Source organism: Providencia sp. LY12 (genome assembly GCF_057621555.1).
Genome location: NZ_CM172594.1, coordinates 3,967,808 through 4,024,730, shown reverse-complemented (window position 1 = coordinate 4,024,730; position 56,923 = coordinate 3,967,808). Strand labels below are relative to the sequence as shown.

Here is a 56,923-nt window from a genome sequence, read left to right as displayed (position 1 = left end):
GCGTACTGCTGCATCTTATCGACATTTGCCCAATCGATGAATCTGATCCGGTGGAAAACGCCAAGATCATTGTGGGTGAGTTAGAAAAATACAGTGAAAAACTGGCTCAGAAACCACGCTGGTTAGTCTTCAACAAAGTGGATATCTTAGGTGAAGAAGAGTCTGCCAAACGTGCAGCTGAAATTGCTAAAGGTATGGGCTGGGAAGATAAGTATTATATGATTTCTGCTGTAAACCACGAAGGTGTGAAAGCACTGTGTTGGGATATCATGGAGTTCATGAATACTCAGCCGCGTGATATGGCCGTTGAAGATGAAAACAGCCAACCAGAGAAAGTTGAATTTATGTGGGATGATTACCACAAAGAGCAGCTATCTGGTGCAGATGATCTTGATGACGATTGGGATGATGATTGGGATGAAGATGACGACGAAGGCGTCGAATTTATCTACCAAAAATAATTATCTTTGAGTCATATAAAAAGGCACAACTTGCGAAGGTTGTGCCTTTTTTATTATGAAGATTTTAAAAGGATCCTCAGGGAGATCAGTTCTTTTGGTAAAGATCGCGATAGAGGCGGCTTTCAAAGCGAACTAAAGGTACACGGCGGCTATTATATTGGCTTTGTGGCACGGCATAAGCGGAAATGAACTGGACGAATGCCACTTTTTCACCGCTTGCGGTAGTAATAAAGCCTGCAAGGTTATAAACCCCTTGTAATGCACCAGTTTTCGCTGACACCTTGCCATTGACTCCAGCCTCATCTAAACCACCACGGTAGCGCAATGTTCCATCATGCCCAGCAAGTGGTAGCATCGAAATGTAATCCAGCTGCTGGTCATTTTTAGCGATAAATTGCAAAACTTGCATCATGGTCGCCGGCGTGATCAAATTGTGGCGAGATAAGCCAGAGCCATCCACCATCACGGTATTTCCTAAATCAATACCCGCTTTCTGCTTGAGGACTTGTCTTACTGCATCAGAGCCAGATCGCCAGGTACCCGGAACACCGTAATAATCACGACCAATCGTTCTAAATACTGTATCCGCTATCATGTTATCAGACTTTTTCAGCATGATTTTTAAGAGGTCATGCAGCGGTTTGGATTCAGTTTTGACGAGTACTTGTGATTGAGGCGTCTGCTGGGTGCGTTTTTTAACCGCGCCAGACAATTCAATGCCCGCGACCTGCAACTCATTTTTGACTATGGCGCCGGAGTAGCTCGCCCCATTTTGCACTGCAAATGCGAGCGGTAATGGCTCACTACGCTGGGTTAAGCAGCCTGTTAATGTATAGCGATTTAATTCCCCAGGAACCACATCTAACTCGCAATAGCGAGCTTCTGGTGAGCCTTTAGCAAGAGTTTTGACTTCACTGAACATGTTTACAGGATAGAAACTGGCTGTTTTGATATAAGCCATTTCTCCAGCTTTATCTGAGGGATAAAGGGAAACGGAGAAACAGTTTCTATCAATGATGGCAGCGGCCGGTGGAGCACTGAAACACTGAGTCATATCATTCCATACCCAGCCTGGTGCTTTATCATGGCTCGCAAAAGCCGAAATATCGACAATGAGATCGCCATCGATTTTATGAATGCCAATCTGTTTTAACGCATTGACCATATTGCGAATTTGCTGACGTGTTAACGTAGGGTCACCACTAAAGCGAATCACCAAATCACCGGATAACGTATTGTTATTGAGCTTTCCGTTGGTCTCGAAGTTAGTGACGAAACGGTAGTCTGGACCTAGCTGTAATAATGCAGCGAGGGCGGTGACGACTTTCTGCGTACTGGCAGGCAGAGCCATTTGTTGAGCGTTATAATCAATAAGAGGGGTATTACTTCCTACTTTCTGCGCAACCAGAGCAAGGTTAGTGCCGTCAGGGAGATACTGCTTATAATCATCGATAGGGATGGCAGATGCTTGCGAAGTAATGAATGCAAGTCCTAAAGTGAAGATTAATTTTCTGGTTGATGTTAGTAGCGACATATATTTCACGCATTAGGGTAGACATACTGCACATACTAAAGTGTAATGCCCAATAAAGTAAACGATGATCCGCTATTAACTCTCAGTTAAAATAGCGAACAGTATGATAAGATAAGGCGCAAGTTGGTCTGATTGAGTTATTGACACCTTAAGTTTTTGAACACCCCCTACATATCATGGTGTTCGGTGTACTGTTGTTACAAAATCAGGAAGATACTTATTTTTAGATAGGATTGAATTAGAGGTATTTATCAAATGAAACAGATTCCAATGACGGTATTTGGTGCTAACAAGCTAAGAGAAGAGCTCGAGTATCTGAAATCTGTCCGTCGTCCTGAAATTATTGCTTCTATTGCAGAAGCTCGTGAACATGGCGATTTAAAAGAAAACGCTGAATATCATGCGGCGCGTGAGCAACAAGGCTTTTGTGAAGGTCGTATTCAAGAAATTGAATCTAAACTTTCTCACTCTCAAGTGATTGACGTTACCAAAATGGCAAATAATGGCCGAGTGATCTTTGGTGCGACGGTTACCGTATTGAATTTGGATACTGATGAAGAGTTAACCTACCGCATCGTAGGTGATGATGAAGCTGATATTAAAGTGAACTTAATTTCAGTGAATTCACCAATTGCGCGTGGACTAGTGGGCAAAGAAGTTGATGATGTCGTAATGATTAAGACGCCGGGCGGGGATGTTGAGTTCGAAATTCTTAAAGTTGAGTATATCTGATTCCTATTTCCCTGAATTGGTTATATTATTTTACTGATTTAGAGAGAAAGGCCGCAGGCGGCCTTTTTCGTCATATAAAACATGCTTTCAATGGCATTTTTATATAAATGAGCAGTTATTATTTAGGTAAACTAATTTTGCGCTCAGCCGATGGACGGTAGAGAACGAGAATTTTACCGATAACTTGAACATTTGCTGCACCAGTTTCGCGAACAATCGCTTCAGCGATCAAATTTTTAGTTTCACGATCTTCGCCAGCGATTTTGACTTTGATAAGCTCATGATGTGTTAATGAGACTTCGATTTCAGCCAAAACACCCTCAGTTAAACCATTGTTGCCAATCATAACAACTGGGTTTAAGTGATGAGCGAGACTTTTTAGGTGTTGAACTTGTTTTTTGTTAAGATTCATCGATTTTTTGCTTGGTTAGTATTGAAAATGGCATATTCTACCGCCATCTGATCACTATCACCATCTATTAATCTTATTCGATGGTAAAGAAGCAGCTAATGATTACCCGAAAGTAATCCAGTGACAAGTAGGCAGCACGTTAACACTCTCCCGATAAACAGCGCTATTTATGTGACTTGGGTAGAAAAAATGAAGCTAACTCCCTGTAACTTGAAGAATGTCGGGAAATGTATTTCTATTAGTATAGTTGGAAAGTGCAATGGCCAATAAAAAACGTTCGGCAAGCTCCAGTCGTTGGTTGCAAGAACATTTTAGTGATAAATATGTTCAGCAAGCACAAAAGAAAGGGCTCCGCTCGCGTGCATGGTTTAAACTGGATGAAATCCAGCAAAGTGATAAGATTTTTAAACCAGGTATGACCGTTGTTGATTTAGGGGCTGCTCCTGGTGGGTGGTCGCAATATGTTGTCGGCCAAATCGGTCACAATGGTCGTATTATTGCTTGTGACCTATTACCAATGGACCCAATCGTCGGCGTGGATTTCCTCCAAGGGGATTTTCGTGACGAAGCTGTACTGGCTGCTTTGTTAGAGCGAGTTGGCGATAAAAAAGTACAAGTGGTTATGTCTGACATGGCCCCAAATATGAGCGGAACACCAGCAGTGGATATTCCCCGCTCTATGTATCTGGTTGAACTAGCATTGGATATGTGCCGTGCGGTATTGGCTCCCGGGGGAAGTTTTATCGTTAAAGTGTTTCAGGGAGAAGGCTTTGACGAATACCTTAGGGATATCCGCTCCCTGTTTACGAAGGTGAAAGTTCGTAAACCCGAATCTTCGCGGGCACGATCGCGTGAAGTATACATTGTAGCGACAGGACTAAAACTATAGTACCCTGAGCGTTATTTGTTAACACAGTTGTAAGGTGAGGTTAATCCCTTGAGTGACATGGCGAAAAACCTAATTCTCTGGTTAGTCATCGCAGTTGTTCTGATGTCCTTGTTCCAGAGTTTTGGCCCAAGCGATTCGAATAGTCGCAGAGTTGATTATTCAACGTTTATCAATGAGTTAGCCCAGGATCAGGTACGTGAAGTTCGTATCACAGGTCGTGAATTGAACGTCAGAAAAGCGGATAATAGCCGCTACACAACTTATCTGCCTATGCAGGATGAGAAGTTGTTAGACACCTTGTTAAACAAGAATGTTACTGTCGTCGGTGAACCACCAGAAGAACCTAGCTTACTGACATCTATTTTCATTTCCTGGTTCCCAATGCTGCTGTTGATTGGTGTCTGGATCTTCTTTATGCGCCAAATGCAAGGTGGTGGCGGTAAAGGGGCGATGTCATTCGGTAAAAGGCTGACAGAAGATCAGATCAAAACAACATTTGCTGATGTTGCGGGTTGCGATGAAGCGAAAGAGGAAGTGGGGGAGATCGTAGACTTCCTGCGTGAACCTGCTCGTTTCCAAAAACTCGGTGGTAAAATCCCTAAAGGTGTCCTGATGGTAGGACCGCCGGGTACAGGTAAAACATTACTGGCTAAAGCCATTGCTGGTGAAGCGAAAGTACCATTCTTTACTATTTCCGGTTCAGACTTCGTGGAAATGTTTGTGGGTGTGGGTGCTTCACGTGTTCGTGATATGTTCGAGCAAGCAAAAAAAGCGGCGCCTTGTATTATCTTTATCGATGAAATCGATGCTGTTGGTCGTCAACGTGGTGCCGGTTTAGGCGGTGGTCACGATGAGCGTGAGCAGACACTGAACCAAATGCTGGTTGAGATGGATGGTTTCGAAGGTAACGAAGGTATTATCGTGATCGCGGCAACTAACCGTGCTGACGTTCTGGATCCAGCATTATTGCGTCCGGGTCGTTTTGACCGTCAAGTTGTGGTTGGCTTACCTGATGTCCGTGGTCGTGAGCAAATCTTAAAAGTTCATATGCGTCGTGTGCCTATCGACCCTGCGGTTGATACAACTATCTTGGCTCGTGCAACACCTGGTTTCTCCGGTGCGGAATTGGCTAACTTAGTGAACGAAGCCGCACTGTTTGCAGCGCGTGAAAATAAACGCGTTGTAACGATGGCTGAATTCGAAAGAGCGCGTGATAAAGTGTGGCTGGGTGCAGAGCATCGCTCACTGATGATGACTGAAGAGCAGAAAGAATCTACTGCTTATCATGAAGCTGGACACGCAATCGTCGGTTACTTAATGCCAGAGCATGACCCTGTTCATAAAGTGACTATTATTCCTCGCGGTCGTGCATTAGGTGTGACTTTCTACTTACCTGAAGGCGACCAAATCAGTGCAAGCCGTCAGAAGTTAGAAGGTAATATCGCAAGTACATACGGCGGTCGTATTGCGGAAGAACTGATCTACGGTTATGACAAAATCTCAACCGGCGCATCAGGTGATATTCAGCAAGCAACTAGCACTGCGAGAAAAATGGTGACTCAGTGGGGCTTCTCTGACAAGTTAGGTCCAGTGTTATATTCTGAAGAAGAAGGCCCAGCATTCTTAGGTCGTTCAGGACATAGCTCGACTTACTCAGATGAAACTGCACGCATCATTGACGAAGAAATTAAAGCAATTATCGACCGTGGTTATGAGGTTGCACATAAAACCTTAACTGACAATATGGATATTCTGCATGCGATGAAAGATGCATTATTGAAATATGAAACTATCGATATGCCAATGATTGACGATCTGATGAACCGCCGTCCAGTACGTGCGCCAGCAGGCTGGGATGAGGATAAAAAAGTGAACAATGTGACAGGTTCATTTGGTGCCGCAACTAGCGCATCAAAACCTGAAGCAAAACCAGCTGAAACTCAACCAGAAGAGCCAACTGAAAAATCTGATGAAAATAATTCATCCGATAATAACGATAGCAAGCCACAGTAAGCCATCGTAACAAGTTGAATAATTAAAAACCCCAGATTACTGGGGTTTTTTACGTTAAGGAAAAATAATCATGCATATTAAAGCCCGAGGTCGCCTCCTTGACTTATCCACTCCTAAAGTGATGGGGATTTTGAATGTTACTCCTGATTCATTCTCAGATGGTGGCACTCATAATCGTTATCATGATGCTCTAGACCATGTTGCCAAAATGGTACAAGAAGGGGCAACAATTATTGATATTGGCGGCGAGTCAACTCGACCTGGTGCGGCTGAAGTTTCTGTCAGTGAAGAGCTCGACCGCGTTGTACCAGTAGTGGAAGCGATTGCAAAACGTTTTGATGTTTGGATCTCTGTAGACACATCAAAAGCCCAAGTAATGGATGAGGCTGCGAAAGCTGGGATGCATATTATCAATGATATCCGCTCGTTACATGAAGAAGACTCCCTTGCAGTGGCTGCAAAACTAGGGTTGCCCGTCTGCATTATGCACATGCAAGGTCAACCAAGAACCATGCAAGATGCCCCCGATTATGTGGATGTAGTAAAAGAAGTTAAAGAGTATCTCGATCGTGAGATTGAGCGCTGCGTGAAGGCGGGAATTGATAAACAGCAAATAATCCTCGATCCAGGCTTTGGTTTTGGTAAGAACCTGTCGCATAATTACCAGTTACTAGCGCATTTAGATCAATTTCATGATTTCGGACTACCGCTCTTGGCAGGGATGTCACGAAAATCTATGATTGGACAATTATTAAATGTTCCACCTCAAGAACGTCTAGCGGGTAGCTTAGCGTGCGCCACTATTGCAGCAATGCAAGGAGCGCAAATTATCCGAGTTCATGATGTGAAAGAGACAGTACAAGCAATGCAAGTCGTTCAGATGACTCTGTCAGAAAAGGAAAAATTAGCGTATGAGTAACCGTAAATATTTTGGTACTGATGGTATCCGTGGCAAAGTGGGCGATAGCCCAATTACGCCTGATTTTGTTTTAAAATTAGGCTGGGCTGCGGGTAAAGTACTGGCTCGTCACGGCTCACGTAAAATTATCATTGGTAAAGATACGCGTATTTCTGGCTACATGCTGGAATCTTCATTAGAAGCTGGCTTAGCTGCAGCAGGGTTATCTGCTTCCTTCACCGGTCCAATGCCAACGCCAGCAGTAGCTTATTTAACTCGCACTTTCCGCGCTGAGGCTGGGATCGTAATTTCAGCTTCCCATAACCCTTACTATGATAATGGGATTAAATTCTTCTCCATCGATGGGACTAAACTGCCTGACGAAGTTGAAGAAGCGATTGAAGCGGAAATGGAAAAGCCAATTACTTGCGTTGAATCTGCAGAGCTGGGTCGTGCGAACCGTATCGTCGATGCTGCAGGGCGCTACATTGAATTCTGTAAAGGGACATTCCCGAACGAGCAAAGCTTAAACAGCCTTAAAGTGGTTTTAGACTGTGCGAACGGCGCAACCTACCACATCGCACCTAACGTATTTAGCGAATTAGGCGCGCAAGTCATCACAATGGGCTGTGATCCTAATGGGATCAATATCAATGAAGAATGTGGTGCAACCGACGTTCGTAAGCTGCAACAGCGTGTTCTGGCAGAAAAAGCGGATGTAGGTTTAGCATTTGATGGTGACGGTGACCGTATCATCATGGTCGATCATCAAGGTAATAAAGTCGATGGCGACCAAATTCTGTATATCATTGCTCGTGAAGCACTGCGTCAAGGTCAGTTAAAAGGTGGCGTTGTGGGTACACTGATGAGCAATATGGGGTTAGAAATCGCGCTGAAACAGCTGGGTATTCCATTTGAACGTGCAAAAGTGGGCGACCGTTATGTTCTGGAAAAACTCCAAGAAAAAGGCTGGCGCATGGGGGCTGAAAACTCAGGTCATGTGATTTTATTAGATAAAACCACAACAGGCGATGGTATTGTTGCGGGTCTGCAAGTACTGAGTGCCATGGTGCGTAATCATATGAGCCTGCACGATTTATGCAGCGGTATGAAGCTTCTACCTCAAATTCTGGTCAACGTACGCTTTAAAGGCAAACACGATCCTCTGCAAAGTGATGCTGTCATTGCGGCAAATGAGCAAGTGGAAAAAGAGTTAGCCGGCAAAGGTCGCGTATTGCTGAGAAAATCAGGTACTGAACCGCTGATTCGCGTCATGGTTGAAGGTGAAAACGAAGAAACTGTCACCGAAATGGCGAACCGTATTGCTGATGCAGTTAAAGCTGCAGGTTAATGCCGTATATTCTCCCTTTAGCTAATCAAAATTAGCTGGAGGGAGGCGAATAACCGAGTTGAGCATTATTTCGATAGTTTGCTGTTTTTTTCTTCAAATAGTCAAATGAAATCAAAATAGACTTGCTTGTCGGCTCAGCTTTGGTTAGTATTCGCACCTGCTCAATTCTGTAATAATGTTTTGAGTAGGTGTGCAGTATAAGGGTCATAGCATAGGCTATGCGCCGTAACTGAATAGGTAACTCAAATGTATATAGCTCTTTTAGTTGTTTTCTTGCTCGCGGCTATCGGCCTAATTGGTCTGGTCATGTTACAGCAAGGTAAAGGTGCTGACATGGGTGCATCATTCGGTGCGGGCGCTTCTGCAACACTGTTTGGTTCATCGGGCTCAGGTAACTTCATGACCCGTATGACTGGAATCTTGGCTGCTGTGTTTTTCATCATCAGTTTAATTCTTGGCAACATGACTGCCAATAAATATGGAACTGGTGCAGGTAGTAAATGGGAAAACATTAGCGAACCGGCAAAAGTCGAGCAACCAACAGACGTTCCGGCAGCACCAGCAACACCAACGAGCGATATTCCTCGTTAAGTGTGACAGATTCCGAATGACGACATTATGTCTTCATTAGTAGTAAAGCAGTAAGAAGTTAAAAATTTGAGGTTATTGATTGTCAAATTAGTAACCTCGCCTCAGTGCCGAGGTGGTGAAATTGGTATACACGCTACCTTGAGGTGGTAGTGCCTACAAAACGGGCGTACGGGTTCAAGTCCCGTCCTCGGCACCATTATTTTAGACGACTTGTGAACTCACAATAGTCAGTGTAAAATAGTCACGTTTCGAACGCGGGATGGAGCAGCATGGTAGCTCGTCGGGCTCATAACCCGAAGGTCGTTGGTTCAAATCCAGCTCCCGCAACCATTTCTCTTAGTTATACATATCTTGTCGCAACAATATCAGATATCGTTATCGTAATTTCTCATCGATTTATCTAGATTTTCAAGGTATACTAAGAGCACGGTAAACCCATGTACTATGGGTCCAGTTACAAAAGCCCCGAATTTCGGGGTTTTTTGTTATTTGACAATCGAATTAACTGGGCTTTATGCCCTTTTTTTATGTCTGGGGGTGGGCTTGTCCACATTAGAGCAAAAATTAACAGAGATGGTTTCTGCACCAGTGGAAGCACTAGGCTTTGAATTTGTAGGCTTAGAATTTGTTCGCGGGCGCACGTCGACACTGCGTATTTTCATTGATAGTGAAGAAGGCATCACTGTTGATGACTGTGCTGATGTCAGCCATCAAGTAAGTGCAGTATTGGATGTCGAAGATCCAATTTCTGTGATTTATAACCTTGAAATATCGTCACCGGGTATGGAACGTCCACTGTTCACCATTGCTCATTATGAGCGTTTTATGGGTGAAGAAGTGGCTCTGTCACTGCGTATCGCGATGCAGAACCGTCGTAGATGGCAAGGCATTATCAAAGCCGTTGATGGTGAAATGATTACGGTTACTGTAGATGGTAAGGATGAGGTGTTCGCCCTCGGCAACATCCAGAAAGCTAACTTGGTACCACACTTTTAATTAAGTTCAATGAGGCAACTAGGATGAACAAAGAAATTCTGGCTGTTGTTGAAGCGGTTTCTAACGAAAAATCCCTCCCTCGTGAAAAAATCTTCGAGGCTCTGGAAACTGCGCTGGCGACAGCAACTAAAAAGAAATATGAGCAAGAGATTGATGTTCGCGTAGAAATCGACCGTAAATCCGGTGATTTTGATACTTTCCGTCGTTGGGTGATTGTCGAAGAAGTCACAATGCCAACCCGTGAAATTACACTGGAAGCTGCACAATTCGAAGATCCTGAATTGCAGTTAGGCGAATACGTCGAAGACCAAATCGAATCTGTTGTATTTGACCGTATTACCACGCAAACCGCGAAGCAAGTTATCGTACAAAAAGTACGTGAAGCTGAGCGTGCGATGGTGGTTGACCAATTCCGTGAGCAACAAGGTGAAATCATCACTGCTCAGGTTAAAAAAGTTAACCGTGAAAACATTACCTTAGATTTAGGTAATAACGCAGAAGCTGTGATCCTGCGCGAAGATATGCTACCACGCGAAAACTTCCGTCCAGGTGACCGTATTCGCGGCGTACTGTATGATGTTCGTCCTGAAGCGCGCGGCGCACAGCTTTTTGTGACTCGTTCTCGTCCAGAGATGCTGGTTGAATTATTCCGCATCGAAGTACCAGAAATTGGCGAAGAGATCATCGAGATCAAAGCAGCAGCTCGCGATCCAGGTTCTCGTGCAAAAATCGCAGTAAAAACTAACGACAAACGTATCGACCCAGTTGGTGCTTGCGTTGGTATGCGCGGTGCTCGTGTTCAAGCTGTCTCTAGTGAGTTAGGCGGCGAGAGAATCGACATTGTGTTATGGGATGATAACCCAGCGCAATTCGTTATTAATGCTATGGCTCCGGCTGATGTGGCATCTATTGTGGTTGATGAAGACAACTGTACGATGGATGTTGCCGTTGAAAGCAGCAACTTAGCGCAAGCTATTGGACGTAATGGACAAAACGTTCGCTTAGCGGCTCAGTTACTGAAAATCCATCGTGGTGATGACAAGTGGGAACTGAATGTCATGACTGCGGAAGAGCTGAATGCAAAACATCAGGCAGAAGCACACGCTTCTATTGAAACATTCACTAAGCATCTAGATATTGATGAAGAGTTTGCTACAACACTTGTTGAAGAAGGCTTCTCTACATTAGAAGAACTGGCTTACGTGCCTATTAAAGAACTTCTGGAAATTGACGGTCTTGATGAAGAAACCGTTGAAGTTCTACGTGAAAGAGCAAAAGCTGCCCTCACCACAATTGAACTAGCTCAAAAAGAGAGCTTGGGTGATAATCAGCCAGCAGAAGATTTGTTGAATCTTGATGGTATGGATCGTACTCTGGCCTATAATTTGGCTACTCACGGTATCTGTACACTGGAAGATCTTGCTGAGCAGGGCATCGACGACCTGATTGATATCGAAGGTCTGAATAATGAGAAAGCAGGCGAACTCATTATGGCAGCACGTAATATTTGCTGGTTCGGAAACGATGCGTAAACACTGTAGCAGGAAGGAACGGCATGACAGAAACTGTAAAATCACTGGCAACGGAAATTCAAACCACAGTTGAGCGCCTGGTACAGCAATTTGCTGAAGCAGGGATCACGAAAGGTGCGAATGACTCTGTTAGCCAGACTGAGAAAGAAACTTTACTGAACCACTTAAACCGTGAACAAGGCGGAGCAGCGGGGCAGCCAAGTAAGTTAACATTACAGCGTAAAACTCGTAGTACGCTGAGTGTTCCAGTCACCGGTGGCAAAAGCAAATCGGTAAATGTTGAAGTCCGCAAAAAACGCACTTATGTGAACCGCGACGCTGAAGAAGCGCAAGCGGAAGAGCAGGCGCAGCGTGAAGCGGAAGAGCAAGCACAGCGCGAAGCTGAGGAACTGGCAAAACGTGAAGCAGAAGCGAAACGTGCAGCAGAAGATGCTGCAAAACGTGACGCGGAAGCTAACGCAAAACGTGAAGCCGAAGAGAAAGCAAAACGTGAAGCAGCTGATAAAGCTACGCGCGAAGTAGCGGAAAGAGAAAAAGTGAAACAAAGCGAAAATCAAAAACCAAGCAAAGCGGCAACCGAAAGTAACGCTGACAAACAGCGTCTTGAAGCCGAAGCTGCTGAACTGAAACGCAAAGCGGAAGAAGAAACTCAACGTAAAGTTGAAGCTGATGCGCGCCGTGTTGCTGAAGAAGCCCGTAAAATGGCTGAAGAAAAAGGCGAAGACTGGAACTCAGATAGCAAATCTGAAGATGACAGCGACTATCACACAACAACATCTACCCACGCACGTGCGGCGGAAGATGAAAGTGATGAGAAAGAAGAAGGTCGTCGTTCTCGTAACCGTTCTGCTAAAGCACCTCGTCAAAAGAAAGGCAACAAACTTTCTGAAAAAGCGGATCGCGAAGAAGAACGCGCTGCTGGTCGCTCAGGTCGCACTAAAGGTAAGCAACGTAAAGGCAGCTCTTTACAACAAAGCTTCACCAAACCAGTTGCAGCGGTAAACCGTGACGTTGTTATCGGCGAAACTATCACTGTTGGCGAATTAGCTAACAAGATGGCAGTTAAAGGCTCCCAAGTCATCAAAACGATGATGAAAATGGGTGCAATGGCAACCATCAACCAAGTGATTGACCAAGAAACTGCACAATTAGTTGCAGAAGAAATGGGTCACAAAGTTATTCTGCGTCGTGAGAATGAGTTAGAAGAATCGGTAATGAACGACCGTGACACTGGCTCAGCAGTTAAAGAAGCTCGCGCGCCAGTTGTTACCATCATGGGTCACGTTGACCACGGTAAAACCTCTTTACTGGACTACATTCGTTCAACGAAAGTAGCATCTGGCGAAGCAGGTGGTATTACTCAGCACATCGGTGCATACCACGTTCAAACTGACAAAGGTATGATCACCTTCTTAGACACCCCAGGTCACGCCGCGTTTACATCAATGCGTGCTCGTGGTGCTCAGGCGACGGATATCGTTGTTCTGGTTGTTGCTGCGGATGATGGTGTTATGCCACAAACAATCGAAGCTATCCAGCATGCGAAAGCAGCGGGCGTGCCAATCGTTGTTGCGGTTAACAAAATGGATAAACCAGAAGCTGACCCAGATCGCGTCAGAAATGAGCTGTCTCAGTACGGCGTTATTTCTGAAGAGTGGGGTGGTGACACTCAGTTTATCGGTGTGTCTGCGAAAGTAGGTACCGGTATCGATGAACTGTTAGATGCTATCTTGCTGCAAGCTGAAGTTTTAGAACTGAAAGCGGTATATGCAGGTATGGCAAGCGGTGTGGTTGTTGAATCTTACCTAGACAAAGGTCGTGGCCCAGTGGCAACTATCTTAGTTCAAGAAGGTACATTGAACAAAGGCGACATCGTACTGTGTGGATTTGAATATGGCCGTATTCGTGCAATGCGCAACGAATTAGGTAAAGAAGTTCTGTCTGCTGGCCCTTCAATGCCAGTTGAGATCCTGGGTCTGTCCAGCGTTCCTTCAGCGGGTGATGAAGCGACAGTTGTTCGTGATGAGAAAAAAGCACGTGAAGTTGCCCTGTATCGTCAAGGTAAATTCCGTGATGTGAAATTAGCTCGTCAGCAGAAATCTAAACTGGAAAACATGTTTGCTAACATGGAAGAAGGTAAAGTTTCTGAACTGAATATCGTACTGAAAACTGACGTTCAAGGTACCTGTGAAGCTATCACTGACTCTCTGATGAAACTGTCAACTGATGAAGTTAAAATCAAAATCATCGGTTCTGGCGTGGGTGGTATCACTGAAACTGATGCAACTCTGGCTGCAGCTTCTAATGCGATCATTCTTGGCTTTAACGTCCGTGCCGATGCATCTGCTCGTCGCGTCGTTGAAAGCGAAAGCGTTGATTTACGTTACTACTCCGTCATCTATAGCCTGATTGATGAAATCAAACAAGCGATGAGCGGTATGCTGGCACCTGAATACAAACAGCAAATCATGGGTCTTGCAGAAGTCCGTGATGTGTTCAAATCACCGAAATTCGGTGCAGTTGCTGGTTGTATGGTTACTGAAGGTACCATCAAGCGTAATAACCCAATCCGCGTTCTGCGTGATAACGTGGTTATCTACGAAGGTGAGCTGGAATCACTGCGTCGCTTTAAAGATGACGTTAGCGAAGTTCGTAACGGTATGGAATGTGGTATCGGTGTTAAGAACTACAACGATGTCCGTGTCGGCGATATGATCGAAGTCTTTGAAGTTATCGAAGTTAAACGTTCAATCGACGGTTAATTTTGTGAGTACCCACGAAGTATCGTGGTGACAAAATAGTATTAATGAGGGGGCTATTGCCCCCTTTATTGTCAGGAGATTAACGATGGCAAAAGAATTCAGTCGTTCTCAGCGCGTAGCTCAAGAAATGCAAAAAGAAATTGCAATTATCTTGCAGCGCGAAATCAAAGATCCCCGTATTGGCATGGCAACCGTTTCTGGCGTAGAGCTGTCACGGGATCTGGCATACGGTAAAGTCTTCGTCACTTTCTTCAACTTTGCGAATGAAAAAAGTGAAGAAGAGATGGTTGCAGACGGCATTAAAGCATTAAATGAAGCGTCAGGTTTCATTCGTTCATTACTGGGGAAAGCAATGCGTTTACGTATTATTCCTGAATTAACGTTTGAATATGACAACTCATTAGTTGATGGTATGCGTATGTCTAACTTAGTATCGAACGTGATTCGTAATGACGAAGAGCGTCGTGCAGGTACAGATAGTAAAGAGGAAAAATAATGGGGCGTCGTCGTAGCGGGCGCAATATTGACGGCGTTGTGCTGTTAGATAAGCCCACCGATATTTCCTCAAACGATGCGCTGCAAAAAGTGCGGCGCTTTTTCAACGCAAATAAAGCCGGGCACACGGGGGCACTTGACCCACTAGCGACAGGCATGTTGCCAGTCTGCCTTGGTGAAGCGACGAAATTCTCACAGTTTTTACTCGATTCAGATAAGCGCTATCGGGTGATTGCACGCCTTGGGCAACGAACAGATACTTCTGATTCTCACGGCGAAATCATCAGTGAACGCGATATCACTTTTACGGCACAGCAACTTGAAGAAGCCCTCGAACATTTTCGTGGAGATACACTGCAAGTTCCTTCCATGTATTCAGCGCTGAAACACCAAGGGCGCCCATTATATGAATACGCACGTAAAGGTATTACGGTAGAGCGTGAAGCCCGCCAAATTACAGTGTATGAACTTCAGTTTATTCGTTGGGATAACAATGAATTAGAACTGGAAATTCACTGTTCTAAAGGCACCTATATTCGAACTATCATTGATGATTTAGGTGAAATGTTGGGGTGTGGTGCGCATGTGACTTATCTGCGTCGTGTGCAAGTGGCAAATTATCCTTACGATCGTATGGTCACGTTGGAACAATTAGCTGCTTTACGGGCAAAAGTGGATGCGGGAGAAGGCTCATTTGAATCCTTGCTCGATTCTCTATTATTGCCAATGGATACCGCAGTGGTTCATTTTCCTGCAGTGAATATTACTGAGGAAACAGCCGCGTATTTCAAACAGGGTCAACCTGTACGCGGTGATGTAAAAGACCTAGTGGAAGGCGACATGATCCGTGTCACTTGTGGTTCAGAGCAGCGGTTTATCGGTATCGCTCTGATTAGTGAAGATGGACGTATTGCACCGAAGCGTTTGGTCGTTGAAAATGAACCGTCCGCATAATGGCGCTTATTGCTTTGCTGCCCTAAGCAGCGTAGAATGACGGCGCTAAATCTTGAGATGCTAAATTAGAGATTGGCTCTCATCACTTAAATTTATATTATTTTGGAGTTTATTATGTCTCTAAGTACTGAAGCGAAAGCGAAGATCGTTGCTGAATTCGGCCGCGGTGAAAATGACACGGGTTCAAGCGAAGTTCAAATCGCTCTGCTGACAGCTCAAATCAATCACCTGCAAGGTCACTTCTCTGAGCACAAAAAAGATCACCACAGCCGTCGTGGTCTGCTGCGTATGGTTGCTCAGCGTCGTCGTTTACAAGCTTACCTGAAAGGTAAAGATATCGCACGTTACACAGCGCTGATCGAGCGTCTGGGTCTGCGTCGTTAATCTTGTCAGTTTCAGAGGAAAGGGGCCAAATGGCCCCTTTTCTTCTAAAAGTTAATTGAAAGTTGAAGTAATACTCGAATTATACTTAACTAAAATGTTAAGCTATTATCGATAATTGACTGTTTTAATTAAAACCACTTAAAACTACATCCGAATTCGCGCGGCTAATGAGAGAATTGATGATTGGAATATCAATCCTCTCATTAGTCGCGAGGCTGTAGTCAGAAAATAAACCATGCTACCTGAGAATCTCTCGTAGCCTTACAAAAAGGGTAATATTTTGTTAAATCCTATTGTTCGTAAGTTCCAGTATGGCCAGCATACCGTAACATTAGAAACAGGCATGATCGCACGCCAAGCAACGGCTGCGGTGATGGTAAACATGGATGACACCGCAGTATTCGTGACTGCTGTGGCTCAGAAAAAAGTTAAAGAAGGGCAAGATTTCTTCCCTTTAACAGTTAACTACCAAGAGCGTACTTACGCTGCGGGTCGTATCCCAGGTAGCTTCTTCCGTCGTGAAGGTCGTCCTGGTGAAGGCGAAACCTTAGTTGCACGTCTGATTGACCGTCCATTACGTCCTCTGTTCCCAGAAGGCTTCCTGAACGAAATCCAAATCATTGCTACCGTTGTTTCTGTTAACCCACAAGTTAACCCAGATATCGTTGCGATGATCGGTGCATCTGCTGCACTGGCACTGTCTGGTGTTCCATTCAATGGTCCTATCGGTGCTGCACGTGTTGGTTTTATCAATGACCAATATGTTCTGAACCCAACTGCTGATGAATTAAAATCAAGCCGTCTGGATTTAGTGGTTGCAGGTACTGACAGCGCAGTATTAATGGTTGAGTCAGAAGCTGAACTGTTAAGCGAAGAGCAAATGCTGGGTGCAGTTGTGTTCGGTCACGATCAACAACAAGTTGTTATCCAGAACATCAATGAATTAGTCAAAGAAGCGGGCAAAGAGAAATGGGATTGGCAGCCAGAGCCAGTTAACCAAGCTCTGAACGATCGCGTTGCTGCACTGGCTGAAAGCCGTATGGGCGATGCTTACCGTATCACGGAGAAACAAGAGCGTTATGCTCAAGTTGACCTGATCAAAGACGAAGTGATTGCAACTCTGGTTGCTGAAGATGAAAACGTCGATGTTTCTGAAGTGTCAGACATTCTTGCTCACTTAGAAAAACAAGTTGTTCGTAGCCGCGTTATCCGTGGTGAGCCACGTATCGATGGTCGTGAGAAAGACATGGTTCGTGCGCTGGACGTTCGTACTGGTGTTCTGCCACGTACGCATGGTTCTGCACTGTTCACCCGTGGTGAAACTCAGGCGCTGGTTACTGCAACATTAGGTACTGAGCGTGATGCACAGGTTATCGACCAATTAATGGGCGAATACACTGACCGCTTCTTATTCCACTATAACTTCCCTCCATACTCTGTTGGTGAGACTGGTATGGTTGGTTCACCTAAACGTCGTGAAATTGGTCACGGTCGCTTAGCGAAACGTGGTGTGCTGGCAGTTATGCCTTCACAAGCAGAATTCCCGTACACAGTACGTGTTGTTTCTGAAATCACGGAATCTAACGGTTCTTCTTCAATGGCATCTGTATGTGGTGCGTCTCTGGCTCTGATGGATGCTGGTGTGCCAATTAAAGCTGCTGTTGCGGGTATCGCGATGGGCCTGGTAAAAGAAGGTGACGATTTCGTTGTTCTGTCTGACATCTTAGGTGATGAAGACCACTTAGGTGATATGGACTTTAAAGTAGCGGGTAGCCGTGACGGTATCAGCGCACTGCAAATGGATATCAAAATCGAAGGTATCACTCGCGAAATCATGCAAGTGGCTCTGAACCAAGCTAAAGGTGCGCGTCTGCATATCCTTGGCACAATGGAACAAGCTATCAATGGCCCACGTGAAGAGATCTCTGAGTTCGCTCCACGCATTTACACCATCCGTATCAACCCAGACAAGATCAAAGATGTCATCGGTAAAGGTGGTTCTGTTATCCGTGCATTAACGGAAGAAACAGGCACAACTATCGAAATCGAAGATGACGGTACTGTGAAGATCGCAGCAACTGATGGTCTGAAAGCGAAAGAAGCAATTCGTCGCATCGAAGACATCACTGCAGAAGTTGAAGTGGGTCGTATTTACCAAGGTAAAGTGACTCGTATCGTTGACTTCGGTGCATTTGTTGCTATCGGTGGCGGTAAAGAAGGTCTGGTTCACATTTCTCAAATCGCTGACAAGCGTGTAGAGAAAGTGACTGACTACCTGCAAATGGGTCAAGAAGTTCCTGTTAAGGTGTTAGAAATCGACCGTCAAGGCCGTATTCGCCTGAGCATGAAAGAAGCTGTTGCTGGCGAAGAAGCTCCAGCACAGCAGGAATCAGCAGAATAAGCTGACCGAAAGTGTAGCGCCTGATAAACTTAGGCGCTATCAGCCTAAATTTGCTGACTAGTGGTAATGTAAGGGCGTAGTATGCAGAACTGTATTAACTTTCGTTTTATCGATAGCCGCACCTTAGTCCGTGTGCTATCCGCGTTCATCTTTTTTATTATTATTGGATGTAGTAATAAAGATTGGCGTAAAAACGAGGTTTTTGCAGTTCCATTGCAGCCTTCATTACAACAAGAAGTGATTTTGGCTCGTATGGAACAAATCCTTGCGAGCCGATCTTTAACCGATGATGAGTACGCGCAGCTTTTATATGAGCGCGGAGTACTGTATGATAGTCTCGGTTTAAGGGCGCTGGCACGTAATGATTTTTCAACTGCGTTGTCAATCCGTCCGGATATTCCTGAAATCTTTAACTTTTTAGGAATATATTTTACGCAGGCTGGCAACTATGATGCCGCCTATGAAGCGTTTGATTCTGTTTTAGAGCTTGATCCAACTTACAATTTCGCGCGAATGAATCGTGGCATCGCATTATATTACGGTGGACGATACAAATTAGCGCAGGATGATCTGCTGGCGTATTATCAGATAGATCCAAATGATCCTTTTCGTACTCTGTGGCTTTATCTCGTAGAAAAAGACATAGACCCGCGTATGGCACAAGACAATCTTGCTGCCCGCTACAACCAAGCGGAGAAAGGGCAATGGGGCTGGAATATCGTAGAATTCTATCTTGGCAATATCAATGAAACGACATTGATGGAGCGTTTGAAAGAGACATCTACGGATAACACTTCGCTCGCTGAGCATCTCAGTGAAACTAACTTCTATTTAGGTAAGCATTACCTAAGTCTGGGGGATAAGGATAGCGCAACTGCGTTATTCAAACTGACGGTAGCTAACAACGCACACAGCTTTGTTGAGCACCGCTACGCATTGTTGGAATTGGCGCTGTTAGGCCAAGAACAAGACGACCTATTAGAATCGGGCCAGCAATAGCTGACGAACATTTCTCTATTCATTTTTAAGCCATCATCCACCCGGGTGAGGGTTTATTTGTTCGTTTAATAACACAATTTGAGCCAGTTCACATTTTAAATGATAATGACCGAAATGATTTTCGCTCCGTTATGTAAACTGGCCGCCACTAAGTATGAGGCACCTTTACATGACGACTGAGACCGATATGTCTTTTGCTGATCTAGGTTTATCAGCATCTATTTTGAACGCACTAAGCGACCTGGGATACGAAAAACCATCTCCAATCCAGCAACAATGTATTCCATTGTTATTGGATGGTAATGATGTATTAGGTATGGCACAAACCGGTAGTGGTAAAACCGCTGCATTTGGTTTGCCATTACTGCATAACATCGATCCAGATTTAAAAGCTCCACAAATTTTAGTACTGGCACCGACACGTGAGTTAGCGGTGCAAGTTGCTGAAGCACTGAGCGATTTCTCTAAACACATGAACCGTGTCAACGTGGTTGCCTTATATGGCGGTCAACGTTATGACGTTCAACTTCGTGCATTACGCCAAGGACCACAAGTGGTTGTTGGTACTCCAGGTCGTCTGTTAGACCACCTGAAGCGCGGTACTTTAGATCTTTCTAAACTGAAAGGCTTAGTATTAGACGAAGCTGATGAAATGCTGCGTATGGGCTTCATCGATGATGTTGAAAACATCATGAGCCAGATTCCAGCAGAACACCAAACTGCGCTGTTCTCGGCAACAATGCCAGAACCAATCCGTCGTATTACTCGTCGCTTTATGAAAGATCCTAAAGAGATCCGCATTCAGTCGAGCATTACTACACGCCCAGATATCGCTCAAAGCTACTGGACTGTTTACGGTATGCGTAAAAATGAAGCGCTGGTGCGTTTCTTAGAAGCTGAAGATTTCGATGCGGCGATTATTTTCGTTCGTACCAAAAACGCAACCTTAGAAGTTGCAGAAGCGCTTGAGCGTAATGGCTATAACAGTGCGGCACTGAATGGTGACATGAACCAAGCACTGCGTGAGCAAACATTAGAGCGCTTAAAAGATGGTCGTTTAGATATCCTGATCGCAACTGACGTTGCAGCACGTGGTCTGGATGTTGAGCGTATCAGCTTAGTTGTTAACTACGACATCCCAATGGATGCAGAATCTTACGTTCACCGTATCGGTCGTACCGGTCGTGCGGGTCGTGCGGGTCGCGCATTACTGTTTGTTGAGAACCGTGAGCGCCGTTTACTGCGTAACGTTGAACGTACAATGAAACTGACTATTCCTGAAGTGGAATTGCCAGATGCTGACGTATTAAGCCAACGTCGTCAGGCGAAATTTGCTGAACAAATCCAACAGCAATTAGAAAGCAGCGACTTAGATCAGTATCGTTCACTGTTAGCGAAAATGTCTCCATCTGAAGATGTAGATATGGAAACCTTAGCAGCGGCATTACTGAAAATGGCTCAAGGCGAACGTGCTCTGATCCTGCCACCAGATGCACCGCGTCGTCCGCGTCGTGAATTCAACGACCGTGATGATCGTCGTGGCGACCGTCGTGACCGTAACGACCGCAACAGTAACGGCAACGGTTTTGACCGTGCAGAGCGCGGCGATCGTAGTGCTCGTCGTGAGCGTCGTGATGTTGGCGATATGGAAATGTACCGTATCGAAGTGGGTCGTGATGATGGTGTTGAAGTTCGTCATATCGTTGGTGCGATTGCGAACGAAGCAGACATCAGCAGCCGCTACATTGGTAACATCAAACTGTTTGGTACTCACTCAACTATCGAGTTGCCAAAAGGTATGCCAAGCGAAGTGTTAACTCACTTAAGCCGTGCGCGTGTACTGAACAAGCCAATGCAAATGCAACTGATCGGTGATGCTCAACCATTTGAGCGTCGTGGCGGTGGCGAACGTCGTGGTGGTCCACGTCGTGAAGGCGGCAGCGAAGGTGGTTTCGGTGCAGGTCGTCGTAATGACCGTGGTGGCGATCGTGATGGTCGTCGTAGCGGTGGTGATCGCGAAGGCTTCAGCGGCAACCGCCGTGGTGGAAACCGTGATGGTGGCAACCGTGACCGTGGTAACTCTGCACCGCGCCAAGATGGCACTAATGCAGCGCCACGTCGTCGTAGCAGCAGCCACAACGCATAATAGCGCTATCCAGCCACGTTAATGTGGCTGAGATAAATACAAAAAACCCGCATTTTAAAATGCGGGTTTTTTTATGCAGTTAATAAGGCTTTCGCTTCTCGCTGAGGCATAGGCAGCGGTGCTCGGCTTACCACCACTTTTTTCACGCGCTGATTAAATGCCCCGTAAACAATTTCGGTAAATAGGCGCTCTTCCACCATATTCACGCCCCCTTCAATAATTTCGAGGGCTTGAACCAAAACACGATGTTTCGACGCAAAAGGGCGACGGACTTTCAGCCCCATATCGCAGACCAACTGATACAGTACAAACTCGGCTTTAAAAAAATCCCCGATAACCATTCTTTGGGCTGAAAACTCACCCGTTGCACTGTGTTCTTCATGGGTATCGAGATTTTTTAATGTCATCGAATTGGTGCGAATTTGCAGGTAAAAATCAGCCATAACCTTTTCTCCTGAGTCACTCGTTAAATTAGCCCAAGCGCCTCTTTTAAGGGTTTTAAATAGCGGCGGCTAACGGGAATATGCTCACCTGAGCATAGCACCAATTCGGCTTGTCCATTATCCCCAAATAGAATCTCGCTGAGCTGGGTCATATTTACTAAATATTGACGATGGCAACGGACTAACGACGTACGCATTTCTAATGTGCGCAAGGTTAATTCGGTAAAGCCTTCTTGTCCTTGGGTACTCATTACATACACGCCGCTCATGCGAGAAGTAACATATTGCACATCGTCTAATTTCATTAGATAAATTCGGCTGTGTCCGGTACAAGGAATAAACTTGAGCGGTTCATTGTTATCGAGAAGCTCGAGATTCTGTTTCTGTTTATTTTGGCGTAAACGGGCTAAAGTTTTTGCCAATCTTTCAGGTTCAAGGGGTTTAAGTAGATAGTCGAAAGCATGCTCTTCGAAAGCTTGGATCGCAAATTCATTAAATGCTGTCAGAAAAACAATGTGTGGGCGCTCTTCAGGATCGAGCATACGCACCATTTCTAATCCCGTCACCCGGGGCATTTGAATATCTAAAAACACCACATCAGGCTTTTTTTTGTGGATCAAACCGATGGCTTCAATGGCATTGGCGCACTCGCCAATAATCTCGATATCGTCATGTTCCTCAAGTAAGCAGCGCACGTTTTCACGGGCTAGGGGTTCGTCATCAACGATCAGTACATTCATAGCGTTATTATCATTTATTATGTGCAATGTGATTAAGTGGACATGTAGGGCAAGCGGATTTTCACGCGGGTGAATTTTTCAGGTTCATACTCCACGCCTATTCCATATTTTTCACCGTATTTCAGGCGCAAGCGTTTATCGACTAAGCCCATCCCTAAGCCGTCAGATTGCCCACTTGGCTGGTATAAACCGGCATTATCTTCGATTTCAATATAGACATGTTCACAGCGAATATAGCTGCGTATTGTAATGTATCCGGTATTTAATAACTGTGAAGTGCCATGTTTTATTGCATTTTCGACAATAGGTTGCAGCGTAAACGCGGGTAATTCCACCTGTTTAACTTCATCGGGGATATCTAAATGGATCTGCAAATTCTCTTGAAATCGCGCCTTTTCAATTTGCAGGTATGAATTGATATGCTCGATTTCCTCCCCTAATGTCGCATTCTGTTCTGGACGTTTTAAGTTATTGCGAAAGAAGGTGGAGATATACTGCACGAGCTGTCCCGCTTGCTGGCTATCTTTGCGGATCACTGCCTGTAATGTGTTAAGCACATTAAAGAGAAAATGGGGATTCACTTGTGCGTGAAGTAGTTTGACTTCCGATTGCAGTAAAGATTGTTTATTGCGCTCATATTGCCCCGCCAAAATTTGTGCTGAGAACAGGCTGGCAATTCCTTCCCCTAGCGTACGGTTAATGGAGCTAAAGAGGCTATTTTTGGCTTGGTATAATTTGATGGTTCCAATAACTCGTTGGTTTTCCCCTCTAAGTGGGATGACGAGGGTGGAGCCAAGCTTGCACGAGGGACTTAGTGAGCATTTATACGGCGTTTCGTTACCATCGGCATAAACCACCTCATTATTATCAATGGCCTGCCTAGATTGAATCGATGAGATAGGTGTCCCAGGAATATGGTGATCGGAACCTAGACCGATAAAGGCGAGAATTTTTTCTCTATCCGTAATGGCGACGGCACCAATATCTAACTCTTGGTAAATAATTTTTGCCACTTTCATGCTGTTATCCGCATTGAAACCTTTACGCAAAATACCTTCAGTACATAGGGCGATTTTCAAGGCTTGCGCGGAGAATGCCGTGGTGTATTTCTCGACGATGGCACGCCTATCCAGCAAAATGCGGATAAACATGGCTGCCCCGATGGTATTGGCAATGATCATCGGCGCGGCAATATTTTTCACTAATTCATAAGCTTCATCGAATGGACGGGCGATGAGTAAAATAATCAGCATCTGGATGATTTCAGCGAAAAAGGTAACGCAGCTGGCGGTAACAGGGTTAAAAATTTTATTAATTTCCCCTCGCTTCATATAGTAACGATGTACCAGACCGCCAATTAAGCCTTCGACAATGGTCGAGATCATACAAGCGAAAGCGCTCATTCCACCCAAAGAGTACCGGTGAACCCCACCAGTAAACCCAACAGCAAAGCCCACCGCAGGGCCGCCTAACAATCCGCCAAGTACAGCGCCAATAGCACGAGTGTTCGCTATGGAATCATTGATATGTAAACCAAAATAAGTACCGATGATGCAAAATACTGAGAAAATAAGGTAGCACATCACTTTATGAGGTAAGCGAATGGTCACCTTAAGAAGAGGGGTAACCAGAGGAGTGCGGCTGAGTGCCCAAGCGATAACGAGGTAGACGCACATTTGTTGTAGTAGTAATAAAATCAAGTCGAATTCGTACATGCTCGTCATATTTCACATTATGGGGGTGTTGGCTGCGCTCAGCTACTTAAGTCACATACTTTTGTACATGCTCGTCATATTTCACATTATGGGGGTGTTGGCTGCGCTCAGCTACTTAAGTCACATACTTTTGTACATGCTCGTCATATTTCACATTATGGGGGTGTTGGCTACGTTCAGCTCCTCTAGTCACATACTTTTGTATGCTCCTAGAGATATCTTCTCTTGCCGCCTACCCATAATGCGAACTATTTAGAGCATGGCTTACTATATAGAGCATGGCTCATTATATTTCACATTCTATATTTTACATTATGGGGGTGTTGACTGCGCTCAGTGGGCTTAGCCATATATTTTTGGGGGTATTGTATCTTATTGGGCTGGTTAAGTAATCGTCATTTAATAATTAGTAAAACATCATTATTTGACATAAGCGTCAAAGCCCCTCAGACTAAAAAAGACCGCTAAAGCGTGATTTTGCGCACAAATTTCTTAACGTTAGTGTTAATTTATTGTCATAATGAAAAAGTAGTTTCCTCCGTTATTATTCAAGGCCCACATACATAATGAAAAAAAGAACCATCATACTGATCTTGCTTATGCTGATCTTAATTGCTGCTGCGGCGCTTTTTCATTCCCATAATCAATTTTTATTATTGCAAGGGGAAGTGGACGCACCGGAGGTCATCGTGACTTCAAAAGCCAAAGGCAGAGTCATTGAACGCCATGTAGAACGCGGGGATGATGTGAAGAAAGGGCAGTTATTGCTCACCTTAGAAAGCCCTGAGTTACAAGCCCAATACGCGGCATTAAAAGCGGCTAAGGACCAAGCTCAAGCTCAACTCGACCAATCCTTGAATGGAACTCGTGAAGAGACGCTGCGTGACCTACAAGCTGCGGTTGCTCAAGCAAATTCGCAATACCAAAATGCCTCCCGTGAATTTACCCGTCTAAATAATCTTTCAGGTAAAGGGTATGTTTCAGCAAATGAGCTAGATACCGCCCGTAAAGCGAAAGATGTTGCGTTCCAACAAGTCCAAAGTGCTAAGGCGCGTTTGGAAGAAGGGAAAAACGGCGATCGTATCGAGCAGCGTCAACAATATAAAGCGGCAGTGGACCAAGCAGAGCAAAAACTGGCTGAGCTCCAAGTTCAACTGGATGACTTGCAAGTGAAAGCCCCTGTGGATGGTGAAGTCGGTCCAATCCCTGCGGAAATTGGTGAACTGTTCAATGCTGGTAGCCCATTAATCTCATTGATCAGCCTTCCTCAAGCCTATTTTGTTTATAACCTACGTGAAGACATTTTAGTGGGTGTGAAAAAAGGGGACAAAATTGAGCTGACGGTTCCTGCCTTAGGGGATAAAACCGTGGAAGCCGAAGTTCGCTATATTGCACCGAAAGGGGATTACGCGACTAAACGAGCCACCCGTGCGACAGGGGATTTCGACCTGAAAACCTTTGAAGTTCGCTTGTATCCACAACAACCGATTGAAGGATTGCGACCGGGGATGAGCGTCTTGTGGCACTGGGATAAATAACAGGTGACGCCATGAAACTCAAATTCGCTTGGCATGGTTTTGAACATGCCTTTAGCCGCGAAACCCAAATGGCGATCCGCAGCCCAGTCTTTCACTGGCTGAGTTGGCTATTCCCTTTGATGCTGTTTACGTTAATCAGCGCTAACTTCTCAGAGGGAACGCTGATGGATGTGCCAGTTTCGGTGGTCGATAACAACAACAGCCCAGTTTCAAGGCAAATTATCCGCGATCTTGATGCGGGTCCTCATGCGGAAGTGAAAGCGATTGATGGCAACTTAGTGACATCCATCAAGCAGCTGGGTAGTGCCAAAGATTATGCCTTGCTCTATATTCCCCAAAATTTTGAAGAGGATATATTGCGAGGACGCCAACCTGAATTACGCATGTACTACAATGCGCTGTTTTACGCATCTGGCAGTTATGCTATTCAAGATTTTAGCGGCTTAGTTGCGGAACTTAACGCCAAATACCGCCAAGAAATGGCAAAATCGATGGGGCAATCGCTACCAGCATTGGCGCAAGTCACGCTCTCTTACGATAGCCTCTTTAACCCAAGTGGTAGTTATATTTATTACCAACAATTTGCGGCGACCATCCATATGCTGCAACTGTTTGTGGTCACTGCCACTATTTATACTATGTCTCGCGGCACCATTCTCCAAAGTGTGAAGCCATTTTCAATGGCACTGCTAGGTAAAATGGCACCTTATACGTTATTTTTCACGACGTTACTAATTGTGGAACTGGCGGCATTGGTCACTATCTTCGATGCAAAAGTAGTAGGGAACCCTCTGTATATGATGCTGGTGGGCTTCTTCTATGTGATAGCGGCGCAGAGTATCGGGTTACTACTCTTTAGCTTTACGTCCAGCGCGATAATGGCTTACAGCTTAATCGGGATGCTGGTGAGTATTGCCTTGGCGTTTTCTGGCATGGCAGTGCCGGAACTCTCGATGATTCTGCCCGCACGAATTATTTCGAACGCGGAGCCGCTCACTCACACCTTAAACGCCATGTTTGATATTTTCTTACGGGAAATTTCGTTTGAGCGCATTGTGCAAGTGTGTCTATTTTTGCTGATTTACCCGTTATTGACGGCATTTTTGATCCGTAAACGCTTAGTGAAACGGCTTGAAACCCAAGGAAGTATCGTATGATGACGGTCTATTTTGCGACGTTTAAAAAGGTACTGCTGGGCATGCTGGAGAAACCGATGTGGCTACTGCTGCTCGTTTCTCTCTGTATTATGAGTTTGGTGTACGCGCGTCCTGTCCTGTGGGATCTGCCTGTGGCGGTTATCGATATGGATCACTCAGGCGCAAGTCGTGAGCTGATCCGCGATTTAGACGCCACGCCCAAAGTCCAGCTACACAGTTACGATAATTTAGCTCAAGCGCGGCAGGATATGATTGCGAGGCAGCTGTTTGCCATCGTAATCATCCCTACGGATTTTGAAAAGCATTTGCTTAGTGGCAAAAATATCACGGTACCGGTTTATGGGGATGCCACAAACCGCTTAGCCAGCGGGCAAATCCAGCAAGAGCTATCGAAAGCGTATCAAACGCTATTGAGCGCCTATAACACCCAGTTACTGGAAAAGGCGGGTTTCAGTCTTGAACAAGCAAAAGTGATTATTGCCCCTGTTCGCAGTGAAACCGAGCCGCTGTATAACCCCGGCATTAGCTTTGCGGCGATTATCTTCCCTGGCTTGCTGGTGATGTTATTGCAGCACTCCTTATTAATTGCGTGCGTGCGGGTCAGTATTGCCATTCGCTCCACACCAAAAGGCAAGCCCCCATTAGCGGTTTACCTTGGGGCGTTGTCGGCGCTGGTGCCTATTTGGTTATTTCTTTCGACCGTATTTTTTGCTTTATGGCCATGGATTTTGGGTTATCGGCAAGAAGCGCCGTTGTACCAAATTTGGATGCTGACCTTCCCATTCTTACTCGCCGTTATTGGGTTAGGGAAGTTGGTCACCGAATGCTTGCGTAGTGTGGAAATGATCTACCTGACATTGGCGTTTATCACCACGCCGGTGTTCTATATGTCTGGTACGATTTGGCCATTACAAGCTATGCCAGACTGGGTACGAATGATAGCCTCTGCATTGCCATCAACATGGGCGACTAACGCCATGGCGGGAATCAACCAAATGGGTCTGCCATTTAGAGATATCTTGATGGATATTGTGATGATGCTGGTGCTTGGGGTGATTTACTCGTTTATCGGTGTGTTTATTGGCATGTTGCGAGATGGTGAGTTACGCCAGATTAGTCATGCGGTGCACCGCTGGCGCAAGCATTTTCATAAATAGCCATAAATAATCGTCAGAGAGGTTGGCTTCCAACCTCTCATTTTGAAAAATTACGCCGCAATCTTTTATTCCGATACATTTTACTCTACAACGCTGAGACTTAAGTTGCACTCTTTGGGCGTTGAAACCGAAAATGTGCGTCCGTTAGCATTGGTTTTGCCCGAATAGGCTTCCCCATTACAGTCATTGATAATGATGTAATTGACTGATGAAAGTGGTAAATCATTTTCATCGGTTAATAGGAAACTCAAATTATAATCGTGGCCACCCACTTGGGAACTAATGTTGCCATTGCTTTTGGCGGCAAGACCCGCGATCACAAACTCACCTGTTTTACCTTCTTGGTTAAGTTTTCCAACCACATTATCTTCAGTTCCTGCCACAATATGGGCATTTTCAGGTACTGAAAGAATTTTTTTCCCTTTAAATACCACGCGGTAGTACCCAGAATCGGAGTAACCCACTTCTTGGTTTTTTTCGAGATCAGCTTTGGTGTACTCAAGGGATGTTGAGCATCCCGCTAAAAAAAGTGTCATGACGAGCAGGGTACGTTTTATCACGGGTATTTCCTTATTAGTCTGTGAGTTTGGTTGCTTATCTAATCTACCGTACGTCAACTGAATTCAAAGGAGATAACTCTGTATCTGTTTGGGGGATATTCTGGGTATAGACAGGTTTTTGATGAAGAATTGCGCAGGTTGTCACGCAATGGTATATTTAAACATAAAGGTGGCTACAATGTAGCTACATTATGACAGTGAGGTATTTTATGACTGCTTTATTAAAAACGACGGATGTTCGTAGTCGCATTGATGAGCAACTAAAAGCTGAGGCAACCAGTGTATTGCAAGATTGTGGGCTGACCATTAGTGCCGCGATCCGTTTGTTTCTTGAGCAGGTTGTTCAGGAGCAGGGGGTTCCTTTTGAAATTAAACGCAAACAGCCTTCTGCGAAAACTGCTCAGGCTTTAAAAGAAGCCGCGCTCATTGAGCAACAGTATTCTTCATTGGATGAGATGATGTTGGAGCTAACGAAGAGTGAGTCAAAAAACAAGCCATAAACGCGCCCAATGCCCAAGGCAGGTAGCTTATACATCAACCTTTAAAAAATCAAAAATCATGGGAACGTTATAATCGGGCTGGTAGAAGGAATATGAATGAAGCGATTGCCATTATGGAAATACTTTTTTCACAGAAAAATATTCCTCCACAGTATCTTGATCATGAGTTAGAAGGAAATGAGTGGGGTGGTGCAAGGGAATTACATATTGGAGGTGATTTCCTGCTCGTATATCAACTTTCGGATGATGGGCGCTTAGTGACTTTCATTGATATAGGTTCACACAGTGAACTATTTGGCTAATTGAATAAAAAAGGCTCTATAAAGAGCCTCTTATAAATAGACAAAAGCCCATCACGCTTCTAGAGTCAATCCGGCAATATTGCGCCAATAGCCATTACAGCTTTGGTCGGGAATGCTCAGTGGGGACTGCCCGTATTGGTTGGCTTTAAATTGCCTAATCACATCGAGGGACTCAAAGCTTTCAGGGGAAACCCGCACAATATCCACCAAATCCTGCATAGACGAAATATCGTTGCCTAAGTTATAGCAGTAGCCGCTCAGGGTTTGGATGCCATTAAGCGTGAACACTTGTTGCTGCTCCTGTGACATCACTTTGCGCCCTTGCGGGTAATTAATGCAGCAGGTTTCGCACTCATCTTTTTGGCGGTTTTCCGAACGAGCGGTAAAACAGCGGGCAGAATAAGCCAGTGGTAAGTGACCGTAGCTGAAAACCTCCACTTCAAATTTATCGCGAATACCTAGCTCTTCACATTGATTGAGCAAATTCACCAGCCAGTCACGGGAAAGTTCAACGGGCATACACCAGCGCATCATGCCTTGGCGTAGCAAAATATTCAGTGATGGAGCGTTGTAGCAGTTAAGCCCGTGACCCGCCACAAAAGGTAATTTTCGCTCTGCCAGCATGTTGACGACACCGAAATCGTGCGCTTCAATCAAAAACTCGCCATTATCGACTAACTTACTGATTTCTTTCAGCTCGGAGGGCGCTTGTAACAGCGCAAGGGTGCTGATAATAATCTGTTTACCGCTTCCTGCTAGCTGTTTCGCAAGGTCAATCCAGTCGTTGGGTTTCATATCACGGCGCTTGCTACATACCGTTTCCCCGAGATAAATAATATCCGCGTCGCTGTCTGCTGCCTGCTGATAAAAATCCTGTAAGGTTGATGTTGGCCAGTAGTACAGTACTGAGCCTAATGCATATTTCATTATGTTACCCATTAATCCATGCTGATGAATGATGTGCGCCAGTTATTGCCATTTACGGTGATACGCTCCAAGGGTGGTTTGGCTACCTTCAGAAAGGTCGCCAAGGGCTTTGAGCCATCTAGGATCCGTCACGAAACCATCTGGATTGGATTTATAGCGATTGATTGCCTGACGCCAAATCTTGGTCACTTGGGTGACATAGGCAGGGCTGCGCTGACGACCTTCAATTTTTACCGAGGCGATATTGGCGCTCATCAGCTCAGGTAGCAGCTCAATGGTATTGAGACTGGTAGGCTCTTCAAGAACATGGTATTTCTGCTCATCCACCACATAGCGCCCTTTACACAGGGTTGGATAACCCGCATTTTCATTTTTTTGGTAGCTGTCGATCAGCACATCATTCAGTCGTGACTCCATGCCATTTTCAGTCTGTTGCCAGCGAACAAAACGTGCAGGAGAGCAAGCACCGACCGTATTCGGAGATTCTCCCGTTAAGTAGGAAGAAAGATAACAGCGACCTTCAGCCATAATGCACAGGCTACCAAAAGCAAAAACCTCCAGCGGGACAGGACTGGTTTTGGCGAGCTGTTTCACTTGGTGAATCGATAACACGCGAGGGAGCACCACGCGATGCACTTGAAAGTTACGCTCATAGAAACGAATGGCTTCTGTGTTGGTCGCGGAAGCTTGCACAGAAACATGGCGCTCAATATGCGGGTATTTATTGGCCGCGTACTCTAACATCGCGATATCGGCGAGGATCAGAGCATCGGCTCCTAAGTCAGCCGCTAAATCAACAGAGTTTTGCCAGCGTTGATAACCATCAGGATGAGCGAAGGTGTTTATCGCAATATGCAATTTACGTTTACGCTGGTGGATATAACGCTCTGCTTCATGCAGATTTTTTTCCGTAAAATTCAAACCTGCAAAATGGCGCGCGTTAGTATCATTTTTGAGTCCGATGTACACCGCATCGGCACCATTATCAACAGCAGCTTTTAAGGCAGGTAAATTCCCCGCAGGGCAGAGTAATTCCATTGGCTTTTTTCTCTGTATAAAAATTTAGCAATTGGTCATTCTAGACAAGGGGTCTGGTAGAGGTTTTGATTTAGCGCAGAGAAGCTTGGAATGTTGCAGGCGAGATAGTTATTTCGTGACTATTATAAAAGTGTAGAGATTATTGGAAATAAATATTGGCGAGATGGATAAAGATTGATATAGGATCGGTATCATCACGTTATTTTTTGGCAAAATATGTCCTTATATCGGATAAATAACGATATATCTCTGACTATCTTTACATCTACACATCAATGTTATCTATAATCTTAGTCATTATAGGTATTAAAATTGTCCAAGCGGCTGCTTTAACCTGTAGTTATGCATAGTGGACAGATAATTGATACGGGAGTTAGTACTGTGTTTGGTAAAATTCGTTCTCAACTGATCACTCAAGGCCCTTCATTTTTGAAGTTTCCATTGAAAGTGACCCCATTTGTCGTACAGCGTCAAATACTCGAACAACTATTAAGTTGGCAGTTTCGTGAATCTGTTAAAGAAGGCGAACTCGATTTTCTGGAAGGGAAATGGCTGAAAGTTGAGATCCGAGATTTAGAGCTTGTTTGGTTTATCAGCTTACAAGAGGGTCAGCTGGTGGTACAAAAGCAGGCTGAACCGGATGTCAGTGTCAGCGGCAATGCCAATGATCTGGTATTGATCGCAGCCCGCAAAGAAGATCCCGATACGCTCTTTTTCCAACGTCGTTTGGTGATTGAAGGGGATACTGAATTAGGTTTGTATGTTAAAAACCTGATGGATGCCTTCGAAATTGAAAATATGCCTGCGCCTTTACGCTTTGGTCTATTACAGCTCGCTGATGTGATTAAAACGGTACAAGACAGTGAGGACGCAGAGCATAAAACGCCTGTGTTAACCTCATGCTGATACGTGTAGAAATCCCGGTTGATGCCATGGGTATCGACACGCTATTACGTGAAACCTTCCCAACTGAGGGGGAGGCAGATCTTGTTCAGCACCTGCGTGAAGATGGGTTACTGACCCTCGGTGTGGTGGCAACCAACGATGACGGCGAAGTTATTGGCTATGTCGGGTTTACCCCGGTTGATGTGAATGGTGAAGATGTTCAATGGGTAGGACTCGCCCCATTAGCCGTTAAAAAAGCCTATCAAGGCCAAGGTATCGCGGAAAAATTGGTTTATGAAGGGTTAGATAGCTTAAATGAATTTGGTTATGGGGCTGTCGTCGTTCTCGGTGATGAGGGTTACTACGGGCGTTTTGGTTTCGAACCCGCTTCCAACCACGAATTACGTTGCCAATGGCCAAGTCTACAAAAACATTTTCTTGTCTACGGACTCGAAAACGGTGCAATTGACCAGCATAAAGGCGAAGTCACTTACTCATCGCATTTTGACAATGTGTAAGCCGCTAAATAATGCTGTAAATCATCAGGCTGGTCAGTGACCAGCCTTTCTTTTGCCTGCTTACTCAATTGCTTCACTCGATACTCTAATTGAGATGCTTCAGAACGATCCCCCGCAGTACAATGAAAAACGAGGGTCAAAGGCGATTTACCTTTTAGTGCCTTGGCACCAGTTCCCGCTTCATGCTGTTGAAAACGCCGCTGAACATCGGTGGTGATCCCACAATATAACGCGTTATTTTTCTGCCGAATTAAGTAAAGAGACCAATTTTGCTGTGTCATTTTGTTTTTCTTGTCACTGAATTTAGCATTCTGTGCTGATTTATAAGGAGAATTTAGTTGGCTTGCAGCGAATTTTCTCGCGGATCATAAAGTTTATAACATACTAAATTATAAATAAAAAATGATATAAACCTGTCACAAATTTGTAACCTCAACATAGGTTATTGTTCAATTAATTTGAATAACTATAGCAAAATTAGCTAATTTTCATCTCAGAATAAAGGGCATAGTATGATCCATATCACAGGGAAACATGAAAAAACCCCTGTAAATATCAAACATACAATGAGGAAGTTTACCATGAAAAAATCAACATTATTTGCTGCTGCTTTAGCTTTAGGTGCTGTATCATTTGGTTCAATGGCGGCTGAAGAAGTTAGACAAGCTAGCGAGCCAGCAGTAGGTTATGTGTCTGTAAGTGGTGCTGCAAGTGTAAATGACCTGACTGCACAATTAGCCAAAAAAGCTGATGAAGCTGGCGCAAAATCTTTCCGCGTGATTTCTGCAAGCGGTGAGAATGAGATGAATGGGACAGCAGCAATTTACAAATAAAATTTTTTACTCGTTATACTTCGAGCCGCAGCGTTGTTGGCTGCGTTCACTCCCACTAGTCACATACTAGTGTATGCTCCTAGCGACTCGTTCACTTGCCGCCTAGCTGCAACTCGAATTATTTAGAGTAAAACGTCATAATGACTAAAGTAAAAAGTCACAATGATTAGAGTTAAAAACCTTGAGGTTATGAGATTAAAAATCTAATTATTCAAGGAAATGCTAGAAAGATTTAGCGTATAGTAGTGCGAACTAAGTACAGATAACGTTCAGAACAGCTCAAGCACGCCCAGCCATTTTTATGGGCGTGTTCTGAACGGTCTAACATGGACATTCGCAATGACACCCGAAAATACCTTACAACACATCCAGCGCTATATTGCTCGCCAACACGTTTTTTCCCTGTTTACCTCTCACCAAGATGATATTTGGGCTGCCAGTTGCTACTACGCCTTTGACCGCCAAAATATGCGTTTAATTTTCATGACATCCCCCGATTCTCAGCACGGTAAATTAATGCAGGAAAATCCTCGTGTGGCAGGGACTATCTCCGCACAAACTAAGCAAGTGGGCAAAATTCAAGGTATTCAATTTGTGGGAGAAATTCGCCAATTGGGCGGTGAAGAGGCGGATGTGCAGAAAGCATTTTATTGCCAGAGATTTCCTGTCGCCCTAGAGGCGAAGCTGCCGATTTGGCAGCTCCAATTACAGACAGTGAAAATGGTGGATAACACGCTAGGGTTTGGCACCAAATTACATTGGTTACGTGAAGCTTAGGTCGCGTGAAGCTTAACGCAGTCGATGAATAACTTGGTTACTGCTACCGCGCCATAGCAGCGCGGGGTCGTACAATTCTTGCTCGAATTTTCCATCAATCAACGTATTGACCAAGCTCACCACTTTTTGCTGTTCTAGTGTCAATTCATCCAATTTATAGCCTGTCCACATCCAGATATCCTTATCTGGGCAGACGGCTTTCACTCGCTTCACTAACGCTAAAATAGTAGGTAAGTTGGCAGGATGCAAAGGATCCCCCCCAGAGAGGGAGAGCCCTTGTCGGCGAATACGCGTATCCTGCAAATCTTGGATAATTTGGTCTTCCATCTCTTGGGTAAAAGGAATACCGGAATCCACGCGCCATGTGCTTTGGTTATAGCAGCCTCGGCACTGATGAACGCAGCCCGAAACAAATAATGTGCAGCGGGTACCGGGGCCATTGACCACATCCACAGGATAATATTGATGATAATTCATGGCATTTATCCGCTGTTAACCGAGCTGTCCATTACCCAAGTGCTTGATACGGCGCTTTACTTCCTCTTGCTTACCCGCATTAAACGGTCGGGCATCTGGGCTGCCTAAGTATCCACAGACACGGCGGATCACGGAAACGCGGTTAGTATCATGGTTGCCACAAGCTGGGCAGGTAAAGCCTTTGCTGGTACAGGAAAACTCACCGGAAAAACCGCAGTCATAGCATTCGTCGATTGGCGTGTTGGTGCCGTAGTAAGGAACATGCTGATAGCTGTAATCCCAGACATCTTCGAGGGCTTTGAGGTTGTGCTGTAAGTTCGGGTATTCGCCGTAACAGATAAAACCGCCATTGGCGAGCGCCGGGTACGGCTGTTCAAAATCGATTTTATCGTAAGGGTTAACCTGTTTTTCCACATCTAAGTGGAAGCTATTGGTGTAGTAGCCTTTGTCGGTTACGCCATCAATAACGCCAAATTCAGCGGTATCTAAGCGGCAGAAACGGTCACACAGATTTTCGCTCGGCGTGCTGTATAAGCTGAAACCGTAACCTGTTTGGGCTTTCCATTCATCAGTGGCTTGGCGTAGACGATTGACGATAGCGACGGCTTTTTCGCGCAATTGCTCGCTGTCATACACATGAGTTTGCGTGCCAAATAAGGCATTGATGGTTTCGTGCAACCCAATGTAACCCAATGAAATTGAAGCGCGCCCGTGTTTGAAAATTTCCGCGACGCTGTCATTGGCTTTTAAGCGAACGCCGCAGGCACCTTCCATATATAAGATAGGAGCTACGCGGGCTTTGACATTTTCTAAGCGCGCAATGCGGGTCATTAATGCTTTTTTAGCGATGGCTAAACGCTCATCGAGAAGCGCCCAAAATGCCTCTTCGCTACCCTGAGCTTCCAGCGCAATACGCGGTAAATTCAGGCTGATCACGCCGAGATTATTTCGTCCATCGTGGATTTGTTTGCCGTCTTCTTCATAAACACCTAAGAAACTGCGGCAGCCCATCGGTGTTTTAAAGGAGCCAGTGACATCAACCACGCGATCGTAGTTGAGGATGTCTGGATACATGCGTTTGCTGGCGCATTCTAAGGCTAACTGTTTGATATCGTAGTTAGGATCGCCGTATTTATGGTTCAGCCCATCTTTGATAGCAAACACCAGTTTTGGGAAAACCGCGGTTTTGCGGTTTTTACCCAGTCCCGCAATGCGGTTTTTAAGAATCGACTGTTGGATAAGTCGTGCTTCTTGGGATGTGCCTAACCCAAATCCAAAGGTGACGAAGGGGGTTTGCCCGTTAGCGGTATGCAGTGTATTCACTTCATACTCTAAGGATTGGAACGCATCGTAACACTCTTTTTCAGTGCGACTTTGGGCGTAAGCCTCGGCGTCAGCAATTCCCCATTCTTTGGCCACTTTTAAGTGCTTTTCATGGCTAATAGCGACATAAGGCGCCAAAATTTCATCAATGCGGTTAATGGTGGTTCCGCCATAAATATGGCTAGCCACTTGGGCAATAATTTGTGCAGTAACGGCAGTGGCAGTAGAAATGGATTTTGGTGGCTCAATTTCCGCATTTCCCATCTTAAAGCCGTTGGTTAACATGCCATCAAGGTCGATAAGCATACAGTTAAACATCGGGAAGAAAGGGGCATAATCGAGATCATGATAGTGAATTTCACCCTTTTCATGAGCAAGTACCACATCGCGAGGCAAAATATGCTGTTTGGCATAATGCTTAGCGACTATTCCGGCTAATAAATCACGCTGGGTTGGGATCACCTTACTGTCTTTGTTCGCATTTTCATTGAGTAAGGATAAGTTGCTTTGCTCAATTAGGCCGCGGATCTCGTGAGTAAGTTGGCTGCGTTTTTCGCGTTCGCTGTCTCTGTCATGGCGGTATTCAATATAAGCTCGAGCCAGATCCTTGTAAGGCCCTGACATGAGCTGGTCTTCGACCGCATCTTGGATCTCTGCGATATCCACTTTTTCGCGATTGCACAACTGCTCAGAGACAACCGTGGCAACTTGCAGGCAATAATCATCATCTTTGACGTCCACCGCAGCGGCTGCACGTCGCACCGCTTCTTGAATGCGTGGGAGATCAAAATTGACCTGACAACCATCTCGTTTTATAACCACCGTTTTCACTGTCATACTCCTTATTTAATCCCTCACAGGACTGGCGATAGCGTCCATGATCCTTTATCAGTATGGGGCATCCCTGTGAAAGAAATGTGAATTTTTACTATATATAGTGTCTAGTGAATTAATTAAAGCACAATATGTAGGATATTGCCTTTTTTTAGATGACGGTAATTTGATTTAAAACAAAGAAAAAAATAATTTATATGAATATCAAACGGGCAGGAATTAATTAAATTTAGAGATTGATTTAAGGGTTTGGGAATTTGCTCTAGAATGAATCAATTGAAAAAAAAGCGGCAGGCTAGCAGTTGATGAGGTTAAAAAGCGCATTATGATCCCCATCCATTCACTCACCGGTATTACTGCATTTGTGGCGACGGTTCAATCAGGGAGTTTTACGGAAGCGGCAGAGCGTTTAGGGATCACCAAATCCGCCGTCGGCAAGCGTGTCACTAAGCTCGAAGAACATTTGGGGATTAGCCTATTAATCCGAACCACGCGGGGAATTTCGCTCACGACGGAAGGGGAGCGCTACTTCCATGAATGCTCAGCCGCGCTGGATTTATTAGATAAAGCGGGTCAGCAGCTCCAAGAGAATACCCATACCTTGATGGGTAAGCTGCGCCTAGATCTCCCTGCCGCATTTGGGCGTAAATGCGTTATGCCTATTTTGATGCAACTGATGGATGAGCAGCCCCAATTGATGCTGAGCGTTTCGTTTAATGAGCAATTTGTCGATGCCCTTGAAGAAGGTCTGGATTTGATGGTGCGTATTGGCCCTTTACCCGACAGCGCTCACCTTGTGGCTCGTCAGTTAACCACACAAAACCAAGTTCTGTGTGCATCGCCAAAGTATCTTGAAAAATACGGGGCGCCTCAGCATCTTCAAGAGCTGGAAAATCATCGCTGCATTGTGGGGATCCGCCAAGGAGCGCCTTTCTATTGGCGCTTATGTGAAGAAGGAACTGTCATCCAGTATGCTCCACGCCCTTTTTATGAACTCGCTGATGGCGATGCGATGCTCCAAGCGGTGCTTCAAGGAAAAGGGATTGCTCAGTTACCATTGTGGTTGGTCGATGATTATCTGAAAAACCAGCAATTACAGCGCATTTTGCCAGAGTCTGAAGGCTATGAAACGCCGATTAATCTATTGTGGCCGAAAGGGCGTAGTATGCCGCCAAAAACACGCTATGTGATTGATATGTTGCTTAAGGCGGCAAAAGAAGGGCAATTTAATTAAGGGAATGGCAAGCGAGTGCTGGCGCCGAATGGGTTAGCTTCACTTTTACCCAAATGCTGATTAATGCCAGGACAGAAAACGCAATTCCCACCCAAATAATGGCAGCCACTCCCGCGTACAGAATCGCCCAGCCTCCAATCATAGTGCCAATGGTAATCCCTAAATTTGAGAATGAAATATACAGGCTATTGGCAAACTCAGGGGCTGAATTGGCTTCTTTCATTAACCAACTTTGGCTGATGATTAAACCGGATGTATGGAAAGCCCCCCATAAAATCACCAACGCCACCATCACTATCGGCTGATGCCCAAAGAGCCAAACCGCGAAATAAATCACTCCGAATAACACGGGATAAGGCAGCGTAGTCGCAATTTGGCTGCGCTGTAGAAAGTGGCTAAAAATAAAGTTACCGATATACCCGCTGATGCCGAACACCACCAATAGTGTGCTAGTCACATTGTTCGAAAATCCAGTAATTTTAATCAGATAATCGGCGATATAACTGAAACTTGCGAACATCGCGCTGAAAATCAGTGTCACCGTCAATATGCACAACCAAACAGGCAAACGCTTTAAAATCGCCACTTGTTCACGGACTTTTAGCGGTGCGGTTACAGGAGTAGACGGCACATGAATGGCGATCCCCATAAACGCCAGCAAACTGGTTAAAGCGCCGAACCAAAAGGCGGTAGTCAGAGAAAATGCTTCTGCAATGAAGGCACTGAGGGGTAATCCCAAAACCATCCCCACCGCGACACCGGAAAACACAATGGCCACGCCCTTGGCAGATTTTTCGGGCGGCATGGCATTGGCTGCAAGGTTTAGGGCGATGGCAAAAAAGACCGCATGGGTCAGTGCGGGTAAAACTCTAAACACCAAAATCATATGATAGTTTTCGGTGAGGGCATAAATGCTATTGGAGATAATAAATAGCATCATAATGACCAACAGAACGGTTTTGCGATTAAAACGCCCGAGCAATAGCGTGATAAAAGGTCCTGAAATGGCCACTACCACTGCGTAGATACTGACGAGAAAACCAACTTGTGGCGCTGTGATATGAAGCTGCTGAGTTAATTGTGGTAATAAACCAATCACCGCCACTTCGGTGGTGATCACGCCAAACACAGCCAGTGACAGGCTGAGCAGTAATAAACGTATTTTATTTTGCATATAGGTATCCGCAGGGGCTAAACATTGTCCTGAATTGAATAAGTCATAAAGTGATGTTGCGGATATATCCCGAGGGTTATCGTGACAAAACAGCGAGAAAAAGAGAAGGGCATTTTGGGATACAAAGAATAGCCTAAAAGCGGGTTGCAATTTTTAGGTGAGCAGTTTTTATATGATGAAAAAAAGCCTGCTGACAATGGGTTAGCAGGCTATCAGACTGACAATCTGAAACTGAATAAAACTATTTACGTACTGCGATAGCTTCGATTTCGATTTTCACATCTTTTGGCAGACGCGCAACTTCAACGCAAGAACGCGCAGGGAATGGCGCATTATGTTGTTTGAAAAACTCTTCGTAAGTGGCGTTAACGGTACCGAAATCATTTAAATCTTTCACAAAAACGGTCGTTTTTACGATGTTGGCAACGCCCAGACCTGCTTTTTCTAAAATCGCTTTCACGTTCGCCAGTGATTGACGAGTTTGTGCTGCGATATCTTCAGGAACATTACCGGTTTTTGGATCAACAGGAATTTGACCTGAAGTCATAACCATACTGCCTAAATCGACGCCTTGAACGTAAGGACCAATAGCGGCTGGTGCATTTTCGGTGCTGATTTCGTATGACATAATTTCTCCGTTTATCACGTAAAAAAGGGTTTGGACGCTATTATAGACATGGAACGGCATCCACACAAAGACGCAGTCTACGCCTAAATACCTTACTGATTATTGATCACGGCGTCTCTATCGAACTCTTTTTCACAGAATTTGCAGGTTAATGCCACATGTTTCGCGCGTTTTTTAATGCGGAAACTGCTGGAAACCGGCTCATTATGGCTAATGCAATTGCTGTTTGGGCACACCAGAACGCTGTCGATTTGCTCGGGTAATTTTAGGTCTAATTTTTCCACCACTTGATAATCTTCAATACGATTAACAGTAGCTTCCGGTGCATACATCGCTAACTGGTTAGCTTGTTCCGGGGTTAAAAAGGTATTTTCGATTTTGATAATGTCTTTTTTGCCCAGATTGCTGGAGGGCAAATTCAACCCGATAGTGATGCGCTCATCGGTTTTGGTGAGCTTAAACAGCTTCAGTAATTTGAACCCAATTTGAGCAGGGATATGGTCGATGACAGTGCCGCAACGGATGGCTTCAACTTGTAATTTATGGTCGTGTGTCATGGTCTTCTCCTCAGATTGCCAGTTCTTTATTTAATACCAGAGACAGCAGCGCTTGGCGCGCGTAAATCCCATTCCCTGCTTGCTGGAAGTAATAAGCGTAAGGGGTGCTATCCACATCCACGGTAATTTCATCGATGCGCGGAAGCGGGTGCAGCACTTTTAAATTATCTTTGGCACTGTGTAGGTCTTGGGCGCGCAGAATAAATTGCGCTTTGACGTTGGCATATTCTGATGGGTCTAAACGCTCTTTTTGAACGCGAGTCATATACAGAATATCCACTTCAGGGATCACTTCATCGACATTGTTATGCAGGCTGTAAGTCGCTCCTTTTTCATCCAGAATATTCAGGATATGAGCTGGCATCGACAACACTTCAGGGGAAATAAAGTAGAAGTGATTACCTTCAAACTTCGATAGCGCTTGAGTCAGTGAATGCACCGTTCTGCCATATTTCAGGTCACCGACCATCGCGATTTTCAGGTTCTCTAAGCGGCCTTGAGTTTCTTGGATAGTAAACAGGTCTAACAGGGTTTGGGTAGGATGTTGGTTAGAGCCATCCCCTGCGTTGATAATCGGAACGGAACCTGAGAACTGGCTAGATAAACGCGCGGCACCTTCTTGTGGGTGGCGCATCACAATCGCATCAACATACTGGCTGATAACAGAAATAGTGTCTGCGAGAGTTTCGCCTTTTTTACCTAATGAGGTATTGGCGCTATCGGAGAAGCCGACGACAGATGCCCCTAAACGATGAATAGCGGTTTCGAATGACAGACGGGTACGCGTCGATGCTTCGAAGAAACAGCTGGCGATTACCTTATGCTTCAGAAACTCAGGTTGAGGCTGCTGTTTTAATGAAGCTGCCACCTTAAGGACTAATTCAAGGTCAGTTTTATCTAAATCGTTAATTGAGATTATGTCGCGGTGATATAACGGATTCGGCATCGTGATTCTCCTGTATCAGCAAGACTTGCTATCTAGTAGGCCAAAAAAAAGCCCCTCAATGAGGGGCTTTTTTATCAATACGGCGGGGAAAAACAGGCTGTCCTGACCGCGTGATGGCAGTGCGGTGTCGGTGTTCTCTTTCAAAAATAGAGCAGCAGCGTTCATGGTTTCTCCCGGCAAATTGTGGCGCATTATACGCGTGTGGCATAATGACGCAAGCGTTTGCGAACAGAAAAATGAAATTTTTTGTTTTTAGCATATGTTGACATATGTATGAGTGGGCATATACTCAACATATGTTTATTCTTTCGGCATTTAAGGAGGAATTATGGTAACTAAAATTGTTGCTGTATTTAAAAATGGTAATAATCGCGCAGTTCGTTTACCTAAAGATATTGATTTTGAAGGTGTAAATGAATTAGAGATTAGTCGTGAAGGGAATCGTATTATTCTTCGTCCAGTCAAACCTAATTGGCTATCACTAAGAGATGAAGATAAAGCAGACAAAGATTTCTTACTTGAACGTGAAGACGTGATTGAAGATGGAAGGATAGTTTTGTGACAAAACTCTACATGCTTGATACCAATATTTGCTCTTTCATTATGAGAGAGCAACCCATGTATCTACTACAGAAACTGCAAGATTGTGTTATACATCGACATTCTATTGTTATTTCTGCGATTACTTACTCAGAAATGCGCTTTGGTGCGATAGGTAAGAAAGCCTCGCCTAAGCATAATTTTTTAGTCGACGCATTTTGTGAGCGTCTTGATGGGATTCTCGCTTGGGATAAAGATGCGATTGATGCAACAACTGCAATTAAGAAAGCATTAACCGAAGCAGGAACGCCTATTGGAAATAATGACACTGCAATAGCCGGTCATGCATTAGCAACTAACTCTATATTGGTAACTAACAATACCCGAGAGTTTTCTCGAGTTTTGGGATTGAAACTAGAAGATTGGTTGCAGCCATAATTATTAAATTAGTGTTTAATTTATTGGATATAGCCATTACGTTTATAAAGCCCATTTAGGGCTTTGTTTTTATATTATCTTTTCGCTACTTACCTCTGCCCCAATCTCTTTGCCACTCTCTCCAATTTCATCATCAACAGCAGTGTGATCGCGACTAGGACAATAGTCAGTGCGGAGCCGTCGGCAATATTTCCGCGGTCGGTAAGGCTGAAAATTGATACCGGCAACGTCGCCCAGCCTGGGGGATACAACATCATGGTGGCGCCCAACTCTCCGAGGGACAAAGACAGGCTCAAGGCGACAGCGGAAATCATCCACGGCATCAATAGCGGTAGGGTGACATGGCACAGGCGATACCACGGGGAAGCGCCCAAACTGAATGCCACATTCTCAATGTCCACGGAAATGCGGGTTAATCCTGTAGAGACATTGCTGAAGGTGAACGCTGAAATCAGAACAAAATGGGCGGAAAAAACAATCCAGAAAGTGCCGTTCATCTGCAAATAGCCTTGGCTAAATGCCACTAAGATCCCCAATCCAATTGAAACCGATGGAATAGCACTCGGTAAATAGAACGCGATACCCAGATATTTTTGTACTCTGGCGCTATGGCGACGTAAGGCTAGGGCTGCCCACAGACCGCAAAATAGGGCAAACAAACTGGCGCAAAAGCCAATAATCAGGCTGGATAGAATTGCTTCCCATGCAGGTCCTTGAAACGCATTCACAAAATGTTCGAAGGTAAAGCCGGAGGGCAAAATACCGTTCCATTGTCGGCTAAAGCTGGACATTAAAATCATCACTAATGGCAGCAAGAACAAACAAGAAAACAGCGTGATGGCGATGGCGGTTGAAATGGCTCGCCCAGTTTTAGACCAAATTAACATGGTTATTTTTTCACTCCGAAACGGGTTGTTGCCATGCGATACAGGCTAAATAGCCCCACAGACAGCAGAATATTAATTAGCGCTATCATGCACGCGACACTGTAATCAGATTCTAGAATCGCTTTGCTGTAGACCATCATCGGCAAGGTATTTACCCCTTTTGCCCCGATAAACAGCACGATGCCAAATTCGTTGGTGGTCAGCAGTAAACACAAACTACCACCTGCGAGTAATGCAGGAAGCGCCGCAGGGAAAATCACTTGGCTGATAACGCGGGCAGGGTGCGCCCCTAAAATACTGGCGGCTTCTAACTGGCTCTTATCGATTTGGCGCAGTGCTGCCATTAACGGGCGCATCACGAGCGGAGTAAAGACGGTGATCTCCGCCAAAATCACGCCATTAATCGAGTATAAAAAGTCCACGGGGGGCAGTTCAAAATCAAACAGCGCCATTAATGTGCCATTGAGTAACCCCGCCGAACCATAAATAAAGGTAAACGCGAGAGTGATTAAAAACGTCGGCAGTGCGATAAAGGTATCAATCACTTGGGTAATAAAACGGCTTCCGGGAAAAGGAATAAATACCAAAATCAGGGATAGAACCGAGCCAAGCACCAAGCAACCGAGAGTGGCAAAAAAGGCAATTTGTAGCGTATTAAATAGCCCGCTAATAAACCGACGAGATTCAATCACTTGCCAGAACGTTTCTAAGCTTATGCCGCCAGTGGGGCTTTGAATGGCTTGCTCGCCAATCAGCATCAGCGGGTAGAAAAATAACGTCGCTAGAACGAGCAGCGGTGGCACTATCCAATAAAACGGTTTTAGGTTTATGGATGATGGCTTAGACAGGTTGATAGCCGACATATTATTCCTCAATCAACACAGTATCGGAGGGAGAAAACCACAGTGTGAGTTTATCTCCGGCTTGCGGTAACGGGGATAAATGGGTAACAGCGACCGTTACCTTTTCTCCCGCAACATCACACAATAAATGGGTAATGTCCCCCTGCCAGCGGATGGATTGTAAGGTGGCATGTAACTGGTTTGAGGTATCTGCTCGTGGGGTGAGGCTAATATGCTGCGGGCGAATACAGATTAATTTGTGGCTATTGTGCTGCATTCCTTGGGTTTGCGCTTCAATAAGCGTACCGCCACAGCTCACACTGACTTGGGAAGGCATGGAGGAAAAGCCCAAGGCAGTTGCCGACAGAATATTGGCACGGCCTAAAAACTCGGCGGCAAAGCGGTTTGGTGGGCGATGGTACAGGGCATTTTTCTCCCCGTGTGCCACCAAATAGCCATCTTTCATGATGCCAATTTTATCCCCTAACGCGAGCGCTTCAGTTTGGTCATGGGTGACGTACAAAATGGTCAGCTCAGGTAATTCGCGGTGCAGCCTTGCAATCTCTTCCACCATATTATGGCGAATTTGCGCATCGAGGGCAGATAGCGGCTCATCGAGTAAAAGTACTCGTGGGCGAACAGCTATAGCGCGGGCGATGGCAACACGCTGCTGCTGTCCACCGGATAACTGATGCGGGTAGCGGGAGGCATAGTCGCTCATACCGACAATGTTTAATGCCTCTGCCACGCGCTCTTTGATCAGCGCTTTAGGCTGTTTTTGGGCGCGTAAGCCAAAAGCAACATTATCTTCCACTTTCATATGGGGGAAGAGGGCATAGTTTTGTACTACCATGCCCAGCCCCCGTTGATACGGGGGAAGGTGGGTGATGTCCGTATCACCCATTAAAATGCGTCCACTATCCGGTTGTGCAAAGCCCGCAATTGACCGTAACACGGTGGTTTTACCGGAGCCTGAAGGGCCAATCAACACTAGTATTTCGCCAGGTTCGATGGTCAGAGATAACGGTTTGAGTACCACATTGTTATGGTAAGAAACCCGCAGAGATTCCAGCACAATACCTGAATGGTCAGTGCGCTGGCTTGGTGTTTCTATCTTTCTTTTCATCAACATAACTCACTTACTCGCTTTCAGTCACTTTGTGCCAACGGGTAATATCGTTCGAAAGAGACACTTCAACATCGTCCCAATTCGGTTGCCACGTTTTGACGCCTTTGAGGGTTTCAGTAGCTTTATGGAATTGTGGATCGTTTGGCGTCAAATCTGAGCGTACCGGCATTCCCCATGACAGTTCGCTAACGTGGCTTTGGGCTTGTTTGTCTAACAGAAAGTTAATCAACTTTTTGCCATTTTCAGTTTCAGGACCGTTATTGACTAAGCCAACCACATAAGGCAGAACCAGTGCGCTGCGTTCGCCTTTTTCATCGGCTGGCCAAAAGATTTTCACGTTCGGATTTCGTTCCATTTGAGAAAGGTTCATTTGTAGATCGCCGTTTGCGACGTACAGCTCGCCTTTGTTCACTAACGCGGTTAATTTCCCTGTTGAGGCGGATGGACCGACGTTGTTGGCTTGTAATTTACCGAGGTAATCAAAACCGGCTTCTTTGCCACCGAAGCTATGGAACACTTGCAGCATCACGGCGGTACCATCTCCCGCTTGTCCCGGTGTGGAATATTGCAGTTTATTTTTAAAACGGGCGTCGAGGAGTTCATTCCACGTTGCTGGTGGAGCTTTGAGCAGTTTGTCGTTATAGATAAAGGTCAGGTAGTTATTCACGATGGGGGTGTAGTACTCCGTTGAGTTAGGAATACTTACCGCGGCATCCGGCGTGAATTTTGCCAGCAATTCGGTTTTAGCGGCACGTTGGATAAATGGGGGAACGGTGACGAGCACATCCGCTTGTGGGTTAGTGCGCTCTTTGGCTAAACGCTCAACGATGGCACCGGAGCCGCCTTCGACGTACTGCACTTTAATCCCTGTTTGCTGGGTAAAGGCATCAAACTGAGCTTGATACCAGCTGTTATTGCCATCATGAAGACCATCTGCGGAGTAAACCGTGACGACAGGGGCTGCCAAAACTGAGGTCGAACCTAGGGCGGCAAGGAGCAATACGGCAAGAGGGGTAGGTTTCATTTTACGTTTCATCTCCAGATCTCCAGTTAGTCGTTAAAGTTATCTGGTATATACCAGTGTTTTTTACGCTAACGGGTTTATGTGACAGAAAAATGAAATCTACCGAGAAAGCAAAAATTTATTTTTGAAATGAAAGTTAGAGGGTATCGACCTCGATGCGTAGACTATCATGACGCCAATATTCCACATCATAATCCAGAATTCGCCCATGCTGATCGTAGTTTAAACGTTGCAATAGCAGGGCTGGGCGACCGACTGCAACCCCTAATGCACTGGCTGCCTGCGGTGGCATGGCGGTGGGATAAAACGACAAATGCATACTGGTATAAATCAACCCGTAGTGCTGCTCATACACTTCAGTGAGGCTGCCATTTAAATCGTGGCTTAATAGCTCAGGTACTCGAGCGGGAAGACAGTGGTTTTCGCTGTAGCAAACGGCGCGGTCGTCTGCATAACGCAGGCGAGTGAGTAGGTAGATTTGTTCGAAAGGCTGCAATTGCAGTGGCGTCATGGCTTCGACAGGCACGGTGACAACTTTCCCTTCTAACAGCTTAGTTTTGGGTTGGCGGCCTTGCTCTAAACATAGCTTATGGAAGTTGGTATTTTGCGTTGGATCGAGCCATAAACGCTCGGGTGTCACAAACCAGCCACGGCGCTCGGAACGGTAAATAGCACCGCTGGATTCCAGTTGTGCCAAGCTTTCTCGAATAGTGACGCGGGTGGTATTGAAGATGGCACACAGTTCGCGTTCAGAGGGCAGTTTATCGCCACTTTTCAGCGCGCCGCTCTGAATTCTTGCTTGTAATTGAGCTTTGATAAGAAGGTACTGTGGCTGTTCATCCATCGATAATGTATCCGTTTTTTGTCGTAAAATTTTTTATTCATTATACACGCCAATATGAATTTTTTGTTGCAGGGCGTCTTTTCCTTTGACCTTCTTGTTCATCTGCCGTCATTATAATGCCAATCTGGTATAGACCAATGGTGAATTTAAATGACAATGAATCAATATCTGCTGTTAACGCCGGGACCTTTGACCACGTCGCAAACCGTGAAAGAGGCGATGCTGTTTGATAGCTGCACATGGGACGATGATTACAACTTAGAGGTAGTGCAACGTATTCGCCAACAGCTAGTTGAATTAGCGACAATCCAAACGGGGTATACCAGCGTATTACTCCAAGGGAGTGGGAGCTACGCCGTGGAAGCGGTGTTGGGTTCAGTACTTGCGCCGCAAGATAAAATCCTGATTATCAGCAATGGCGCTTATGGGGCGCGAATGGCAGAAATGGCGCAGTTAATGGGCATTTCACACCATGTTTATGATTGCGGTGAAGTGGCTAAGCCCGATGTGGCAGTGATTGAGCAGCTTCTACAGCAAGATAGCCAAATCAGCCATATTGCGATGGTGCACTGTGAAACCACCACCGGCATTTTGAACCCGATAGAGCAAGTGGCGGTATTAGCCAAGCGCTATCAAAAACGCTATATCGTGGATGCGATGAGCAGTTTCGGGGGGATCCCACTGGATGTGGGGGCACTGAATATTGATTTTCTGATCAGCTCGGCCAACAAATGCATCCAAGGGGTACCGGGGTTTGGGTTTGTGATAGCTCGTACCAGCGAACTGGAAAAATGTGCGGGTCGCTCGCGTTCGTTGTCCCTTGATCTGTATGCACAATGGCGCTGTATGGAACAATATCACGGGAAATGGCGCTTTACTTCCCCAACTCACACAGTACTGGCTTTTGCTCAAGCGCTGAAAGAGTTAGCCCAAGAAGGTGGCGTGAGCGCCCGTTTCCAGCGTTATCAGCAAAATCAGCGCAAGCTGGTGGAAGGTATGCGCCAGTTAGGATTCCGCACATTATTAGACGATAGCCAACAATCGCCGATTATCACGGCATTTTATTCGCCAGATGCCGACGATTATCAATTTAACCAATTTTATCAGCAGCTCAAAGCCCAAGGATTTGTGATCTATCCGGGGAAAGTCTCAAAGAGCGATTGTTTCCGTATTGGCAATATTGGGGAAGTGTATCTGCACAATATTGATGCGCTATTGGTGGCAATTAAGAATGCGATGTATTGGAAAAATAAGGATTAATCATGAACCGTATTGAAGCTGTTATTTTGGATTGGGCAGGAACGACGGTGGATTTTGGCTCTTTTGCACCGACGCAAATTTTTATCGAAGCATTTAAAGTCGCGTTTGATATGGATATTACACTGGCGCAAGCTCGTATCCCGATGGGATTAGGAAAATGGCAACATATTGAAGCGTTAGGAAAATTACCAGAGATTGATGCCATGTGGCAGGCAAAGTTTGGACGCTCAATGACCAGCGAAGATATCAATGCTATCTACCAAACGTTTATGCCGTTACAGATTGCCAAAGTTGTCGATTTTGCAGCACCAATCGACGGAGTTGTCAGCACGATTGCAACGCTGCGTGGGCAAGGGATCAAAATTGGTTCTTGTTCAGGTTACCCAAGGGCGGTGATGGAAAAGTTGGTTCCAGCAGCCGCGAAGTTGGGTTATCAGCCCGATTATTGGATTGCCAGTGATGACCTAGCGGCTGGCGGACGTCCGGGGCCGTGGATGGCGTTGCAAAATGTAATTGAATTGGCAGTTAATTCTGTCTCCCATTGTGTGAAAGTGGATGATGCAGTGCCGGGTATTGAAGAGGGACGTAATGCGGGAATGTGGAGTATTGGGCTCGCTATTTCGGGTAATGAATTTGGTAAAACGTGGGAGGAATATCAAGGCATGAGCCAAGAAGAAATTTCCCCATTACGCCAGCAAGCGGCGGAAAAACTGTATGCGGCGGGCGCCCATTATGTGATTGATACGCTATCGGATCTTCCTCGTGTGATTGACGAAATCAACGCGAGATTGGCAAACGGTGAAAGACCGTAGCGAGACTTAAGTCTCCATTCAAACTGACCAAGTAGGGGGGCCTACTTGGTCGGTAGATTTAGAATATATTTATCGGTAATTCAGGCGCAATTGTCGCTACCATCACCGCTTTAATAGTGTGTAGGCGGTTTTCCGCTTGGTCGAAAACGATACTGTAAGGGGATTCAAACACCTCTTCCGTCACTTCCAGCCCGCCATAAAGATTAAACTCTTTGGCAAGCTGAGCGCCTAATGTGGTGTCTTCATTATGAAATGCTGGCAGGCAGTGTAAGAATTTCACCTCTGGGTTGCTAGTTAGTTTGACCACGTCCATATTCACTTGGTACGGTTTCATTAAGGCAATGCGCTGAGCCCACACTTCTTTTGGTTCCCCCATCGAAACCCAGACATCGGTATACAGAAAATCAGCGTCTTTAACGCCTTCAGCCACGTTTTCAGTCAGAATAATTTTTCCGCCGGTGGTTTTAGCGATTTTCTGGCACTCTTCAATTAATTCAGCCTCTGGCCAGCAGCTTTTGGGTGCCACTAAACGCAGCTCCATGCCCGTTAATGCAGCGGCTTCTAACATGGAATTTCCCATATTGTTACGCGCATCCCCGAGGTAGGCGAATTTGACGTCAGAAAGCGGCGTATTAGGCTTATGTTCTTGGATGGTGAGCAAATCGGCTAATAACTGTGTGGGATGGAATTCGTTAGTTAATCCATTCCAGACAGGCACTCCCGCATGCTGCGCTAATGTCTCGACGGTGCTTTGCGCGTAGCCCCGATATTGCACACCATCGTACATCCGCCCCAGCACTCTGGCGGTATCTTTCATGGTCTCTTTGTGCCCAATCTGGCTGCCTGATGGTCCAAGATAGGTGACTCTCGCCCCTTGATCGAAAGCACCCACTTCAAATGCACAGCGCGTCCGTGTTGAATCTTTCTCGAAGATCAGCGCAAAATTCTTACCCGATAATAAAGGTGGCTCAGTGCCAGATTTTTTGGCGGATTTTAGCCAAGCGGAGAGTTTTAATAATGCATGAATATCGTTAGAGGTAAAATCCAATAGTCTTAAAAAATGCTTTCCATGTAGGGAGTTCATAAATCACAGCCTTTTATAATTGAATTAATATTCAATTTATATTCATAAAAATTCAAAATCAACCCCTCATGCAAAAGAAATTATTTTATTAGGTATGGTTTCACCTTCGACCCTATGGGAGAATGAGCCGGAGACTAATACCACGGAACAAGGGGTGTGGAGATGGTAGATAAAGCTGAATTTGATGCGCAGTACGAAGAAACTCGCCTGATCATTGAAGAGTTACTGGAAGATGGAAGTGATCCTGATGCGCTGTACGCGATTGAGCATCACTTCTCTGCGGACAATTTTGAATTGTTAGAAAAAGCGGCTGTTGAAGCATTCAAACTGGGTTATGAAGTGACTGATGCGGAAGAACTGGAAATTGAAACCGGTGAAACCTTGATGTGTTGCGATGTGATCAGCGAAAGTGCGTTAAATGCAGAATTGATCGACGCGCAAGTTGAGCAGTTAATGAAATTAGCAGAAAAAATCGGTGTGAACTACGATGGTTGGGGCACCTATTTTGAAGATCCAGACGCAGAATATGATGATGAAGACGGTGACGACGAAGGGGACGATGAGTCCGAAAATCGCGTTCACTAATTGATTTTTCAAATTTCAATAGCGGGTAATATCGCTGAATTGAAAGATAAGAAAGCACTGATTGAGAATATCGTCAGTGCTTTTTTGTTTTTATATCAAGATGCTAACTCTTTCACCATATAGTGCCAGCCGTAAATATCCATATAGCGTAATGTCGTGCGAGAGGTTTCATACTTTTCATCGATATAGCCACGGCGCAAATAAAGTTCCCTTGCCTTGGTATTCAAATCAGATACATACAAAGAAACTCGGGTGAGCTTGGGATCTGCGGCTGCTTGGGTTTCAATGTGATCTAACACGCGATTACCAATTCCCATACCTCGCAACTTATTATCGACACATAAGTAAGAAAGATAGGCTGTGTCTGCTCTTGGTTTGTGTACAAATAACTGGAAAATGCGCCAAATTTTCATAAAGCGGAAAAAACCTGCTTTACGCAGAATCTGTATTAATGGCGCGGGGGTAGGTGCTTGTTCTTGAATGCGTTTTACGCCATAAGTCATGCCATAAACGGCGACTAGCTTGCCATTTAATTTAACCTGAAAGTGTCTATCATAGGGGTCACTCAGACCGCGTTGCCAAAATAGAGATAACACCCCCTGACGCAGGGCTTCTGGCATATCGTGAATGGTTTTAAATTTAGAAGAAAAGGCTTCATAAAATAGCGTGTTAGCACTATCAATGTTTGCTTCCTCTAAAGGTTCAATGACGAGCGGCTCGTTATTGATCATTGAGTTCATCATCATGATTTCACCAATAAAGGGTCTGTGTGCTCAAGCGTAAATATCATCTCAGGGGAGTTCTCTTGAAAAGCATTGAGTTGCCAGTCTCCATAGAGATGACGAATCTTTAAATCGCAAGATTCAAGGGCCTGAGTAATGTCGCTAAGTGTCGGAAAAGCAATATCCGATTCGGCTCGGTATATGGAGCCATTCTCACCTTGCTGGTAGAACGTTTGATAGCGAACAATGCCGTTCTGTTCGGCAACATCGTTCCAAAGAATGACTTCGCCAAATTCTTGGGTCGAGAGTGATTCACGAGATAATTCAGGCGTCCACTCTCGCCACTCTTCAACCGTGGGATTGCGGCTATCAAATACAATCGTGCCATCAGCGGTGAGATGTCGCTGCATGGTTTGCAATGCGGCAATGCGCTGTTCTTGAGTCAAAAAAACCTGAAAGGCGTGACCAGATAAAATGATCAAATCAAATTTCATGTCCAGACAGAGCGCTTCAGCTGTGCTGTTCACCCAACGAACGTGATTGGTTTTTTGTTGAGCAATATCCAACATCGCTTGCGCGGGATCGACACCGACCAACGTGGTGTGTGGATATTGCTCCGCAATGGCGGTGAGTAACGTGCCAGTACCGCAGCCTAAATCCAAAATATGAGATGCTGAAGAGGCTAGCTGAAGGTATGCCGCGTAGTCTGCCCGCTGCAAGCTGTTATCTAAATCATAGAAGCGAGCGAGCTTGGGATCTTCATAAAGGGCGTCTTCATACTGTGAGATCATTGGCTACGGTATCCTTTTATTGGGTAGCGGGGCTATAGCGCTTTTAGCATACGAATTTCGCAGTCACTATGACCCGTATTGCCTAATGGTTCGTCGATAAAATCGAAGCCCAGTTTTTCATACAATTTAATGGCAGCTTGTAACTCTTTGGTGGTTTCCAAGTAACAGCGGGTATAGCCTTGCTGCTTAGCAAATTCCAAAGACATTAAGACGATTTGCTTGGCTAAACCTTTTCCGCGCAGTACAGAAGAGAGATACATTTTCTGTAATTCAGCGGTGTGTTCATCTCCACCGGCGACTTGTGAAATGCCGCCACCGCCAACCACTTTACCGTCCATTTCCACCACCCAGTACGCGCTACGTGGCTTGCTATACACTTCATACAACGTATCTAAAATAGGATCCGCGACCGCAAAACCTTTATCGGCGGTGAGGCCATGTTCAGCGGAAACTTCACGAATAACAGCGGCGATCCCTGGGTTATCTTGAGGTTGAATTAAACGAACTTGAACAGTTGAGGTTGTGTTTGTTGTCATGAGAATATCTCTTTCTATTTGTATTATTTATATTTTTAATTGCACTATTTACTGGTGCAATATTTATGATATTGAGTATCTTCCTAGGCTTTTCAATACTCGGAATACAAAAAAGCCCTAACTCATCGGCGACGAGTCAGGGCTAGAGATTTAAAGCTTAATGATTATAAAGAGGCGATGGTCACTTTTTGCGCTTCAATCTTCGCTTTCGCTTCGATATTTTCCGCTAAACGCGCACGCTCTTTCTCAACCACGGCAGCAGGAGCACGGCTCACAAAGCCTTCGTTTGCCAGCTTGCTTTCGATGGTATCAATTTCTTTCACCACTTTTTCCAGCTCTTTATCTAAACGAGCCAGCTCAGCGTCTTTATCAACCAGACCTGCCATTGGGATCAGCACTTCAGCGCCTGCCACTAATTTAGTCACAGAAACTGGGGCTTCTTCGCCTTCAGCCAGCACGCGAATGCTTGCTAAGCGTGCCATTGAACGAAGGAAGTTTTCGTTCTCAGTGACACGGCGAGCAACATCCGCAGAGTTGCTACGCAGCATGACATCCAATGGTTTACCCGGAGCGATATTCATTTCTGCACGAATATTACGTACAGCTACGATGGTTTCTTTAATCCACTCTAAATCGCTCAGAGCCAGCTCATCTACTTTCGCCGCATCGAACTCTGGGAATGCTTGCAGCATGATGGTGTCAGCTTCAATACCTTTCACCACTTTCACGCGCTGCCAGATGGTTTCGGTGATAAATGGAATGATTGGGTGAGCCAGACGCAGTAAGCCTTCCAGTACTTCAATCAGGGTGAAGCGTGCCGCACGAACTTGGGCTTCATTACCTTTATGAACCGCAGGTTTAGACAGCTCTAAGTACCAGTCACAGAATTCATTCCATGTGAAATCATACAGAATACCCGCTGCGATATCGTAACGATGAGTATCTAACGCTTCACGGTACGCTTTCACGGTTTGGTTGAACTGCGCCATGATCCAGCGATCAGCCAATGAGAAGCTCATTTCGCCGCCGTTTTGACCGCAATCTTGACCTTCGGTATTCATCAGCACAAAGCGGCTCGCATTCCATAATTTATTACAGAAGTTACGGTAACCGGACAGACGTTTCATATCCCAGTTGATATCGCGACCCGTTGATGCCAGCGCCGCTAAAGTAAAGCGTAGGGCATCAGTACCGTGTGCTTCAATACCGTCTGGATACTCTTTACGAGTACGTTTAGCAATTTTCTCAGCCAGTTGTGGCTGCATCATGTTGCCAGTACGTTTTTCCAGTAAAGCTTCTAATGAAATACCGTCGATCATATCCAGCGGGTCGATAACGTTCCCTTTGGATTTAGACATTTTCTGACCTTCTTCATCGCGGATCAGACCTGTCATATACACGGTTTTAAATGGAACTTGTGGCTCGCCATTTTCATCTTTGATGAAATGCATGGTCATCATGATCATACGGGCAATCCAGAAGAAAATAATATCGAAGCCGCTGACTAATACATCCGTTGGATGGAAAGTTTTCAGCGCATCGGTATTTTCTGGCCAGCCTAAAGTTGAGAATGTCCACAGACCGGAAGAGAACCATGTATCTAATACGTCATCATCTTGACGCAGTGCCACATCGGCACCTAAGTTGTTTTCGCGGCGAACTTCATCTTCATCACGACCCACGTAAACATTGCCTTTGTCGTCATACCAAGCTGGAATACGGTGACCCCACCATAATTGACGAGAAATACACCAGTCTTGGATATCACGCATCCAAGAGAAATACATGTTTTCGTATTGGCGCGGAACGAATTGGATACGACCATCTTCAACGGCTTTGATAGCGTCTTTTGCTAAAGGCGCGGTACGCACGTACCATTGGTCAGTCAGCATTGGCTCGATAACCACGCCACCACGGTCGCCGTATGGTACGGTTAAATCGTGAGGTTTGACTTCGACCAGTAAACCTAATTGTTCAAATTCAGCGACGATAGCTTTACGAGCTGCGAAACGCTCCATGCCACGGTAGGCTTCTGGAATTTCGCTGCTGTAATCGGTGCATGGGTTGCCGTTAGTGTCGAACACTTCCGCTTCATGACGAACGTTACCATCTAAGTCCATCATGTTGATCATGGTCAGTTGGTGACGTTTACCGACTTCGTAGTCGTTGAAGTCATGGGCTGGAGTGATTTTCACGCAGCCGGTGCCTTTTTCCATATCGGCGTGTTCGTCACCCACGATTGGAATACGGCGATTGACGATTGGCAGAATAATTTCTTTGCCAATTAAATCTTTATAACGTGGATCTTCAGGGTTAACAGCCACACCGGTATCACCCAGCATGGTTTCTGGACGCGTGGTTGCAACCACTAAATAGTCTTTCCCTTCAGCGGTTTTCGCGCCGTCAGCCAGCGGATAACGCAGGTGCCACATAGAACCTTTAACTTCGCGGTTTTCAACTTCCAGGTCAGAAATTGCGGTGTGCAGTTTCGGATCCCAGTTAACCAGACGCTTACCGCGATAGATTAAGTTTTCTTTGTACATACGAACGAAAGCTTCTTTAACGGCTTTAGATAAGCCTTCGTCCATGGTGAAGCGTTCGCGATCCCAGTCAACGGAGTCGCCTAAACGGCGCATTTGTTGAGAGATAGTGCCGCCAGATTCTGCTTTCCATTCCCAGATTTTGTCGATGAACGCATCACGACCGTAGTCATGGCGGTTTTTACCTTCTTCAGCCGCAATTTTACGCTCAACCACCATTTGAGTTGCGATACCCGCGTGGTCAGTACCCGTCTGCCATAGGGTATTTTTCCCTTGCATACGCTGATAACGGATCATGGTATCCATAATGGTTTGTTGGAAGGCGTGACCCATATGCAGGCTACCCGTAACGTTCGGCGGTGGGATCACGACGCAGAAACTGTCTTTTGAGGTATCACCGTTCGGACGGAAGTAACCGCTTTTTTCCCAGTGGGTATACAGGGACTGTTCGATTTCCGCTGGGTTATAAGTTTTGTCGAGGGATGGCTCGATCATTGCGTTGTCTGGTTTCTTTTCCATTTTTATCTTTGTGTTCAGTAAGTTGGCGGCGTCGCCATGGTCAAATTGAAGCCGACGCTCCGGTAAATTTTATACCGGTCACGCGCCAACTGTTTTAAAGTTTCATCGATAGGCACGAAGTCTATCACTTCATGGAAAGCCGTTGCAAAATCTGCGAATTGGCTTTGTAAATTAATCAGGATATCGCGAGGCGTATTGCCGCGTTTATTTGGCCAGCAAATTTCAATTGGCGAACCATAACGAGGTCCTTCCCCCGCCAAATTATGGGGTACAAACTGGTGAGGATCCCGTTGCCAAAGCGCCTCATCCATTTTTTCCGCTTGCAGCTGATCCTCGCAGGCAATCAGAATGCGTTTTCCGTTGCGCCACGCTTGTGCAGCAAGTTCACAAGCGAGCCATTCGTGGGCTTCGTATTCCGCTTGTGGGGAGGGCTGTTGGAGTTGGTAGAATGTACCTTTTTTCATATACCCGTCTGTACCCGTCATACTTCAATTTGTAGGGGTGTTGGCTACGTTCTCTCGCCTCGGTCACATACTTATGTATGCTCCCAAGGTCTC

Annotated in this window: 59 protein-coding genes and 2 tRNA genes (1 of these 61 only partly in view); 34 read left to right on the top strand and 27 right to left on the bottom strand. The window is 45.4% G+C overall.

The window, feature by feature from the left end:
- On the top strand, positions 1–461 hold the end of the coding sequence (cgtA, locus tag ACY3ZI_RS19045) for an Obg family GTPase CgtA (protein ID WP_036949030.1). It extends 715 nt beyond the left edge of the window; 461 of the gene's 1,176 nt are visible here — the last part of the coding sequence; the start codon falls outside the window, past its left edge; its stop codon occupies positions 459–461.
- An 85-nt stretch (positions 462–546) separates the two neighbouring features.
- Here cgtA and dacB read toward each other — a convergent pair whose 3' ends face one another.
- Entirely contained in the window at positions 547–1,995 is a 1,449-nt protein-coding gene (dacB, locus tag ACY3ZI_RS19040) for a serine-type D-Ala-D-Ala carboxypeptidase (protein ID WP_211886877.1), read from the bottom strand.
- A 255-nt stretch (positions 1,996–2,250) separates the two neighbouring features.
- Here dacB and greA point away from each other — a divergent pair, with 255 nt between their 5' ends.
- A complete protein-coding gene (gene greA / locus ACY3ZI_RS19035) occupies positions 2,251–2,727 on the top strand; it encodes a transcription elongation factor GreA (RefSeq protein ID WP_036949035.1) in 477 nt (158 codons plus the stop codon).
- 118 nt (positions 2,728–2,845) lie between these two features.
- Here greA and yhbY read toward each other — a convergent pair whose 3' ends face one another.
- Positions 2,846–3,139: a ribosome assembly RNA-binding protein YhbY gene (gene yhbY / locus ACY3ZI_RS19030; protein ID WP_036949037.1), complete on the bottom strand. Its 294-nt coding sequence runs from the start codon at positions 3,137–3,139 to the stop codon at positions 2,846–2,848.
- A gap of 259 nt (positions 3,140–3,398) precedes the next feature.
- Between yhbY and rlmE the strand changes: the two genes are divergently transcribed.
- From rlmE to ACY3ZI_RS18945, 17 genes are all read left to right on the top strand, one after another.
- Positions 3,399–4,028, top strand: a complete 630-nt coding sequence (gene rlmE, locus ACY3ZI_RS19025) for a 23S rRNA (uridine(2552)-2'-O)-methyltransferase RlmE (protein ID WP_036949039.1) — start codon at positions 3,399–3,401, stop codon at positions 4,026–4,028.
- Positions 4,029–4,085: 57 nt separating this feature from the next.
- Positions 4,086–6,041 carry an ATP-dependent zinc metalloprotease FtsH gene (gene ftsH / locus ACY3ZI_RS19020; protein WP_487375704.1) on the top strand — a complete coding sequence of 652 codons (1,956 nt, stop codon included), beginning with the start codon at positions 4,086–4,088 and terminating at the stop codon, positions 6,039–6,041.
- Between the two features lie 70 nt (positions 6,042–6,111).
- Entirely contained in the window at positions 6,112–6,960 is an 849-nt protein-coding gene (gene folP, locus ACY3ZI_RS19015) for a dihydropteroate synthase (protein ID WP_211886878.1), read from the top strand.
- Positions 6,953–8,290 (top strand): phosphoglucosamine mutase, encoded by a 1,338-nt coding sequence (glmM, locus tag ACY3ZI_RS19010; RefSeq protein ID WP_211886879.1) that lies wholly within the window; start codon positions 6,953–6,955, stop codon positions 8,288–8,290. The genes folP and glmM overlap by 8 nt, the downstream gene beginning before the upstream one ends.
- A gap of 246 nt (positions 8,291–8,536) precedes the next feature.
- Positions 8,537–8,881, top strand: coding sequence for a preprotein translocase subunit SecG (secG, locus tag ACY3ZI_RS19005; RefSeq protein ID WP_036949048.1), 345 nt, complete (start codon positions 8,537–8,539; stop codon positions 8,879–8,881).
- Positions 8,882–8,987: 106 nt separating this feature from the next.
- Positions 8,988–9,077 (top strand) — tRNA-Leu (locus ACY3ZI_RS19000).
- A 57-nt stretch (positions 9,078–9,134) separates the two neighbouring features.
- A tRNA-Met gene (locus ACY3ZI_RS18995) sits at positions 9,135–9,211 on the top strand.
- A 213-nt stretch (positions 9,212–9,424) separates the two neighbouring features.
- The gene (gene rimP / locus ACY3ZI_RS18990; protein WP_006662411.1) at positions 9,425–9,877 is read left to right on the top strand and encodes a ribosome maturation factor RimP; all 453 of its coding nucleotides are present in this window, start codon (positions 9,425–9,427) and stop codon (positions 9,875–9,877) included.
- A gap of 23 nt (positions 9,878–9,900) precedes the next feature.
- Positions 9,901–11,409 (top strand): transcription termination factor NusA, encoded by a 1,509-nt coding sequence (gene nusA, locus ACY3ZI_RS18985; protein ID WP_036949051.1) that lies wholly within the window; start codon positions 9,901–9,903, stop codon positions 11,407–11,409.
- Positions 11,410–11,432: 23 nt separating this feature from the next.
- Positions 11,433–14,171, top strand: coding sequence for a translation initiation factor IF-2 (infB, locus tag ACY3ZI_RS18980; RefSeq protein ID WP_132496363.1), 2,739 nt, complete (start codon positions 11,433–11,435; stop codon positions 14,169–14,171).
- An 85-nt stretch (positions 14,172–14,256) separates the two neighbouring features.
- Positions 14,257–14,667 carry a 30S ribosome-binding factor RbfA gene (gene rbfA / locus ACY3ZI_RS18975; RefSeq protein WP_036949056.1) on the top strand — a complete coding sequence of 137 codons (411 nt, stop codon included), beginning with the start codon at positions 14,257–14,259 and terminating at the stop codon, positions 14,665–14,667.
- Complete coding sequence (truB, locus tag ACY3ZI_RS18970; protein ID WP_211886880.1) at positions 14,667–15,620, top strand: tRNA pseudouridine(55) synthase TruB; 954 nt, start codon at positions 14,667–14,669, stop codon at positions 15,618–15,620. Before rbfA ends, truB begins: the two co-directional genes overlap by 1 nt.
- Before the next feature lie 114 nt (positions 15,621–15,734).
- Positions 15,735–16,004 carry a 30S ribosomal protein S15 gene (rpsO, locus tag ACY3ZI_RS18965; protein ID WP_006814502.1) on the top strand — a complete coding sequence of 90 codons (270 nt, stop codon included), beginning with the start codon at positions 15,735–15,737 and terminating at the stop codon, positions 16,002–16,004.
- A 280-nt stretch (positions 16,005–16,284) separates the two neighbouring features.
- The gene (gene pnp, locus ACY3ZI_RS18960; RefSeq protein WP_036949061.1) at positions 16,285–18,405 is read left to right on the top strand and encodes a polyribonucleotide nucleotidyltransferase; all 2,121 of its coding nucleotides are present in this window, start codon (positions 16,285–16,287) and stop codon (positions 18,403–18,405) included.
- A gap of 81 nt (positions 18,406–18,486) precedes the next feature.
- Complete coding sequence (gene nlpI, locus ACY3ZI_RS18955; RefSeq protein WP_154599704.1) at positions 18,487–19,404, top strand: lipoprotein NlpI; 918 nt, start codon at positions 18,487–18,489, stop codon at positions 19,402–19,404.
- Between the two features lie 99 nt (positions 19,405–19,503).
- Positions 19,504–19,584 (top strand): hypothetical protein, encoded by an 81-nt coding sequence (locus ACY3ZI_RS18950; protein WP_487377576.1) that lies wholly within the window; start codon positions 19,504–19,506, stop codon positions 19,582–19,584.
- Positions 19,574–21,550 carry a DEAD/DEAH family ATP-dependent RNA helicase gene (locus ACY3ZI_RS18945; protein ID WP_487375703.1) on the top strand — a complete coding sequence of 659 codons (1,977 nt, stop codon included), beginning with the start codon at positions 19,574–19,576 and terminating at the stop codon, positions 21,548–21,550. Before ACY3ZI_RS18950 ends, ACY3ZI_RS18945 begins: the two co-directional genes overlap by 11 nt.
- 71 nt (positions 21,551–21,621) lie before the next feature.
- Here the strand turns inward: ACY3ZI_RS18945 and ACY3ZI_RS18940 are convergent, their stop codons facing one another.
- Genes ACY3ZI_RS18940 through ACY3ZI_RS18930 form a run of 3 tightly spaced genes read right to left on the bottom strand, consistent with a single transcriptional unit; the run spans position 21,622 to position 24,448 of the window.
- Positions 21,622–21,993 (bottom strand): YjaA family stress response protein, encoded by a 372-nt coding sequence (locus ACY3ZI_RS18940; RefSeq protein WP_211886882.1) that lies wholly within the window; start codon positions 21,991–21,993, stop codon positions 21,622–21,624.
- Positions 21,994–22,016: 23 nt separating this feature from the next.
- Positions 22,017–22,733 (bottom strand): two-component system response regulator BtsR, encoded by a 717-nt coding sequence (gene btsR, locus ACY3ZI_RS18935; protein WP_036949068.1) that lies wholly within the window; start codon positions 22,731–22,733, stop codon positions 22,017–22,019.
- Positions 22,734–22,765: 32 nt separating this feature from the next.
- On the bottom strand, positions 22,766–24,448 hold the full coding sequence (locus ACY3ZI_RS18930) for a sensor histidine kinase (RefSeq protein ID WP_211887257.1): 1,683 nt from the start codon (positions 24,446–24,448) through the stop codon (positions 22,766–22,768).
- Positions 24,449–25,014: 566 nt separating this feature from the next.
- On the opposite strand from ACY3ZI_RS18930, the gene ACY3ZI_RS18925 reads away from it, so the two are divergent.
- From ACY3ZI_RS18925 to ACY3ZI_RS18915, 3 genes are read left to right on the top strand one after another with little or no spacing between them, the layout of a single operon-like run.
- Positions 25,015–25,986: an HlyD family secretion protein gene (locus ACY3ZI_RS18925; protein WP_036949070.1), complete on the top strand. Its 972-nt coding sequence runs from the start codon at positions 25,015–25,017 to the stop codon at positions 25,984–25,986.
- 11 nt (positions 25,987–25,997) lie between these two features.
- Positions 25,998–27,143 carry an ABC transporter permease gene (locus ACY3ZI_RS18920; RefSeq protein WP_132496367.1) on the top strand — a complete coding sequence of 382 codons (1,146 nt, stop codon included), beginning with the start codon at positions 25,998–26,000 and terminating at the stop codon, positions 27,141–27,143.
- Complete coding sequence (locus ACY3ZI_RS18915; RefSeq protein ID WP_211887258.1) at positions 27,143–28,300, top strand: ABC transporter permease; 1,158 nt, start codon at positions 27,143–27,145, stop codon at positions 28,298–28,300. The genes ACY3ZI_RS18920 and ACY3ZI_RS18915 overlap by 1 nt, the downstream gene beginning before the upstream one ends.
- Positions 28,301–28,380: 80 nt before the next feature.
- On the opposite strand, the gene ACY3ZI_RS18910 is transcribed toward ACY3ZI_RS18915, so the two are convergent.
- Positions 28,381–28,860, bottom strand: a complete 480-nt coding sequence (locus ACY3ZI_RS18910) for a hypothetical protein (RefSeq protein WP_272535578.1) — start codon at positions 28,858–28,860, stop codon at positions 28,381–28,383.
- Between the two features lie 209 nt (positions 28,861–29,069).
- On the opposite strand from ACY3ZI_RS18910, the gene ACY3ZI_RS18905 reads away from it, so the two are divergent.
- Both ACY3ZI_RS18905 and ACY3ZI_RS18900 read left to right on the top strand, forming a co-directional pair.
- Entirely contained in the window at positions 29,070–29,360 is a 291-nt protein-coding gene (locus tag ACY3ZI_RS18905) for a type II toxin-antitoxin system RelB/DinJ family antitoxin (protein ID WP_154603017.1), read from the top strand.
- 92 nt (positions 29,361–29,452) lie between these two features.
- A complete protein-coding gene (locus ACY3ZI_RS18900) occupies positions 29,453–29,662 on the top strand; it encodes a type II toxin-antitoxin system YafQ family toxin (RefSeq protein ID WP_487375702.1) in 210 nt (69 codons plus the stop codon).
- Positions 29,663–29,713: 51 nt separating this feature from the next.
- Here the strand turns inward: ACY3ZI_RS18900 and ACY3ZI_RS18895 are convergent, their stop codons facing one another.
- On the bottom strand, positions 29,714–30,589 hold the full coding sequence (locus tag ACY3ZI_RS18895) for a U32 family peptidase (protein WP_487375701.1): 876 nt from the start codon (positions 30,587–30,589) through the stop codon (positions 29,714–29,716).
- 42 nt (positions 30,590–30,631) lie between these two features.
- The gene (ubiU, locus tag ACY3ZI_RS18890; protein WP_154610088.1) at positions 30,632–31,627 is read right to left on the bottom strand and encodes a ubiquinone anaerobic biosynthesis protein UbiU; all 996 of its coding nucleotides are present in this window, start codon (positions 31,625–31,627) and stop codon (positions 30,632–30,634) included.
- 381 nt (positions 31,628–32,008) lie between these two features.
- Here ubiU and ubiT point away from each other — a divergent pair, with 381 nt between their 5' ends.
- Complete coding sequence (gene ubiT, locus ACY3ZI_RS18885; protein ID WP_036949089.1) at positions 32,009–32,533, top strand: ubiquinone anaerobic biosynthesis accessory factor UbiT; 525 nt, start codon at positions 32,009–32,011, stop codon at positions 32,531–32,533.
- Positions 32,527–33,030: a GNAT family N-acetyltransferase gene (locus ACY3ZI_RS18880; protein WP_036949091.1), complete on the top strand. Its 504-nt coding sequence runs from the start codon at positions 32,527–32,529 to the stop codon at positions 33,028–33,030. Before ubiT ends, ACY3ZI_RS18880 begins: the two co-directional genes overlap by 7 nt.
- Here the strand turns inward: ACY3ZI_RS18880 and ACY3ZI_RS18875 are convergent.
- Positions 33,003–33,311: a GIY-YIG nuclease family protein gene (locus ACY3ZI_RS18875; protein ID WP_132496376.1), complete on the bottom strand. Its 309-nt coding sequence runs from the start codon at positions 33,309–33,311 to the stop codon at positions 33,003–33,005. The two genes, ACY3ZI_RS18880 and ACY3ZI_RS18875, sit on opposite strands and share 28 nt — an antisense overlap.
- Positions 33,312–33,611: 300 nt before the next feature.
- On the opposite strand from ACY3ZI_RS18875, the gene bhsA reads away from it, so the two are divergent.
- Together bhsA and ACY3ZI_RS18865 are read left to right on the top strand one after the other, a co-directional pair.
- Positions 33,612–33,863, top strand: coding sequence for a multiple stress resistance protein BhsA (bhsA, locus tag ACY3ZI_RS18870; RefSeq protein WP_154603012.1), 252 nt, complete (start codon positions 33,612–33,614; stop codon positions 33,861–33,863).
- A gap of 339 nt (positions 33,864–34,202) precedes the next feature.
- Positions 34,203–34,640 (top strand): YhbP family protein, encoded by a 438-nt coding sequence (locus tag ACY3ZI_RS18865; protein ID WP_487375700.1) that lies wholly within the window; start codon positions 34,203–34,205, stop codon positions 34,638–34,640.
- 12 nt (positions 34,641–34,652) lie between these two features.
- Here the strand turns inward: ACY3ZI_RS18865 and nrdG are convergent, their stop codons facing one another.
- A complete protein-coding gene (gene nrdG / locus ACY3ZI_RS18860) occupies positions 34,653–35,117 on the bottom strand; it encodes an anaerobic ribonucleoside-triphosphate reductase-activating protein (protein ID WP_487375699.1) in 465 nt (154 codons plus the stop codon).
- Between the two features lie 15 nt (positions 35,118–35,132).
- Positions 35,133–37,271, bottom strand: coding sequence for an anaerobic ribonucleoside-triphosphate reductase (gene nrdD / locus ACY3ZI_RS18855; RefSeq protein ID WP_108478832.1), 2,139 nt, complete (start codon positions 37,269–37,271; stop codon positions 35,133–35,135).
- Between the two features lie 328 nt (positions 37,272–37,599).
- Here nrdD and ACY3ZI_RS18850 point away from each other — a divergent pair, with 328 nt between their 5' ends.
- Positions 37,600–38,508, top strand: coding sequence for a LysR family transcriptional regulator (locus ACY3ZI_RS18850; RefSeq protein ID WP_487375698.1), 909 nt, complete (start codon positions 37,600–37,602; stop codon positions 38,506–38,508).
- Here ACY3ZI_RS18850 and ACY3ZI_RS18845 read toward each other — a convergent pair.
- The 5 genes from ACY3ZI_RS18845 to ACY3ZI_RS18825 form a co-directional block, all read right to left on the bottom strand.
- Positions 38,501–39,682 (bottom strand): MFS transporter, encoded by a 1,182-nt coding sequence (locus ACY3ZI_RS18845; protein WP_487375697.1) that lies wholly within the window; start codon positions 39,680–39,682, stop codon positions 38,501–38,503. The genes ACY3ZI_RS18850 and ACY3ZI_RS18845 overlap by 8 nt on opposite strands.
- Before the next feature lie 241 nt (positions 39,683–39,923).
- The gene (ridA, locus tag ACY3ZI_RS18840) at positions 39,924–40,310 is read right to left on the bottom strand and encodes a 2-iminobutanoate/2-iminopropanoate deaminase (protein WP_036949109.1); all 387 of its coding nucleotides are present in this window, start codon (positions 40,308–40,310) and stop codon (positions 39,924–39,926) included.
- A gap of 92 nt (positions 40,311–40,402) precedes the next feature.
- The gene (pyrI, locus tag ACY3ZI_RS18835; RefSeq protein ID WP_108478835.1) at positions 40,403–40,867 is read right to left on the bottom strand and encodes an aspartate carbamoyltransferase regulatory subunit; all 465 of its coding nucleotides are present in this window, start codon (positions 40,865–40,867) and stop codon (positions 40,403–40,405) included.
- A gap of 10 nt (positions 40,868–40,877) precedes the next feature.
- Positions 40,878–41,813, bottom strand: coding sequence for an aspartate carbamoyltransferase (pyrB, locus tag ACY3ZI_RS18830; protein WP_487375696.1), 936 nt, complete (start codon positions 41,811–41,813; stop codon positions 40,878–40,880).
- A gap of 15 nt (positions 41,814–41,828) precedes the next feature.
- Positions 41,829–41,978, bottom strand: coding sequence for a hypothetical protein (locus tag ACY3ZI_RS18825; RefSeq protein ID WP_165906943.1), 150 nt, complete (start codon positions 41,976–41,978; stop codon positions 41,829–41,831).
- Positions 41,979–42,141: 163 nt separating this feature from the next.
- On the opposite strand from ACY3ZI_RS18825, the gene vapB reads away from it, so the two are divergent.
- A complete protein-coding gene (gene vapB, locus ACY3ZI_RS18820; protein ID WP_036949116.1) occupies positions 42,142–42,375 on the top strand; it encodes a type II toxin-antitoxin system VapB family antitoxin in 234 nt (77 codons plus the stop codon).
- Positions 42,372–42,791: a PIN domain-containing protein gene (locus ACY3ZI_RS18815; protein ID WP_187129761.1), complete on the top strand. Its 420-nt coding sequence runs from the start codon at positions 42,372–42,374 to the stop codon at positions 42,789–42,791. Before vapB ends, ACY3ZI_RS18815 begins: the two co-directional genes overlap by 4 nt.
- Positions 42,792–42,880: 89 nt before the next feature.
- Here the strand turns inward: ACY3ZI_RS18815 and phnV are convergent, their stop codons facing one another.
- The 5 genes from phnV to phnR form a co-directional block, all read right to left on the bottom strand.
- The gene (gene phnV / locus ACY3ZI_RS18810) at positions 42,881–43,678 is read right to left on the bottom strand and encodes a 2-aminoethylphosphonate ABC transport system, membrane component PhnV (RefSeq protein WP_487375695.1); all 798 of its coding nucleotides are present in this window, start codon (positions 43,676–43,678) and stop codon (positions 42,881–42,883) included.
- 2 nt (positions 43,679–43,680) lie between these two features.
- On the bottom strand, positions 43,681–44,541 hold the full coding sequence (gene phnU, locus ACY3ZI_RS18805) for a 2-aminoethylphosphonate ABC transporter permease subunit (RefSeq protein ID WP_487375694.1): 861 nt from the start codon (positions 44,539–44,541) through the stop codon (positions 43,681–43,683).
- Between the two features lies 1 nt (position 44,542).
- Entirely contained in the window at positions 44,543–45,652 is a 1,110-nt protein-coding gene (gene phnT / locus ACY3ZI_RS18800; RefSeq protein ID WP_487375693.1) for a 2-aminoethylphosphonate ABC transport system ATP-binding subunit PhnT, read from the bottom strand.
- 7 nt (positions 45,653–45,659) lie between these two features.
- Positions 45,660–46,673: a 2-aminoethylphosphonate ABC transporter substrate-binding protein gene (gene phnS / locus ACY3ZI_RS18795; protein WP_487377573.1), complete on the bottom strand. Its 1,014-nt coding sequence runs from the start codon at positions 46,671–46,673 to the stop codon at positions 45,660–45,662.
- A gap of 136 nt (positions 46,674–46,809) precedes the next feature.
- Positions 46,810–47,517, bottom strand: a complete 708-nt coding sequence (gene phnR / locus ACY3ZI_RS18790; RefSeq protein ID WP_154603110.1) for a phosphonate utilization transcriptional regulator PhnR — start codon at positions 47,515–47,517, stop codon at positions 46,810–46,812.
- A gap of 150 nt (positions 47,518–47,667) precedes the next feature.
- On the opposite strand from phnR, the gene phnW reads away from it, so the two are divergent.
- Together phnW and phnX are read left to right on the top strand one after the other, a co-directional pair.
- Positions 47,668–48,777 carry a 2-aminoethylphosphonate--pyruvate transaminase gene (gene phnW / locus ACY3ZI_RS18785; protein WP_211886888.1) on the top strand — a complete coding sequence of 370 codons (1,110 nt, stop codon included), beginning with the start codon at positions 47,668–47,670 and terminating at the stop codon, positions 48,775–48,777.
- A 2-nt stretch (positions 48,778–48,779) separates the two neighbouring features.
- Positions 48,780–49,589: a phosphonoacetaldehyde hydrolase gene (gene phnX, locus ACY3ZI_RS18780; RefSeq protein WP_487375692.1), complete on the top strand. Its 810-nt coding sequence runs from the start codon at positions 48,780–48,782 to the stop codon at positions 49,587–49,589.
- A gap of 58 nt (positions 49,590–49,647) precedes the next feature.
- Here phnX and argF read toward each other — a convergent pair whose 3' ends face one another.
- A complete protein-coding gene (gene argF / locus ACY3ZI_RS18775) occupies positions 49,648–50,673 on the bottom strand; it encodes an ornithine carbamoyltransferase (protein ID WP_487375691.1) in 1,026 nt (341 codons plus the stop codon).
- Between the two features lie 162 nt (positions 50,674–50,835).
- On the opposite strand from argF, the gene rraB reads away from it, so the two are divergent.
- Positions 50,836–51,258: a ribonuclease E inhibitor RraB gene (gene rraB / locus ACY3ZI_RS18770; protein ID WP_036949139.1), complete on the top strand. Its 423-nt coding sequence runs from the start codon at positions 50,836–50,838 to the stop codon at positions 51,256–51,258.
- A gap of 95 nt (positions 51,259–51,353) precedes the next feature.
- Here the strand turns inward: rraB and ACY3ZI_RS18765 are convergent, their stop codons facing one another.
- The 5 genes from ACY3ZI_RS18765 to ACY3ZI_RS18745 all read right to left on the bottom strand — a co-directional run bounded on the left by ACY3ZI_RS18765 (position 51,354) and on the right by ACY3ZI_RS18745 (position 56,830).
- A complete protein-coding gene (locus tag ACY3ZI_RS18765; protein ID WP_211886891.1) occupies positions 51,354–52,004 on the bottom strand; it encodes a GNAT family N-acetyltransferase in 651 nt (216 codons plus the stop codon).
- Positions 52,001–52,771: a class I SAM-dependent methyltransferase gene (locus ACY3ZI_RS18760; RefSeq protein WP_487375690.1), complete on the bottom strand. Its 771-nt coding sequence runs from the start codon at positions 52,769–52,771 to the stop codon at positions 52,001–52,003. The genes ACY3ZI_RS18765 and ACY3ZI_RS18760 overlap by 4 nt, the downstream gene beginning before the upstream one ends.
- 32 nt (positions 52,772–52,803) lie before the next feature.
- Positions 52,804–53,307 (bottom strand): GNAT family N-acetyltransferase, encoded by a 504-nt coding sequence (locus ACY3ZI_RS18755; protein WP_211886893.1) that lies wholly within the window; start codon positions 53,305–53,307, stop codon positions 52,804–52,806.
- Positions 53,308–53,471: 164 nt separating this feature from the next.
- Complete coding sequence (locus tag ACY3ZI_RS18750) at positions 53,472–56,342, bottom strand: valine--tRNA ligase (protein WP_211887261.1); 2,871 nt, start codon at positions 56,340–56,342, stop codon at positions 53,472–53,474.
- A 38-nt stretch (positions 56,343–56,380) separates the two neighbouring features.
- On the bottom strand, positions 56,381–56,830 hold the full coding sequence (locus ACY3ZI_RS18745; protein WP_211886895.1) for a DNA polymerase III subunit chi: 450 nt from the start codon (positions 56,828–56,830) through the stop codon (positions 56,381–56,383).
- Between the last annotated feature and the right edge of the window lie 93 nt (positions 56,831–56,923).

Coding starts and splice junctions, on each gene's coding strand:
- infB (WP_132496363.1), top strand. CDS start 11,433: ATGACAGAAACTGTAAAATCACTGGCAACGGAAATTCAAACCACAGTT.
- rraB (WP_036949139.1), top strand. CDS start 50,836: ATGGTAGATAAAGCTGAATTTGATGCGCAGTACGAAGAAACTCGCCTG.
- pyrB (WP_487375696.1), bottom strand. CDS start 41,813: ATGCCGAATCCGTTATATCACCGCGACATAATCTCAATTAACGATTTA.
- greA (WP_036949035.1), top strand. CDS start 2,251: ATGAAACAGATTCCAATGACGGTATTTGGTGCTAACAAGCTAAGAGAA.
- ACY3ZI_RS18755 (WP_211886893.1), bottom strand. CDS start 53,307: ATGACAACAAACACAACCTCAACTGTTCAAGTTCGTTTAATTCAACCT.
- ACY3ZI_RS18875 (WP_132496376.1), bottom strand. CDS start 33,311: ATGACACAGCAAAATTGGTCTCTTTACTTAATTCGGCAGAAAAATAAC.
- ridA (WP_036949109.1), bottom strand. CDS start 40,310: ATGTCATACGAAATCAGCACCGAAAATGCACCAGCCGCTATTGGTCCT.
- ACY3ZI_RS18905 (WP_154603017.1), top strand. CDS start 29,070: ATGACTGCTTTATTAAAAACGACGGATGTTCGTAGTCGCATTGATGAG.
- vapB (WP_036949116.1), top strand. CDS start 42,142: ATGGTAACTAAAATTGTTGCTGTATTTAAAAATGGTAATAATCGCGCA.
- folP (WP_211886878.1), top strand. CDS start 6,112: ATGCATATTAAAGCCCGAGGTCGCCTCCTTGACTTATCCACTCCTAAA.
- ACY3ZI_RS18745 (WP_211886895.1), bottom strand. CDS start 56,830: ATGAAAAAAGGTACATTCTACCAACTCCAACAGCCCTCCCCACAAGCG.
- ACY3ZI_RS18850 (WP_487375698.1), top strand. CDS start 37,600: ATGATCCCCATCCATTCACTCACCGGTATTACTGCATTTGTGGCGACG.
- argF (WP_487375691.1), bottom strand. CDS start 50,673: ATGAACTCCCTACATGGAAAGCATTTTTTAAGACTATTGGATTTTACC.
- rpsO (WP_006814502.1), top strand. CDS start 15,735: ATGTCTCTAAGTACTGAAGCGAAAGCGAAGATCGTTGCTGAATTCGGC.
- truB (WP_211886880.1), top strand. CDS start 14,667: ATGGGGCGTCGTCGTAGCGGGCGCAATATTGACGGCGTTGTGCTGTTA.
- nusA (WP_036949051.1), top strand. CDS start 9,901: ATGAACAAAGAAATTCTGGCTGTTGTTGAAGCGGTTTCTAACGAAAAA.
- rbfA (WP_036949056.1), top strand. CDS start 14,257: ATGGCAAAAGAATTCAGTCGTTCTCAGCGCGTAGCTCAAGAAATGCAA.
- ACY3ZI_RS18945 (WP_487375703.1), top strand. CDS start 19,574: ATGACGACTGAGACCGATATGTCTTTTGCTGATCTAGGTTTATCAGCA.
- ACY3ZI_RS18950 (WP_487377576.1), top strand. CDS start 19,504: ATGATAATGACCGAAATGATTTTCGCTCCGTTATGTAAACTGGCCGCC.
- ftsH (WP_487375704.1), top strand. CDS start 4,086: ATGGCGAAAAACCTAATTCTCTGGTTAGTCATCGCAGTTGTTCTGATG.
- ACY3ZI_RS18940 (WP_211886882.1), bottom strand. CDS start 21,993: ATGGCTGATTTTTACCTGCAAATTCGCACCAATTCGATGACATTAAAA.
- glmM (WP_211886879.1), top strand. CDS start 6,953: ATGAGTAACCGTAAATATTTTGGTACTGATGGTATCCGTGGCAAAGTG.
- ACY3ZI_RS18915 (WP_211887258.1), top strand. CDS start 27,143: ATGACGGTCTATTTTGCGACGTTTAAAAAGGTACTGCTGGGCATGCTG.
- ACY3ZI_RS18920 (WP_132496367.1), top strand. CDS start 25,998: ATGAAACTCAAATTCGCTTGGCATGGTTTTGAACATGCCTTTAGCCGC.
- nlpI (WP_154599704.1), top strand. CDS start 18,487: ATGCAGAACTGTATTAACTTTCGTTTTATCGATAGCCGCACCTTAGTC.
- ACY3ZI_RS18825 (WP_165906943.1), bottom strand. CDS start 41,978: ATGAACGCTGCTGCTCTATTTTTGAAAGAGAACACCGACACCGCACTG.
- ACY3ZI_RS18845 (WP_487375697.1), bottom strand. CDS start 39,682: ATGCAAAATAAAATACGTTTATTACTGCTCAGCCTGTCACTGGCTGTG.
- phnX (WP_487375692.1), top strand. CDS start 48,780: ATGAACCGTATTGAAGCTGTTATTTTGGATTGGGCAGGAACGACGGTG.
- ACY3ZI_RS18925 (WP_036949070.1), top strand. CDS start 25,015: ATGAAAAAAAGAACCATCATACTGATCTTGCTTATGCTGATCTTAATT.
- phnS (WP_487377573.1), bottom strand. CDS start 46,673: ATGAAACCTACCCCTCTTGCCGTATTGCTCCTTGCCGCCCTAGGTTCG.
- phnR (WP_154603110.1), bottom strand. CDS start 47,517: ATGGATGAACAGCCACAGTACCTTCTTATCAAAGCTCAATTACAAGCA.
- ACY3ZI_RS18865 (WP_487375700.1), top strand. CDS start 34,203: ATGACACCCGAAAATACCTTACAACACATCCAGCGCTATATTGCTCGC.
- secG (WP_036949048.1), top strand. CDS start 8,537: ATGTATATAGCTCTTTTAGTTGTTTTCTTGCTCGCGGCTATCGGCCTA.
- ACY3ZI_RS18900 (WP_487375702.1), top strand. CDS start 29,453: ATGAATGAAGCGATTGCCATTATGGAAATACTTTTTTCACAGAAAAAT.
- btsR (WP_036949068.1), bottom strand. CDS start 22,733: ATGAATGTACTGATCGTTGATGACGAACCCCTAGCCCGTGAAAACGTG.
- phnT (WP_487375693.1), bottom strand. CDS start 45,652: ATGTTGATGAAAAGAAAGATAGAAACACCAAGCCAGCGCACTGACCAT.
- ACY3ZI_RS18880 (WP_036949091.1), top strand. CDS start 32,527: ATGCTGATACGTGTAGAAATCCCGGTTGATGCCATGGGTATCGACACG.
- ubiU (WP_154610088.1), bottom strand. CDS start 31,627: ATGGAATTACTCTGCCCTGCGGGGAATTTACCTGCCTTAAAAGCTGCT.
- ACY3ZI_RS18750 (WP_211887261.1), bottom strand. CDS start 56,342: ATGATCGAGCCATCCCTCGACAAAACTTATAACCCAGCGGAAATCGAA.
- ACY3ZI_RS18895 (WP_487375701.1), bottom strand. CDS start 30,589: ATGAAATATGCATTAGGCTCAGTACTGTACTACTGGCCAACATCAACC.
- ACY3ZI_RS18760 (WP_487375690.1), bottom strand. CDS start 52,771: ATGATCTCACAGTATGAAGACGCCCTTTATGAAGATCCCAAGCTCGCT.
- phnV (WP_487375695.1), bottom strand. CDS start 43,678: ATGTTAATTTGGTCTAAAACTGGGCGAGCCATTTCAACCGCCATCGCC.
- rlmE (WP_036949039.1), top strand. CDS start 3,399: ATGGCCAATAAAAAACGTTCGGCAAGCTCCAGTCGTTGGTTGCAAGAA.
- phnW (WP_211886888.1), top strand. CDS start 47,668: ATGACAATGAATCAATATCTGCTGTTAACGCCGGGACCTTTGACCACG.
- ACY3ZI_RS18765 (WP_211886891.1), bottom strand. CDS start 52,004: ATGATGATGAACTCAATGATCAATAACGAGCCGCTCGTCATTGAACCT.
- bhsA (WP_154603012.1), top strand. CDS start 33,612: ATGAAAAAATCAACATTATTTGCTGCTGCTTTAGCTTTAGGTGCTGTA.
- yhbY (WP_036949037.1), bottom strand. CDS start 3,139: ATGAATCTTAACAAAAAACAAGTTCAACACCTAAAAAGTCTCGCTCAT.
- ACY3ZI_RS18930 (WP_211887257.1), bottom strand. CDS start 24,448: ATGTACGAATTCGACTTGATTTTATTACTACTACAACAAATGTGCGTC.
- dacB (WP_211886877.1), bottom strand. CDS start 1,995: ATGTCGCTACTAACATCAACCAGAAAATTAATCTTCACTTTAGGACTT.
- nrdG (WP_487375699.1), bottom strand. CDS start 35,117: ATGAATTATCATCAATATTATCCTGTGGATGTGGTCAATGGCCCCGGT.
- phnU (WP_487375694.1), bottom strand. CDS start 44,541: ATGTCGGCTATCAACCTGTCTAAGCCATCATCCATAAACCTAAAACCG.
- pyrI (WP_108478835.1), bottom strand. CDS start 40,867: ATGACACACGACCATAAATTACAAGTTGAAGCCATCCGTTGCGGCACT.